This is a genomic window from Mesorhizobium sp. B2-4-12 (assembly GCF_006441575.1).
GTDB lineage: Bacteria > Pseudomonadota > Alphaproteobacteria > Rhizobiales > Rhizobiaceae > Mesorhizobium.
Map to the genome: position 1 here is coordinate 56,352 of NZ_VFVC01000012.1, position 54,740 is coordinate 111,091.

General features: G+C 63.2%; 53 protein-coding genes and 1 pseudogene (1 of these 54 only partly in view). 29 read left to right on the forward strand and 25 right to left on the reverse strand.

Annotated features, from left to right (window positions below; all coding sequences use genetic code 11):
• The 6 genes from FJ934_RS10015 to FJ934_RS10040 form a co-directional block, all read right to left on the reverse strand.
• Positions 1-364, reverse strand: partial view of a Gfo/Idh/MocA family oxidoreductase gene (locus tag FJ934_RS10015; RefSeq protein WP_140609240.1) — the start only. It extends 782 nt beyond the left edge of the window; 364 of the gene's 1,146 nt are visible here — the first part of the coding sequence; it begins with the start codon at positions 362-364; its stop codon lies beyond the left edge, outside the window.
• An 11-nt stretch (positions 365-375) separates the two neighbouring features.
• The gene (locus FJ934_RS10020; RefSeq protein ID WP_140609242.1) at positions 376-1,122 is read right to left on the reverse strand and encodes a sugar phosphate isomerase/epimerase; all 747 of its coding nucleotides are present in this window, start codon (positions 1,120-1,122) and stop codon (positions 376-378) included.
• Positions 1,123-1,175: 53 nt separating this feature from the next.
• Positions 1,176-2,276, reverse strand: coding sequence for a sn-glycerol-3-phosphate ABC transporter ATP-binding protein UgpC (gene ugpC, locus FJ934_RS10025; RefSeq protein WP_181165574.1), 1,101 nt, complete (start codon positions 2,274-2,276; stop codon positions 1,176-1,178).
• A complete protein-coding gene (locus FJ934_RS10030; protein WP_140609244.1) occupies positions 2,276-3,205 on the reverse strand; it encodes a carbohydrate ABC transporter permease in 930 nt (309 codons plus the stop codon). The genes ugpC and FJ934_RS10030 overlap by 1 nt, the downstream gene beginning before the upstream one ends.
• On the reverse strand, positions 3,202-4,098 hold the full coding sequence (locus tag FJ934_RS10035; protein WP_140609246.1) for a sugar ABC transporter permease: 897 nt from the start codon (positions 4,096-4,098) through the stop codon (positions 3,202-3,204). Before FJ934_RS10035 ends, FJ934_RS10030 begins: the two co-directional genes overlap by 4 nt.
• A 95-nt stretch (positions 4,099-4,193) precedes the next feature.
• A complete protein-coding gene (locus FJ934_RS10040) occupies positions 4,194-5,450 on the reverse strand; it encodes an ABC transporter substrate-binding protein (RefSeq protein ID WP_140609248.1) in 1,257 nt (418 codons plus the stop codon).
• Positions 5,451-5,861: 411 nt separating this feature from the next.
• Here FJ934_RS10040 and FJ934_RS10045 point away from each other — a divergent pair, with 411 nt between their 5' ends.
• Positions 5,862-6,905, forward strand: coding sequence for a LacI family transcriptional regulator (locus FJ934_RS10045; protein ID WP_140609250.1), 1,044 nt, complete (start codon positions 5,862-5,864; stop codon positions 6,903-6,905).
• 12 nt (positions 6,906-6,917) lie between these two features.
• Here FJ934_RS10045 and gndA read toward each other — a convergent pair whose 3' ends face one another.
• From gndA to FJ934_RS10075, 6 genes are all read right to left on the reverse strand, one after another.
• On the reverse strand, positions 6,918-8,345 hold the full coding sequence (gndA, locus tag FJ934_RS10050; RefSeq protein ID WP_140609252.1) for an NADP-dependent phosphogluconate dehydrogenase: 1,428 nt from the start codon (positions 8,343-8,345) through the stop codon (positions 6,918-6,920).
• Between the two features lie 180 nt (positions 8,346-8,525).
• The gene (locus FJ934_RS10055) at positions 8,526-10,163 is read right to left on the reverse strand and encodes a copper resistance CopC/CopD family protein (protein WP_140609254.1); all 1,638 of its coding nucleotides are present in this window, start codon (positions 10,161-10,163) and stop codon (positions 8,526-8,528) included.
• A gap of 55 nt (positions 10,164-10,218) precedes the next feature.
• The gene (locus tag FJ934_RS10060) at positions 10,219-10,737 is read right to left on the reverse strand and encodes a YcnI family protein (protein WP_140609256.1); all 519 of its coding nucleotides are present in this window, start codon (positions 10,735-10,737) and stop codon (positions 10,219-10,221) included.
• Positions 10,738-10,775: 38 nt separating this feature from the next.
• The gene (locus FJ934_RS10065; protein ID WP_140609258.1) at positions 10,776-11,315 is read right to left on the reverse strand and encodes a copper chaperone PCu(A)C; all 540 of its coding nucleotides are present in this window, start codon (positions 11,313-11,315) and stop codon (positions 10,776-10,778) included.
• 95 nt (positions 11,316-11,410) lie between these two features.
• Positions 11,411-11,767: a DUF2946 family protein gene (locus FJ934_RS10070; protein ID WP_140609260.1), complete on the reverse strand. Its 357-nt coding sequence runs from the start codon at positions 11,765-11,767 to the stop codon at positions 11,411-11,413.
• 119 nt (positions 11,768-11,886) lie between these two features.
• Complete coding sequence (locus tag FJ934_RS10075) at positions 11,887-12,786, reverse strand: GntR family transcriptional regulator (protein WP_140609262.1); 900 nt, start codon at positions 12,784-12,786, stop codon at positions 11,887-11,889.
• Between the two features lie 251 nt (positions 12,787-13,037).
• Here FJ934_RS10075 and FJ934_RS10080 point away from each other — a divergent pair, with 251 nt between their 5' ends.
• From FJ934_RS10080 to FJ934_RS10105, 6 genes are all read left to right on the forward strand, one after another.
• A complete protein-coding gene (locus tag FJ934_RS10080; protein WP_140609264.1) occupies positions 13,038-14,543 on the forward strand; it encodes an altronate dehydratase family protein in 1,506 nt (501 codons plus the stop codon).
• Positions 14,544-14,637: 94 nt separating this feature from the next.
• Positions 14,638-15,636: an aldo/keto reductase gene (locus tag FJ934_RS10085; RefSeq protein ID WP_140609266.1), complete on the forward strand. Its 999-nt coding sequence runs from the start codon at positions 14,638-14,640 to the stop codon at positions 15,634-15,636.
• A 324-nt stretch (positions 15,637-15,960) separates the two neighbouring features.
• Positions 15,961-16,956: an ABC transporter substrate-binding protein gene (locus tag FJ934_RS10090; protein ID WP_140609268.1), complete on the forward strand. Its 996-nt coding sequence runs from the start codon at positions 15,961-15,963 to the stop codon at positions 16,954-16,956.
• 163 nt (positions 16,957-17,119) lie between these two features.
• Entirely contained in the window at positions 17,120-18,673 is a 1,554-nt protein-coding gene (locus FJ934_RS10095) for a sugar ABC transporter ATP-binding protein (protein WP_140609270.1), read from the forward strand.
• Positions 18,670-19,635, forward strand: coding sequence for an ABC transporter permease (locus FJ934_RS10100; RefSeq protein ID WP_140609272.1), 966 nt, complete (start codon positions 18,670-18,672; stop codon positions 19,633-19,635). Before FJ934_RS10095 ends, FJ934_RS10100 begins: the two co-directional genes overlap by 4 nt.
• A 71-nt stretch (positions 19,636-19,706) precedes the next feature.
• Positions 19,707-20,723 (forward strand): zinc-binding alcohol dehydrogenase family protein, encoded by a 1,017-nt coding sequence (locus FJ934_RS10105; protein WP_140609274.1) that lies wholly within the window; start codon positions 19,707-19,709, stop codon positions 20,721-20,723.
• 269 nt (positions 20,724-20,992) lie between these two features.
• Here the strand turns inward: FJ934_RS10105 and phnF are convergent, their stop codons facing one another.
• On the reverse strand, positions 20,993-21,745 hold the full coding sequence (gene phnF / locus FJ934_RS10110) for a phosphonate metabolism transcriptional regulator PhnF (protein WP_140609276.1): 753 nt from the start codon (positions 21,743-21,745) through the stop codon (positions 20,993-20,995).
• 120 nt (positions 21,746-21,865) lie between these two features.
• Here phnF and phnG point away from each other — a divergent pair, with 120 nt between their 5' ends.
• The 13 genes from phnG to phnE (FJ934_RS10180) all read left to right on the forward strand — a co-directional run bounded on the left by phnG (position 21,866) and on the right by phnE (FJ934_RS10180) (position 33,064).
• Positions 21,866-22,327 carry a phosphonate C-P lyase system protein PhnG gene (phnG, locus tag FJ934_RS10115; RefSeq protein ID WP_140609278.1) on the forward strand — a complete coding sequence of 154 codons (462 nt, stop codon included), beginning with the start codon at positions 21,866-21,868 and terminating at the stop codon, positions 22,325-22,327.
• A complete protein-coding gene (phnH, locus tag FJ934_RS10120) occupies positions 22,327-22,938 on the forward strand; it encodes a phosphonate C-P lyase system protein PhnH (RefSeq protein ID WP_140609280.1) in 612 nt (203 codons plus the stop codon). The genes phnG and phnH overlap by 1 nt, the downstream gene beginning before the upstream one ends.
• Before the next feature lies 1 nt (position 22,939).
• Positions 22,940-24,052, forward strand: a complete 1,113-nt coding sequence (locus tag FJ934_RS10125; protein WP_140609282.1) for a carbon-phosphorus lyase complex subunit PhnI — start codon at positions 22,940-22,942, stop codon at positions 24,050-24,052.
• On the forward strand, positions 24,049-24,468 hold the full coding sequence (fosX, locus tag FJ934_RS10130; RefSeq protein WP_140609284.1) for a FosX/FosE/FosI family fosfomycin resistance hydrolase: 420 nt from the start codon (positions 24,049-24,051) through the stop codon (positions 24,466-24,468). Before FJ934_RS10125 ends, fosX begins: the two co-directional genes overlap by 4 nt.
• Positions 24,465-25,364, forward strand: a complete 900-nt coding sequence (locus FJ934_RS10135; RefSeq protein ID WP_140609286.1) for an alpha-D-ribose 1-methylphosphonate 5-phosphate C-P-lyase PhnJ — start codon at positions 24,465-24,467, stop codon at positions 25,362-25,364. Before fosX ends, FJ934_RS10135 begins: the two co-directional genes overlap by 4 nt.
• Positions 25,361-26,137: a phosphonate C-P lyase system protein PhnK gene (gene phnK, locus FJ934_RS10140; RefSeq protein ID WP_015315654.1), complete on the forward strand. Its 777-nt coding sequence runs from the start codon at positions 25,361-25,363 to the stop codon at positions 26,135-26,137. The genes FJ934_RS10135 and phnK overlap by 4 nt, the downstream gene beginning before the upstream one ends.
• Before the next feature lie 223 nt (positions 26,138-26,360).
• Positions 26,361-27,068, forward strand: a complete 708-nt coding sequence (gene phnL / locus FJ934_RS10150) for a phosphonate C-P lyase system protein PhnL (protein WP_140609288.1) — start codon at positions 26,361-26,363, stop codon at positions 27,066-27,068.
• Complete coding sequence (locus tag FJ934_RS10155) at positions 27,065-27,682, forward strand: DapH/DapD/GlmU-related protein (RefSeq protein ID WP_140609290.1); 618 nt, start codon at positions 27,065-27,067, stop codon at positions 27,680-27,682. The genes phnL and FJ934_RS10155 overlap by 4 nt, the downstream gene beginning before the upstream one ends.
• 84 nt (positions 27,683-27,766) lie before the next feature.
• The gene (locus FJ934_RS10160) at positions 27,767-28,477 is read left to right on the forward strand and encodes a DUF1868 domain-containing protein (protein WP_140609292.1); all 711 of its coding nucleotides are present in this window, start codon (positions 27,767-27,769) and stop codon (positions 28,475-28,477) included.
• Positions 28,478-28,613: 136 nt separating this feature from the next.
• A complete protein-coding gene (gene phnC, locus FJ934_RS10165; protein ID WP_140609294.1) occupies positions 28,614-29,471 on the forward strand; it encodes a phosphonate ABC transporter ATP-binding protein in 858 nt (285 codons plus the stop codon).
• Positions 29,472-29,618: 147 nt separating this feature from the next.
• Positions 29,619-30,527 carry a phosphonate ABC transporter substrate-binding protein gene (gene phnD / locus FJ934_RS10170; protein ID WP_140609296.1) on the forward strand — a complete coding sequence of 303 codons (909 nt, stop codon included), beginning with the start codon at positions 29,619-29,621 and terminating at the stop codon, positions 30,525-30,527.
• A gap of 55 nt (positions 30,528-30,582) precedes the next feature.
• Positions 30,583-31,539 carry a phosphonate ABC transporter, permease protein PhnE gene (phnE, locus tag FJ934_RS10175; protein ID WP_140609298.1) on the forward strand — a complete coding sequence of 319 codons (957 nt, stop codon included), beginning with the start codon at positions 30,583-30,585 and terminating at the stop codon, positions 31,537-31,539.
• A gap of 157 nt (positions 31,540-31,696) precedes the next feature.
• Positions 31,697-33,064, forward strand: a complete 1,368-nt coding sequence (gene phnE, locus FJ934_RS10180) for a phosphonate ABC transporter, permease protein PhnE (RefSeq protein WP_140609300.1) — start codon at positions 31,697-31,699, stop codon at positions 33,062-33,064.
• 226 nt (positions 33,065-33,290) lie between these two features.
• On the opposite strand, the gene FJ934_RS10185 is transcribed toward phnE (FJ934_RS10180), so the two are convergent.
• The 3 genes from FJ934_RS10185 to FJ934_RS10195 form a co-directional block, all read right to left on the reverse strand.
• The gene (locus tag FJ934_RS10185; protein ID WP_140609302.1) at positions 33,291-34,142 is read right to left on the reverse strand and encodes a sugar phosphate isomerase/epimerase; all 852 of its coding nucleotides are present in this window, start codon (positions 34,140-34,142) and stop codon (positions 33,291-33,293) included.
• A gap of 163 nt (positions 34,143-34,305) precedes the next feature.
• Positions 34,306-35,493 (reverse strand): Gfo/Idh/MocA family oxidoreductase, encoded by a 1,188-nt coding sequence (locus FJ934_RS10190; RefSeq protein WP_140609304.1) that lies wholly within the window; start codon positions 35,491-35,493, stop codon positions 34,306-34,308.
• A 114-nt stretch (positions 35,494-35,607) separates the two neighbouring features.
• On the reverse strand, positions 35,608-36,663 hold the full coding sequence (locus FJ934_RS10195) for a sugar phosphate isomerase/epimerase (RefSeq protein ID WP_140609306.1): 1,056 nt from the start codon (positions 36,661-36,663) through the stop codon (positions 35,608-35,610).
• A gap of 397 nt (positions 36,664-37,060) precedes the next feature.
• Here FJ934_RS10195 and FJ934_RS10200 point away from each other — a divergent pair, with 397 nt between their 5' ends.
• The 4 genes from FJ934_RS10200 to FJ934_RS10215 are packed head-to-tail and all read left to right on the forward strand — an operon-like array spanning position 37,061 to position 40,895.
• Positions 37,061-37,948: a sugar phosphate isomerase/epimerase gene (locus FJ934_RS10200; RefSeq protein WP_140609308.1), complete on the forward strand. Its 888-nt coding sequence runs from the start codon at positions 37,061-37,063 to the stop codon at positions 37,946-37,948.
• A gap of 60 nt (positions 37,949-38,008) precedes the next feature.
• A complete protein-coding gene (locus tag FJ934_RS10205) occupies positions 38,009-39,178 on the forward strand; it encodes a mandelate racemase/muconate lactonizing enzyme family protein (RefSeq protein ID WP_140609310.1) in 1,170 nt (389 codons plus the stop codon).
• 2 nt (positions 39,179-39,180) lie between these two features.
• Positions 39,181-39,900: a FadR/GntR family transcriptional regulator gene (locus FJ934_RS10210; protein WP_140609312.1), complete on the forward strand. Its 720-nt coding sequence runs from the start codon at positions 39,181-39,183 to the stop codon at positions 39,898-39,900.
• Positions 39,901-39,914: 14 nt separating this feature from the next.
• Positions 39,915-40,895, forward strand: coding sequence for a hydroxyacid dehydrogenase (locus FJ934_RS10215; protein ID WP_140609314.1), 981 nt, complete (start codon positions 39,915-39,917; stop codon positions 40,893-40,895).
• Positions 40,896-40,919: 24 nt separating this feature from the next.
• Here FJ934_RS10215 and FJ934_RS10220 read toward each other — a convergent pair whose 3' ends face one another.
• Positions 40,920-42,215 (reverse strand): amidase, encoded by a 1,296-nt coding sequence (locus FJ934_RS10220; protein WP_140609316.1) that lies wholly within the window; start codon positions 42,213-42,215, stop codon positions 40,920-40,922.
• Positions 42,216-42,335: 120 nt separating this feature from the next.
• Between FJ934_RS10220 and FJ934_RS10225 the strand changes: the two genes are divergently transcribed.
• Positions 42,336-42,683 (forward strand): GFA family protein, encoded by a 348-nt coding sequence (locus FJ934_RS10225; protein ID WP_140609318.1) that lies wholly within the window; start codon positions 42,336-42,338, stop codon positions 42,681-42,683.
• 127 nt (positions 42,684-42,810) lie between these two features.
• On the opposite strand, the gene FJ934_RS10230 is transcribed toward FJ934_RS10225, so the two are convergent.
• Positions 42,811-44,025, reverse strand: coding sequence for an MFS transporter (locus FJ934_RS10230; protein WP_140609320.1), 1,215 nt, complete (start codon positions 44,023-44,025; stop codon positions 42,811-42,813).
• A 182-nt stretch (positions 44,026-44,207) separates the two neighbouring features.
• Between FJ934_RS10230 and FJ934_RS10235 the strand changes: the two are divergent.
• Positions 44,208-45,176 (forward strand): annotated as a pseudogene (locus FJ934_RS10235) (AraC family transcriptional regulator); the annotation flags it as partial.
• A gap of 53 nt (positions 45,177-45,229) precedes the next feature.
• Here FJ934_RS10235 and FJ934_RS10240 read toward each other — a convergent pair.
• From FJ934_RS10240 to FJ934_RS10270, 7 genes are all read right to left on the reverse strand, one after another.
• Positions 45,230-46,315, reverse strand: coding sequence for an ABC transporter ATP-binding protein (locus FJ934_RS10240; protein ID WP_140609322.1), 1,086 nt, complete (start codon positions 46,313-46,315; stop codon positions 45,230-45,232).
• Positions 46,315-47,418 (reverse strand): ABC transporter ATP-binding protein, encoded by a 1,104-nt coding sequence (locus FJ934_RS10245; RefSeq protein ID WP_140609324.1) that lies wholly within the window; start codon positions 47,416-47,418, stop codon positions 46,315-46,317. The genes FJ934_RS10240 and FJ934_RS10245 overlap by 1 nt, the downstream gene beginning before the upstream one ends.
• Complete coding sequence (locus FJ934_RS10250; protein ID WP_140609326.1) at positions 47,418-47,636, reverse strand: hypothetical protein; 219 nt, start codon at positions 47,634-47,636, stop codon at positions 47,418-47,420. The genes FJ934_RS10245 and FJ934_RS10250 overlap by 1 nt, the downstream gene beginning before the upstream one ends.
• On the reverse strand, positions 47,633-48,589 hold the full coding sequence (locus FJ934_RS10255; protein WP_140609328.1) for a carbohydrate ABC transporter permease: 957 nt from the start codon (positions 48,587-48,589) through the stop codon (positions 47,633-47,635). The genes FJ934_RS10250 and FJ934_RS10255 overlap by 4 nt, the downstream gene beginning before the upstream one ends.
• Before the next feature lie 3 nt (positions 48,590-48,592).
• Complete coding sequence (locus FJ934_RS10260) at positions 48,593-49,498, reverse strand: sugar ABC transporter permease (RefSeq protein WP_140609330.1); 906 nt, start codon at positions 49,496-49,498, stop codon at positions 48,593-48,595.
• Between the two features lie 64 nt (positions 49,499-49,562).
• Positions 49,563-50,879, reverse strand: coding sequence for an extracellular solute-binding protein (locus tag FJ934_RS10265; RefSeq protein ID WP_140609332.1), 1,317 nt, complete (start codon positions 50,877-50,879; stop codon positions 49,563-49,565).
• Between the two features lie 358 nt (positions 50,880-51,237).
• Positions 51,238-51,921 carry a TetR/AcrR family transcriptional regulator gene (locus FJ934_RS10270; protein ID WP_140609334.1) on the reverse strand — a complete coding sequence of 228 codons (684 nt, stop codon included), beginning with the start codon at positions 51,919-51,921 and terminating at the stop codon, positions 51,238-51,240.
• A gap of 123 nt (positions 51,922-52,044) precedes the next feature.
• On the opposite strand from FJ934_RS10270, the gene FJ934_RS10275 reads away from it, so the two are divergent.
• Genes FJ934_RS10275 through FJ934_RS10285 form a run of 3 tightly spaced genes read left to right on the forward strand, consistent with a single transcriptional unit; the run spans position 52,045 to position 54,528 of the window.
• Positions 52,045-53,241 (forward strand): Tm-1-like ATP-binding domain-containing protein, encoded by a 1,197-nt coding sequence (locus FJ934_RS10275; RefSeq protein ID WP_140609336.1) that lies wholly within the window; start codon positions 52,045-52,047, stop codon positions 53,239-53,241.
• A 6-nt stretch (positions 53,242-53,247) separates the two neighbouring features.
• On the forward strand, positions 53,248-54,105 hold the full coding sequence (locus FJ934_RS10280; protein WP_140609338.1) for a phosphoenolpyruvate hydrolase family protein: 858 nt from the start codon (positions 53,248-53,250) through the stop codon (positions 54,103-54,105).
• Positions 54,106-54,111: 6 nt separating this feature from the next.
• Complete coding sequence (locus FJ934_RS10285) at positions 54,112-54,528, forward strand: cupin domain-containing protein (protein WP_140609340.1); 417 nt, start codon at positions 54,112-54,114, stop codon at positions 54,526-54,528.
• Positions 54,529-54,740: the final 212 nt, after the last annotated feature.

Genomic DNA, 54,740 nt, shown 5'->3' on the forward strand with positions numbered 1-54,740 from the left:
GCGCCGAGCCGATGCGCAGCCCCTTTTTATCGGCCCGTGCCTTGAGGTCCTGGCCCTCCTTGAGCGACAGCACGAACGGCTTTTCGGAATAGACGTGCTTGCCGGCATCGAGCACCTGCTTCGACACCTCGTAGTGCACCGCCGGTATCGTCAGGTTGACGATGATGTCTATGTCATCGGCCTTGAGCAGGTCCTCGACGGTCTCGGCGCGCAGCTTGAACTCCTTCGCCCGCGCCTTGGCCGCGTCCATGTTGATGTCGGCGCAGGCGCGCATCTCGATGCCGCGAAACAGCGGCGCCAGCGAAAAATACGCCTTCGAGATGTTGCCGCAGCCGATGACACCGATACCCAGTTTTTTTGCCATGGTGATTGTTCCTAATGGGTCTTGACGGCTGCGATCGAGCGGCGGGCGAAGCGCTCGATGTCGTTGGGGTTGTCCTGTTCCATGATAAAATATCTTGCCGCGCTCTTGGCCCGCAGCACCTTTATCAGGTCGGCCCAATCGATCGTGCCGTGGCCGACATCCGACCAGCCATCCTCATCCAGTCCTTCGCCTGGTTTGGCCATGTCCTTGACATGGACGGCGACGATGCGCTTGCCATGCTTTTCGATCCAGGGCAGCGGGTCGGCTCCGCCGCGTATAATCCAGGCGACGTCCATCTCCCAACCGATGTCGGGCGCGGAGGACAGGATATGGTCCTGCGGCAGCGAACCGTCGGCGAGCGCCTTGAATTCGAAATCATGGTTGTGCCAGGCAAAGCCGTAACCGGCCTTCGAAGCCACCTCGCCGACCTTGGCCAGGCGCTCGCCGAAGCCGCGCCAGCCGGCGGCGTCGGACGGCCTGTCTTCGGCCACCAGATAGGGGCAGACCAAAAGCTTGATGCCGAGCGTTTCGGCGATCCTGCGCACGCCGTCGAAATCCTTCTCCAGCGCGTCGATGGAAAAATGCCCGGTCGGCATCGAAAGGCCGTTCTTGTCGAGCTCGGCGCGGAAGGCCTTGGGATTGTCATAGACGCCGCCGAAACCTTCGACCTCGGTGTAGCCGAGCTTGCCGAGTGTGGCGAGCACGCCTTCCCAGGGCTTGAAATTGCGGGCGCTGTAAAGTTGGAATGACCAGTTCATCGTCTCTGTCCGTTCTGCTTGGGGGATCGTTTCAGGGTGGTGACTCTCGGGAGCTAGATGCGGCTGCCGGCAGCGGCGTCGAAAAGCGAAGCGCGCATCGGATCAAAGCCAATGCTGACAGCCTCGCCATTGTGCGGCGTGCGCTCGGCCGTGACCCGTACCGTGAAATTCTGCTTGCCGAGCTTCAGCCAAACCAGTGTGTCGGAGCCCATAGGCTCGACCACCTCGACAGTCGCTGTGGCGCTGAATGGCCAGCCGGAGCCGCTGTTCAAGGCGACATGCTCCGGTCGGATGCCGAATACCGTCGGACCTGGCACCGGTTCCGTCTCGAAGGCATAGGTGGAAAGTGGGATACGAACATCCTCGGCGGCAAACAGCCAGCCGCTATTGTCCTTCTCCAGCCTGCCCTCGATAAAATTCATCGCCGGCGAGCCGAGGAACCCGGCGACGAAACGGTTGATCGGGCGGTTGTAAATGGTCTGTGGCGCATCGAGCTGCTGGATGACGCCGCCCTTCATGACAGCGATGCGGTCGGCCAGCGTCATCGCCTCGATCTGGTCGTGGGTGACGTAAATCATGGTGTTCTGCAGCTTGCGGTGCAGCAGCTTGATTTCTACGCGCAGTTCCGAGCGCAGCTTGGCGTCGAGATTGGACAACGGCTCATCGAACAGGAAGACATCGACGTCGCGCACCAGCGCCCGCCCGATCGCCACGCGCTGGCGCTGCCCGCCGGAGAGCGCCGCCGGCTTGCGCTGCAGCAAGGGCTCGATCTGCAGGATCTCGGCCGCGCGCGCGATGCGCTTGGCGATCTCGTCCTTGGGCACGCCGGCGACGCGCAGGCCGAAGGACAGGTTCTTCTCCACCGTCATCTGCGGATAGAGCGCATAGGACTGGAACACCATGCCGATGCCTCGGTCCTTGGGTTCTTCCCAGGTGACGTTCTTGCCCTTGATGAAGATGCTGCCTTCCGAGATGTCGAGCAGGCCGGCGATGCAGTTGAGCAGGGTCGACTTGCCGCAGCCGGAGGGGCCGAGCAGCACGATGAACTCGCCTTCGGCGACATCGAGGTTGAGCGTCTTCAGCACGGAAACCGCGCCGAAGTTCAGCGACAGGTCCTGGATCGCAACGCTGGTGCCGTTTGCCGCCATCGCCATCACCCTTTCACCGCGCCGGCGGCAATGCCGCGCACGAACCATCTGCCGGAGACGAAGTAGATGACGAGCGGCACCGCCGCTGTCAGAATGGTGGCCGCCATATTGACATTGTACTCCCGCACGCCGGTCGTGGTGTTGACGATGTTGTTGAGCTGCACCGTCATCGGCCAGTTGGAGCGCCCGGCAAACACGATGCCGAACAGGAAGTCGTTCCAGATACCGGTCACCTGCAGGATGACGGCGACGACCGTGATCGGCACCGACATCGGCAGCATGATGTAGATGAAGATGCGCCAGAAACCGGCGCCGTCGACGCGCGCCGCCTTGAACAGTTCGACCGGCATTGCCGCATAGAAATTGCGGAACAGCAGCGTCAGGATGGGCATTCCGAAGATCGTGTGCACGATGATGATGCCGGGCAGGGTCGCGAACAGCCCGACCGAGCTCAGTCCGATGATCAGCGGATAAATCACGACCTGATACGGCACGAAAGCGCCGAACACGAGCAACCCGAACAGCAGGTTGGCGCCCTTGTATGGCCAGAAGGTCAGCGCGTAACCGTTGATCGAGGCGCAGATGATCGAGATGACCACGCTCGGGACGGTGATCTTCAGCGAATTGTAGAAACCTGGACTGAGGCCGTTGCAGTCACGGCCGGTGCAGGCGTGAAGCCAGGCATCGGCCCAGGGCTGAAAGGTCGGGTCGCCCGGAAGGTTGAAAAGATGCCCCAGCCTGATCTCGGGCATCCCCTTCAGTGAAGTGACGACCATGATGTAGACCGGAATGAGGAAGAAGAGCGCCGCGACGATCAGGAAAGCGTAGATGCCGATGCGGCCGGCCGATATCCGTCGCGGCTTCGGCCCGAAGGGCGTGGCCTGATCCGGCGCTTCTTGCATCGGCCGGCCTGCCGTGGTTTGCACGGCGCTCATACGCCCGCTTCCTGCACTCGGTTTCGCCGCCACAGTACAAGTCCGGCAAATGCCAGCACGATCAGAACCGGCAGCAGCATCATCGTTGCAGCGGCCATGCCCTGGCCGACATTCTGGCGCACGGTGATGAGCTGGATGACATAGACGGCCGGCATGGATGTCGCGATGCCGGGACCACCACCGGTCATCGCGATGACCAGATCGTAGACGCGCACCACGCCGACGCACTGGAGAACGAAGGCGGTAGCGAACGCACCCTTCATCATTGGTGCCACGATGGACACATGCGTGCGCCACGTCGGAATACCGTCCACTCTCGCCGCCTTCCAGATCTCCTCGTCGACGCCGCGCAGGCCTGCGAGCAGGATCGCCATTGTCACGCCGGAGCCCTGCCAGATGCCCGCCACGACCAGCGCATAGATCGCGGTATTGGCATCGACCAGGGGGGCGAAGCTGAAGCTCGACCAGCCCAGATTGCGCATCGCCTCCTGCAGGCCGAGATTGGGATCGAGCACCCATTGCCACACAAGTCCGGTGACGATCAGCGACATGGCAAAGGGATAGAGGAAGATCGAGCGGAACAGGTCTTCCTGGCGGATGCGCTGGTCCATGAAAACGGCGAGCAAATAGCCGAACATCATGTTGCAGGTGATCGACATCAGGCCGAAGAACCAGATGTTGTTGACCGAGACGAGCCAGCGGTTATCGGCCCAAAGGCGCCTGTACTGCGCCAGGCCGACAAAATCATAGGTGGGGAAGAGCTTGGAACTGGTGAAGGACCACAGCACCGAGAAGCCGATGCCGATCACGAACACGCCGACGGCGACGAGAATCATCGGTATCGTCCCGATCACCGCGGGCAGGTGAAATCTCTGCCTCCAGCTCCTCTGCATTGTCCGTTCTTCTCCACCTCACCAGGACCCTGGGCAGGCCAGGGCAAGAATGGAGGCGTCACCCCGGGGCGGCGCCTCCAGGTGCCGGTCGGTTTCTAGTCGGAATTGCCGATGATGGTGGCGAACTTCGCCGTGGCGTCGTCGGCCGTCATGGAGTCGTCAGCGAAGAACTGCGCGACGAGCTCATTGAGCTGCTGGTTGGTGTTCTCGGTGATGAACCTATTGGTCGCGGTGACGATCTTGGCCGGATCTTCCACTGCTTTCAGCGCCTTCTGCATGCACGGATCGGCCGTCGACATGTCGACGTCGCCGCGCACGGGCATGGAACCCTTGGCATTGTTGAACGCGACCTGGACCTCCGGGCTGATGAGCAGGGCCGCAAGTCGCTTCTGCGCCGCCTCGACATCCGCATTGCCCTGCTTGAAGAACACGATGATGTCGCCGTCGGTGCTGACAACCGGCTTGTCCTCGTTCAGGCCGATCATGCAGCCGAAATCCTTGACACCGGTCATGCCGGCGGCCGCGAATTCGCCGCGCGCCCAATCGCCCATCACTTGAAGTCCGGCCTTGCCGGTGATCAGCAAGTTGGTGGTGTCGTTCCAGTTGCGGTTGGCGTAGCCGTTGTCAGTGAACTGCTTCAGCGCCCTCAACTGCGTGAACACGCTTTTCATCTCGGGACCGCCGGCAATTTCGGCACTCTTCTTGGTATACATCTCGTCGCGCTTGGCGACACCAAGAGCCTCGGTAACCATGTCCTGGAAAAGCAACTGGATCTGCCAGCCATTGCCGTCGCCGCCGATGGCGAAGGGAATGAAGCCTGCCTCCTTGATCTTCGGCGCGGCCGCGATGAAATCAGCCATGTTCTTCGGCTCCGGCACGCCCGCTTTCGCGAATACCGGCTTGGAGTACCAGGCCCAGTAATTCGAGTGGATGTTGACCGGGACGCACCACCAGTGGCCGTTAACGAGACAGGCGCTGCCGATCGCTTTCGGGCGAATGACCTCATCCCATTTGCCAGCGGTCGCGACATCGGTGAGGTCGAGCAGCTTGCCGCCTGAAATCAATTCCTCATACTGCCGGCCGGGATTGAACTGAGCCGCACCGGGAGGGTCGCCGCCGAGCACGCGCTGCATGACGGTCGAGCGGGCCGTTTCGCCCAGAGCAATGGCGCTGTCCACCCACTTGTCGCCGTGGCCGTCATTGTCGAAAGCCTTTGCGAACTGCGAGACCGCCGCCGACTCGCCTTTCGACGTCCACCAGTGAATTACTTCCAGGTTCGCCGCGGCCGCGGCCCCGGCAAAATCGAACGCCACCGTCGCCGCGAACGCAGCGGTCAGGACTTTGTATCGCATTTCGGTTTCCTCCCAGAATCTGAAACGTTACAGATTTTCGATAGGGCAATTGCGCTGATGACGCAACCCCAGGCACGAAGCCCGCCGGACATTTTTTCGGGCCACGAATAAAATGGGACCAGCCATCGAGCTGCAGTGCGTCGCAATATGAGCTATCGCAGCGCAAAACAGCCAAATTACCCACGAGGGTCTGCAATAGGCTTACAAGGGGTGACGCTTTGCCCTTGGATTCCCAAGGGAATTCAGGTTCGAGCGTTCACCTTCAAATACGCCTGTCGGCGAACGAGATTGGCAATCTGTAACGTTTCAGTATATTGGCACCCCTGACCGGGCCTGAAGTCACGCCGCGCCGCTAATCGCGGCGATTGCGGACCCGGTGTGCGGCTGCTATGCGGCTCACGGGCGGGATGAATGAACAGACGGCGCACGAACAAGAACGATGATACGTCGGCGCAGGGGCGTCCGACGCTGAAGACGCTTGCCTTCATGACCGGGCTTGGCGTCACCACCGTCTCGCGGGCGTTGAAGGACGCTCCCGAGATTGGCGCCGAGACGAGGCGTCGCGTGCAGCTCGTGGCCAAGCAGATCGGCTATCGCCCAAACCGCGCCGGAGTGCGCCTGCGCACCGGCAAGACCAACGTCATCAGCCTTGTGCTCAACACCGAGCATGAGCTGATGAGCTTCGTCTCTGACATCATCTATGGCGTCACGGAAGTCATCGCCGGTACGCCTTACCATCTGATCGTCACGCCCTACTCGCGCTTGCAGGATCCGCTTGATCCGGTCCGCTATCTCGTGGAGACGGGCTCCGCCGATGGCGTCATCATTTCACGCACACAGCCGAACGATCCAAGGGCCCGCTACTTGCTGGAGCACGGCATCCCCTTCGCAACGCACGGCCGCACCGACATGGGGCTGGTGCACCCCTTTCATGATTTCGATAATTACGCCTTCGCGAGCGAGGCGGTGCGCCATCTCGCCGGCATGGGCCGACGTCGGCTCGCTCTGGTGGCGCCTCCGGTCGGTCTGACCTATCACCGCCACACGGTGAACGGTTTTGCCGACGCGCTGAGCGAGGTCGGCGCCTTGGAAGTGCCGTTCAGCACGGTTTCCATCGACCACTCGATCGAGCAGATCAGGACCAGGACCGCACAGTTGATGCGGCGCGATATCAGACCGGACGGCATCGTCAGCAGTGCCGCCGCCGCGACGCTCGCCATCGTGGCCGGCATAGAGGACGCCGGCCTGAAGCTCGGCCGCGACGTCGACGTGGTGTCGAAGCAGTCGTCCGAGTTGCTGCACCTGTTCCGGCATGAATTGCTGGTCGTCAACGAAGACTTCCGGCTGGCCGGTTCGGAGCTTGCCCGCTCGGTGCTCGGCTGGATCGGCGGCGTCGCACCCGGCTCGCTGCAAAGCCTGAGCGAGCCGAAGGGGGTAGTGGCCTATGGCGGTTAGCCAGGCGCTGGTCTAGCCGGCAGCGCCGCTGCCCCACGGTCCATGGAAGGCGCCCTGCTCGCCGATGCGCTCGAAGCCATGCGCGCCGAAGAAGTCGCGCTGCGCCTGGATCAGGTTGGAGGTGCCGCGGCCCTGGCGGTAGCTGTCGAAATAGGCAAGTGCGGAAGACAGCGCCGGCACTGGCGAACCGGCCTCCGAGGCCCGCGCCACCACGCGGCGCAGCGACGGATGCGCCTCCTGCATCATGGTGATGAAGGCCGGCGCCATCAAAAGGTTGGTCGAAGCGCCGCCGCTGCCGAAAGCTTCGGCCATCGTGTCCAGCATCTGCGAGCGGATGATACAGCCGGCACGCCAGATCTTGGCGATGGTCGGCATCGGCAGGTTCCAGTTGAATTCCTTCGAGGCGCCGCTCATCACCGCGAAGCCTTGCGCATAGGCGGCGATCTTGCCGGCGAACAGCGCCAGTTCGAGGTCTTTCAGCAGCGCGTCCTTGTCGCCGGAAATCTTCGTCACGCCGATATCGCCATAGGCCTTTTCGGCCGCCAGCCGCTCGTCCTTGAGCGACGACAGAACGCGCGCCGCCACCGCCGCCTCGATCGCGGTCGCTGGAATGCCGAGTTGCTGCGCCTCGATGACAGACCATTTGCCGGTGCCCTTCTGGCCAGCGCGGTCGAGAATGATGTCGACCACCGGCTTGCCGGTCTTCGGGTCGTCGGCGGCCAGCACCTTGGCGGTGATCTCGATCAGATAGGAGTTGAGCCGGCCCTTGTTCCAGTTGGTGAACACCGTGCCGATCTCCTTCGGCCCCATGTTGAGGCCGTCTCGCAGGACGCCGTAGATTTCGGCGATCATCTGCATGTCGGCATATTCGATGCCGTTATGGATGGTCTTGACGAAATGTCCGGCGCCGTCGGTGCCGAGCCAGGCGGCGCAGGGCTCATCCCTGAACTTGGCGGAGATGGCGGTCAGCACTTTCTCGACACGCTTCCAGGAGTCCTCCGTGCCGCCGACCATGATCGACGGTCCGTGGCGCGCACCCTCCTCACCGCCGGACACGCCCATGCCGATGAAGGTGAGGCCCGAGCCGGACAGCTCGGAAAAGCGCCGCATCGTGTCGCGGAAATTGGCATTGCCGGCGTCGATGACGATGTCGTTGTTGGACAGCACACCGCGCAGGGCTTCGATCTGTTCGTCGACCGGCTTGCCGGCCAGCACCATGATGATGATCGGGCGCGGCGGCCGGATCGCCGCGGCAAGTTCCTCCAGGCTGTAGCAGGGAACAATCATATCCCTGAGCGCACCGGCATTCTCGACGAAGGCGTCCGTGCGTGCCTTGGTCCGGTTGAAGACGGCGATGCGGTGCCCATGCTCGGCAATATTGAGCGCCAGGTTGGAACCCATCGTGCCAAGGCCGATCAGGCCTATTTCGGCTTTTTCCATCGTTTCTTCCCTGCTTCCGGATCGTCTGTTGAGCCGCGATTTGCGGGCGATACCCGTTCTTCCCGGGATGCCCGTTCTTTCCAGGATGATTGACGGGCCTTCAGGCCGCCGTCAACCGCCTCGCCAATTTGTGTTGCCAGTAAGCCGCCGAGTCCGCCTTGCAGGCGACCATATGGAAAATCACGGCCTGATGTCCACCGGCGCTTCGATCTTCACCATCTCGAAATCCGAGACCAGGATGTTGAGGCGAACCGTCCAGCGGCCTTGTACCGGGATGACGAGGTTGTCGATACGCCAGCCGCCATTGCCGGATTTGGTCGCCGCGCGCTTCAGCGGTTCGATTCCGGAATCCGGTTTCGACAGCACCAACGTCACTTCCCTGGCATCGAGCGGCCCGAAATCGCCGGTCATGATAATCATCGAGGCGGCGACCGGCCCGGCATGACCCGGCGTGATGGAGAGATCGGCCATTGCCTGCAGCGCATGGATGTGGATTGAAACCGGCTGTGCCGCCGCGATCGCCAGGGCCCGTGGCGGCGGCGTGAAGCGCCAGCCCGCGGCGACGCCGAAGATCGCCAGCACGATCAGCATTTCGACGCCGATCGAGCGGGTGAGCCTGCGTTGCACCTCCGTTGAGCCCCCCTCGGCCGAGGCGGTGAGTTTCCAGCGATTGACGGCGGCAAGCGTGAACAGGAAGACCAGCAATGCGAGCTTGTCCAGCAGCAGCCGGCCATAGGCGGTGCCGATCAGCGCCGGGGGCGTCTGTACCTGGATGATGGCGAGGACGACGCCGGCCGCGGCAAGCACGGCCACGACAGGCAGGATCGTCCATGAGAAGCGGCGCAGGAACGCAAGAGCGTCGACCGTTTGGCGCTTCAGCGCGAGACCGAGCGGCACCAGTGCGCCGGCCCAGAAAGCAATGCCGGCGCCATGGACGAACACCGACGGCCGTGTCAGCCATTGCGGCTCGGCCGCACTGGCATGGCCGCTGGCCGCGAGCGCGAGACCAACGCCAGCCAGACCGGCAAGGGCAAATGGCTTGGCCAACACACGCGGTCCAGCCAGCGACAGCAGGCCCAGCCCTAGCGCGATCAGGGCGATCAGCACCGTCCAGCCGAAGCTGGTGCCGAGCCCGGTCCGCCAGATCATCGGTTGCGCCAGCTGAGTGAGCGGCGCCCCCAGCGCATCGAGCCCTTGGAAACCAAGCGAGAGGGGTGCCGCCACCAGCCCGCACAGGATCGCGGCCGTCACGAAGCGCTGGCCGGCGCGTCCGTCCCCGGCCAGCCAGGCAAGGGCGAAGGCGCCGCCGACGCCGAGGAAAAGGCCGATATAGAGAAACACCTTGCCGATCCAGATCGCCGATCGTTGCGGCCAGTCGACCGCCTCGGACACGACGGGTGGTTCGCTCGGCGCGCCGATGGAAAATAAGAGCGAGCCGCCGACCGGATGCCCGTCGGTGGATATGACACGCCAGCTCAGCACATGTGTGCCGGACTTCAGCGCCCGCGGATTGTCGATCTCGACCGTCTGGTCGCTGAGGCGGAAGGATGTCAGCGGCATCGGCGTGCCGTCAGGTTTCACCAGCGTCAGCACCAGCGGCGAAACCGGCTCGCTGAAAGTCAGTAAGAACCGCGCCGGAGCCTGCGCCAGCACGGCACCGTCGGCCGGTTCAGTCTTGATCAACGCGGCATGGGCAAAGGCCTGGCTCGTCGAAACCATGACGATAAACGCCATGACCACGCAGAGCAGACCGCCGGCTGCCCAGCCGGCGCCCTTGCTGATCACAGCGGCCCTCTGAAGTGGGAATATCGCGTTCATGTCGTCGCCACCGAACTGGCGGCGCGCCCTGCGGACCGAGCGCGCCGCCAGGAGATCATTTCTTCGGCGTGAGCTTGATGCCGGGCGCCGGATTCTCCAGCGCGTCTTCATCCTGCCCTGCCGCCGGAATCTCGATCCAGCGCTCGGCGGCGCCGTCGCATTCCTGCACCACCGGGAAGTAGAGTTTCTGGTTGACGGGCAGATCAGCCGTCAGCGTCGCGCGGAAGACGAACTCGTCATAGAATTCATCCGGCAGGCTGCCGCCGCTCCAGTCGACTTCCTTGACCCCGTCGGTCACCGCCTGACCATAGAGCTGGTAGGATTTTTCATATTTGCCCTTCTTGGTCTGTAGCGTCCAACTCGGCTTCGGCATTGGCTTCACCGCGATCACCCCTTCCGGGATCTGCACGCGTACGGCGGTCGTGGCCTTGCCGTCGCAACCATGCGGCACCCGCAGCACGGCTTTGTAGGTCGAGCCGACCGCCGCTTCCTGGGTTTCGAGCGTTATGTGCGCGGAAGCGGCATTTGTCCCCAGCACGAGAAGCGTGCCGGCCGCCAAAAGATATTTGTTCATGATGGTCCCTCTGATTTCAAAATTCTGGAATAGGCTGATCAATGGGCGTGATCGTCCATGCCGCCCATCTCGCCCATGCCTTCGACAGCGAACTCGACATTGACCGTGCCGGCCTTCTCGAAGGTCAGCGTGGCGGCAAATTTTTCGCCCTGCTTGGGTTGCCGCTTCAGACCGATGAACATCAGGTGATAGCCGCCGGGCGCTAGTGCGACCTTGCCGCCGGCGGGGATCTCCAGGCTACCGGAAACCGGCCGCATGGTCATGACGCCGTCCTTGACGCCCATCTCATGCAGTTCGGCCTTTTCCGAGACATCGGAGGAAATCGACAGCAGCCGGTCCGGCGCGCTGCCTTTGTTGGTGATGGTGAAGTAGCCTCCGGCCACCTTGGCGCCGGCCGGCGTTGCGCGCGACCAGGGATGCTCGATCTCGAGATCGCCGATCTTGAACTCATGCGCCAGGACAGTCTGGGCGCCGACGAACGACAGGACAAGAGCCAGCGCGGCAATGCCGAGACGCTCCTGAAGGTAAGACAATATGCGGCCGAACATAGGGCGCGCCATAGGGGAATGATGGGACATGGTTGCTGCATGAAGTGATGATCGCGCCGTTGCCGGTCGCGAGCGTTTTGATCTTTGGACGGGCGCCCGCGAAAGGTTTCGCCGGGCAAGCAGGCTCAGGCCGCCAGCGGCGGCGCGCGCGGATTCGACGGCGAGCGCTCGCGCGCGAAGTCGAGATGAATGCTCGCCGGGAAGACGAAGGCGACCGTTTCAAAGGAAAGGCTGGCCAGTGCCAGCCCGGCATCGGGCGGCGGCGCGAAAGCCGACGAAAGCATGCTGCAGCCGAGCGTACAGCAGGCCGGCAGATGGGACGGGTGCTCGTCACCATCAGGAAGCTGGGTGGCGCCATCGTGGGTGCAGATGACATTGCCGAAAGCGTCGAACTGCGTGGCATTCGGGCCGGCGACGAAGGCAAACGCACCGAGCGTCGACTGGAGCAGCAGCAGATAGGCCGCGACAAGCGCGACCGGCATGCTCCACCGTCTCCCCCGGCTGTTCAAAAGATTTGCCTCTTCAAGCGACTGGACGATACCTATCACGGGGCCGCCGAGTGGAAAAACGCAAAATTCGATGCTGCGGCAACGCGGCGCGATCAGGATTTTTGCGACCGGCTTTCCGGGATCGACGTCAGCAATGTCTGACGTGCCGACTTCAGGTGCTTGCGGCAGGCGGCGTCGACCTTGCCGAGATCGCGCGATTTGAGCGCCTCGATATAGGCAAGATGCTCGCCGACCGCGACTTCGTTGCGCTCGCGTTCCTGCGCCTTGTTCCACTGATAGTGGTAATGGAAGATCATGGCGATGACATCGTAGAAATCGACGATGAAGCGGTTGTGCGAGGCACGATGGATGAGCCGATGGAAGCGTTCGTCCAGCTCCGAAAACGCGTTGAAGCGCGTGGCGATCTCGTCTGCCAGTTGGCGATGTTCGTCCTCCAGGCGGTCGAGATCGGCCCAGACAGGGCTGTCCTGCGGCAGGGCGGCGAAGGCGGCCGCCGAGCGCAGCTCGAACATTTCGCGGATTTCGGTCAGTTCGAGCGCGAAGGCGCGGGTAAAACCCTTCAGAACCCAATGGCTGTTGCGGCGCTTCTCGATCAAACCGAAGCGGGAGAAGCGGATCAGGAACTCGCGCACGCTGGTGGTGCCGACGCCGATCTCGCGCGCGAGTTCGAGCTCGTTGATCTGCATGCCGGCCTCGGCGCCGTCGGCGAGCAGCCGTCGCATGAAGGACCGCTCGATGATCTCGGCCAGCGTGTCGGTCTCCTCCTCCGGGAAGAAATCATCGGGACGCGGGTCGCGCAGCACCGTCTTGGCGCGCTTGTTCCAGGCGATCAGCCCGGTTTCCTCCATGCGTGAAAGGATGCTGCGCACCGTCGTGCGGCTGACGCCGAGCAGCGCGCCGAGTTCCGGTTCCGACGGCAGGCTGCGTGTCTCGTCAAGTAGCCTGAGGCAGCGGTTGTAGGCGTCCTTGTAGACGTTGTTGCTCTTCGACATCCCTGACCCATCGATGCCGGCGCTTGCGGCGGCCGGCTTGAAGCGCAATATGACGTTCCCATGACCCTAAAAAGCGGAATCGCTTTCGCTGGAGTCGGTTCATTGTTTGCAGCGCCACCACTTGCGCGGGGCACGCGGAACTGCTCGCGAAAAAACAATTGACGCAAAACTGTTTTTTCACGATAAAAGACATTAACTCTTAACAGGCGCGTGTCAATGCGCGCATCCCAGGATCACCCAGGAAGCCGCCCGTGAACGTCTCGAACACCATTCTTCTGTCCCCCGCCGACAATGTCGCCGTTGCCAATGGCCGCATCGAGATCGGCACCGCGCTGCCGGGCGGCGCGCTTGCCACCGCCGTCATCGAGCCCGGCCACAAGGTGGCGATCAAGCCGATCGCCGCTGGTGAAGCTGTGGTCAAATACGCCCAGGCGATCGGCCGCGCCACGATAGACATCGCGCCGGGCGAGCATGTCCATTCGCACAATCTGGTTTTCGAGGCCGGCCGTCTGCCGGTGGTGCCGCCGAGCGAGGCCGAGCACGCGACCGAGGCCGACCGCGCCCGCACCTTCATGGGTTACCGCCGCGCCGACGGCCGCGCCGGCACGCGCAACTTCATCGGCATCATCGCCAGCGTCAATTGCTCGGCCACCGTCTGCCATTCCATCGCCGACACGGCCAACCGGACCCTGCTGCCGAAATATCCCGGCATCGACGGCTTCGTGCCCATCGTCCACGGCCAGGGCTGCGGCATGAGCGGCACAGGCGACGGCATGATGGTGCTGCACCGCACGCTCGCGGGCTATGCCCGCCACCCGAATTTCGGTGGCGTGCTGATGGTCGGTCTCGGCTGCGAGGTCAACCAGTTGACCCTCTACGGCCAGAAGGGCGCCGCCGCCGGCAAGCGCCACTTCAACATCCAGGATGCCGGCGGGTCGCGCAAATCGGTGGAAAAGGCGATGGGCGTATTGGCCGAGATCGCCGAGGAAGTGGGCCAACTGAAGCGCGAGCCGATCCCGGTCAGCGAGATCGTCGTCGGCCTGCAGTGCGGCGGCTCCGACGGCATGTCAGGCATCACGGCCAACCCGGCGCTGGGTGCGGCCGTCGACATCCTGGCCGGCGTCGGCGGCATCGGCATCCTCTCCGAGACGACGGAAATCTATGGCGCCGAACATCTGCTCGCCTATCGCGCGGCGACGCCCGAGATCGCCAGGAAGCTCGATGGCTACGTGAAATGGTGGGAAGACCATGTCGCCAAGCATGGCGCCTCGATCGACAACAATCCCTCGCCCGGCAACAAGCGCGGCGGCCTCACCACGATCCTCGAAAAATCGCTGGGCGCGGTCGCCAAGGGCGGCCAGACGCCACTCAACGGCGTGTTCGGCTATGCCGAGAAGGTCACCGGCAACGGATTGGTGTTCATGGACACGCCCGGCTACGACCCGGTCTCGGCCACCGGCCAGGTCGCGGGCGGCGCCAATGTCATCGTCTTCACCACCGGCCGCGGTTCCTGCTTCGGCTGCCGGCCGACACCGTCGATCAAGGTCGCCACCAACTCGACCATGTATCACCAAATGGAAGAGGACATGGACGTCAATTGCGGCGTCATCGCCTCGGGCGAAAAGACCATCGCCGGCATGGGCCGCGAGATCTTCGAACTGATCGTCGAGACGGCTTCCGGCCGCAAGACCAAGAGCGAGGATTTTGGCTACGGCGATAACGAGTTCGTGCCCTGGCACCTCGGCGCGACGCTCTAGCTCTTTGCATTCGCGCAATTCCGGAACGGCGACGAACTTTTCCCGGAATTGCTCTGGATGATATCTTGGTTCCGCGCAATGGAGGAGGTTGTGCATGGAAAAACGCCGCATCGGCCGGACGCCGCTCGAGGTCACCGAGGTCAGCTTCGGCGGCGCCGCGATCGGCGGCCTCTACCGCGCCTGTTCGCGCCAGGCGGCGATGGAGACGCTGCAGGGCGCCTGGGATGCGGGCCTGCGCTATTTCGACACCGCGCCCTTCTACGGTTTCGGCCTGTCGGAACGGCGCTTCGGCGATTTCCTGCGCTACAAGCCGCGCGATTCCTATGTCTTGTCCACCAAGGTCGGCCGCCTGTTCCGCCCGGTCCCTGAAGACCAGGTTCCCGACCACTCCTATGTCGATCCCCTGCCCTTCGCGCTGGACTATGACTATTCCTATGACGGCATCATGCGGTCGGTCCACTTCAGCTACGCACGGCTCGGCCTGAACAGAATAGACATCCTCTACGTGCATGACATCGGCGTCTACACGCATGGCGGCGAGAAGACCAAGCTGCACTTTCGCCAGTTGATGGATGGGGGCATCAAGGCGCTCGAGGAGTTGAAACGGGCCGGCACCATTTCCGCCTATGGGCTCGGCGTCAACGAGGTCCAGATCTGCCTCGACGTGATGCGCCGGGCGCCCCTCGACTGCATCCTGCTCGCCAGCCGTTACTCCTTGCTCGACCGCAGCGCGGAAGCCGAACTGCTGCCGCTGTGCCGGGCCCAACAGACTTCGCTGGTCATAGGCGGTGTCTTCAATTCCGGCATATTGGCGACCGGACCGGTGCAAGGCGCGCATTTCGACTACCAGCCCGCCAGCCGGGACGTGCTCGACCGGGTCGACGCCATGGAGGAAATCGCCGACGAAGGCGGTTATCCGCTGGCCGCTGCCGCGTTCCAGTTTCCCCTCCACGAGCCAGCAGTCGCCACCGTGCTGACCGGCACCGCCAAGCTCGCGAACCTGACACGCAACCTCGAACTACTCGATATCGACGTGCCGGAGACGGAATACGCCAAATATCGTCCCTACACGGTGGTACAGAAACTGGCGTGAGCGGCCACCCCGACAGACCGAAGGGAGGTTTCACTGCACAAATCCGTCAGCCACAAATAAGAATGAACATTCCATATTGACTAAGATATGGAATTAACGTTCCATACATCGACGGAGCGGAACGGGAGCGTTTTAATGGCGCCAAGGAGCGCGGCGTGTGAATATGTCAGTGCCCGCGAGGCGTGAAACACCGCTTGCGTCGGCCGGATCGATGCATTATCAAAACAGGGCAATTGTTTTTTATTGATAAAGTTCCGTTTGGGCCGCGCCTATCCGAACAGAACTTCCGTGACGTTTCACCGGGCGACTAGGGAGGAAATACCTATGAACTTCGTGACCAGCATTCTCAATCGCCGCGCGGTGGTGGCGCTCGCAGCCGCCTCCATGCTCGCCGGCATGATGCACTCGGCTCCGGCTTCGGCGGCTGACGTGACCATTCCGATCATCGTCAAGGACACCACGTCCTTCTACTGGCAGATCGTTCTGGCCGGTGCCCGCAAGGCCGGCAAGGATCTCGGCGTCAACGTGCCGGAACTCGGCGCCCAGGCCGAAACCGACGTCAACGGCCAGATCTCCATCCTTGAGAATGCCGTCGCCGGCAACCCGGCCGCCGTCGTCATCGCGCCGACGGAAGCCAAGGCGCTCGGCAAGCCGATCGACGAAGCCGCCGCCAAGGTCAAGATCATCGGCATCGACTCCAGCGCCGACTCCAAGGCCTTCACCTCGTTCCTCACCACTGACAACGTGCAGGGCGGCCGCGTCGCGGCCGACGGTCTTGCAGCGGCCATCGGCGCCGCCAATGGCGGCAAGGTCGAGGGCAAGGTTGCCCTGATCACCGCGCTCCCCGGGGCCGGCTCGCTCGAGCAGCGCGCCCAGGGCTTCAAGGAAGAGCTCAAAGCCAAGTACCCCGGCCTTGAACTCATTGCTGACAAATATGCCGACGGCCAAGCCACCACCGGCCTCAACATCGCGACCGACCTGATCACCGCCAATCCGGACCTGAAGGGCATCTTCGCGTCCAACCTGATCATGGCGCAGGGCGTCGGCCAGGCGGTCGCCGAGAACAAGCTTGCCGGCAAGGTCGCGCTGATCGGTTTCGACAGCGACGAGAAGCTGATCAAGTTCCTGAATGACGGCGTCATTTCCGGCCTCGTCGTCCAGGATCCCTACCGGATGGGCTATGACGGCATCAAGACCGCGCTTGCCGCGTCCAAGGGAGAGAAGGTCGAGGCCAATGTCGACACCGGCGCCAATCTGGTCACCAAGGCCAACATGAAGGAACCCAAGATCGACGCGCTGCTCAATCCGAAGCTCAACTGAGCATCAGCACGGAAACATGGTTTCCGGGGCCCCGGCCCCGGAAACCAACGTATATCGCTTGGAAATCCGCCGCCTTGAGCTAGGCTGCTCCGGCGGGAGTTCCAAAGCCTCGCAGCGCGCCAAATCGTGAGGCCAATCTGGGAGGCCAGTCTGGAGGATTGTCATGACATCGACCGCGCAAGACCTGCACCCTGCCCCAGTGCTGGAGCCCGGCAGGACGATCCTGGAACTGCGCGGCCTCGAGAAGAAATATCCGGGCACCCACGCGCTGAAGCCGGTCAACCTCGCCTTCAAGTCGGGCGAGATCCACGCCATCGTCGGCGAGAATGGTGCCGGCAAATCCACCCTGATCAAGCTGCTGACCGGCGTCATGCCGCGCACCTCCGGCGAGGTGATCTGGGAAGGCAAGCCGGCGGCACTCGCGACCCCGCACGAGGCGATGGAGCTGGGCATCAACGCCGTCCACCAGGAGGTCGTGCTCTGCCGTCACCTGACCGTCGCCGCCAATATGTTCCTCGGCGAGGAGAATTCGCGCTTCGGCATCCTGCAGCAGCGCGCCATGGTCAAGGAAGCGCAGAAGATCATCGACGGTCTCGGCTTCGACCTGCCCGCGCATGTCACTCTTGGCGACCTCACTATCGGGCAGCAACAGCTGATCGCCGCCGCCCGCGCCACCGTGCGCGGCACCAAATTCCTGATCTTCGACGAGCCGACCGCTTATCTGACCCGCAAGGAGGCCGACCAGCTCTTCACCCTGATCCGCCGGCTGAAGTCCGAGGGCGTGACCATCATCTATATCAGCCACCGCATGGAGGAAGTCTTCGAACTGGCCGATCGCGTCTCCGTGCTGCGCGACGGCACGCTGGTCGGTACCAGGAACATCAGTGAGACCAACGACGCCGAACTGGTCAAGCTGATGATCAACCGCTCGATCGAACAAATCTACCACAAGGAGCATTTCACGCCGGGCGCCGCGATCATCGAGGCCAGGAACCTCTCGGGCAAAGGCTTCGAGAACGTGTCGATGACAGTCCGCGCCGGCGAGATCGTCGGGCTCTACGGCCTGATCGGCGCCGGACGCAGTGAATTCGTCACCACGCTCTACGGCCGGCACCGCAAATCGGCCGGCCAGATCCTGTGGGAGGGCAAGGACGTCCAGATCAATTCCGAGCATGATGCCATCAAGCTCGGCATGGCGCTGGCGCCGGAAAGCCGCCGCGACCAGGGCCTCTGCCTCAACCTGCCGGTCGGCCTCAACCTCAATCTGCCGATCTACAAGCGCATCTCCAACAATCTCTTGATCTCCGGCGCCCAGGAAAAGACCCAGGCCGACCGACAGATCGCCGATCTCAGGATCAAGACGCCGACACGCAATGCATTGGCCTCCAGCCTGTCGGGCGGTAACCAGCAGAAGATCGTCATCGGCAAGTGGCTGGCCCATGGCGCCAAGTTGTTCATCTTCGACGAGCCGACGGTCGGCGTCGACGTCGGCACCAAGGCCGAGATCTACCGCCTGTTCAGCGCGCTCCTGTCGAAAGGCGCCGGCATCATCCTGATCTCGTCCTATTTGCCGGAGGTCTATGAACTGGCCGACACACTGCACGTGTTCCGCCGCGGCAAGCTGGTGGCGACGCATGGGTTTCGAACCGCCGATCACGAGGACATTCTCACACAGGCGCTCGCCGAGAAACAAGAAAAGCTGGGAGGAAAGATATGAGCACCGAGGTGATTCCTGCCGAAAAACCGAAGCGCAACTATAACGCCCTGTTCGGGTTGACGCTGCTGGCGCTGCTGGTGCTGCTCTGGGTCATCCTGTCGCTGGCGACATCGAGCTTCGCCTCGGCCAACAACATCTCGAACCTTTTGCGTCAAGGCTCGATGATCGCCATCCTGGCTGTCGGCCAGACCTTCGTCATCATCACCGGCGGCATCGATCTGTCCGTCGGCGCCGTGGTCGGCTTCGCCACCGTCATTGCGGCAATGCTGATCAATGCCGGCATCCCGGTTTTCCTCGCCATCCTGCTCACCCTGCTGGTCGGCGTCGCCATCGGCCTCTTCCATGGCTTTGGCATCGTCAAGATGGGCCTCCCGCCCTTCATCATCACCCTGGCGACGCTGACGTCGCTGCGCGGCATCGGCCTTCTGATGACCAACGGCAATTCGATCTCGATCAACAATGATGCCTTCCAGGAATTCTCGCGCAATTCCTTCCTCGGCGTCCCCAATCTGTTCTGGATGGTCCTCCTGGTCGGCATACCCGCTTACGTCTTCCTGCATCACAGCCGCTGGGGCCGTTATCTCTTTTCGGTCGGCTCGAATGCCGAGGCCTCGCGCCTGTCCGGCGTCAATGTCCAGCGCACCATCTTCATGGCCTACACGCTGTCGGGTCTCTGCGCGGCGTTCGTCGGCGTGCTGCTCGCGTCGCGCATCGGCATCGGCAATCCGACCCAGGCCGAGGGCTGGGAACTGCAGGCGATCGCCTCGTCGGTGATCGGCGGCACCTCGCTGTTTGGCGCCGTCGGCTCGGTGCACGGCCCACTGCTCGGCGCCTTCATCTTGGCCACCATCAACAACGGCGCCAACCTGCTCAACGTCAACGCCTTCTGGCAGCGTGTCATCACCGGCGTGCTGATCATCGTCATCGTCTATTTCGACGGTCTGCGCCGCCGCGGCAAATAGATCCTCCCTGACCCAATGCGCCGGTCGGCTCAGCCGCAGGCCGGCGCCCTTTTTGAAACTGGAACTGCGTCATGAAAGCCGTCGTCTGCCGTTCGCCCGGCGACCTCATCCTGGAAGATCGTCCCGCACCCGGCCGACCGCTCCCCGGCTGGGCGCTGGTCGCGGTCAGCCATGTCGGCATCTGCGGCACCGACTACCATATTTTCGAGGGTAAGCACCCCTTCCTCGCCTACCCCAGAATCATGGGCCATGAGGTGTCGGGGGCGGTCATCGAGACCGGTGAAGGCGTCGATCTGGCCATTGGCGAGCCGGTCGTCATCAACCCCTATCTTGCTTGCGGCACATGCATCGGCTGCCGGCATGGCAAGCCGAATTGCTGCGTGCGGATCGAAGTGCTCGGAGTGCATCGCGATGGTGCCATGTGCGAACAGATCCTGGTGCCGGCACGGAACCTCTATCCCGCCAACGGCCTGTCGCTCGCCGACGCCGCGGCGATAGAATTCCTGGCCATCGGCGCGCATGCCGTGCGGCGCTCGCGCGCTGAACCCGGCGCGCGCACTCTGATCATCGGCGCCGGCCCGATCGGGCTGGGCACCGCCCTCTTCGCCCGTATCGCCGGGCTCGATGTCAGCCTGCTCGACATGAGCAGCGAAAGACTGGCCTTTGCCGCAAGCGAGCTCGGCTTCTCGATCCTTGACGGTTCGCAAGCGCCGGCGGCCGATCTGGTACGGGAGGCAACCGGCGGCGAAGGGTTCGACGTGGTCTTCGACGCCACCGGCAACACCCAGTCGGTGCAGTCAGCCTTCGCCCATGTCGCGCATGGCGGGACGCTGGTGCTGGTCAGCGTCGTCAAGGATGACATCGCCTTCTCCGACCCGGAGTTCCACAAACGGGAGATGACGCTGATCGGCAGCCGCAACGCCTTGCGCGCCGACTTCGAGCATGTCGCCGCTTCGATCCGCAGCGGCGCCGTGCCGTTGGCCAGGCTCGTCACCCACCGCACCACTCTGGCCGGCACGCCGCTCGACCTCGCCCGCTGGGCGCACGAGAAATCGGGCTTGATCAAGGCCGTGATCGAGGTCGGATAAGATATCCGTTCCAACACGAGATTCGGCGGATCGTTAAGCGGGGACTTTGGCAGATCGCTGCCTTGGCAACTGGCCGAAACACCTATCGCCTCGTCATCCTATGACGGAGCAAGGAGCGACGCGGCGCAGATCATAGGATCCATGCCGCGACCTCGAAGCGTTGCCGCAGTGCAGAACGCTGCATCCCTCGGCCGACATCGCGGCATGATCCTTGGGTCTCCGCGACGTCGCTTCGCGACTGCTTCGCCCAAGGATGACAACGTTGGGCGCTAATTGATCACCGACAACTTCAACTCGACCCGCTCTGCCGGAAAGCGCGACTCCGAAAACTGGATCGGTTGGCCGTCGGGCGTGACGTTGACGGCGACCGTGACCAGCACGATGGCGCCGGGCTGCAGGTCGAGGTCGGCAAGGTCGGCCGCATCGGCATGGCGCGCCGACAGCACGGTCGATTGCCGGAGATAATCATCTATTCCGAAACGCGCCAGCGACGCCGTGACCGATCCTGTCTCAGCCATGGCCTTGTCGATACCGGCAAAGCGCCTGGCATCGAACCAGCCGGCGGCGCGTGACACCGGCCGGCCGTCGGCTTCACCGCGCGTCTCCAGCCTTACCACCTCCGCCCCTTTGGCCAACCCAAGACCCTCGGCGACACGCTGGCTGGCGGACTCGACCGATGAGGAGAGCAACACGATGTGCCGTTCAGACGTCTGCCCTTGCAGGCCGGTGGAAAAGCGCGTGCGCGCGCCGATCGGATAGGAGAGCCGCTTGCGCGACAGCACGAAAGTGCCGCGTCCCTGCTCGGCCCGCAAAATCCCTTCCTGGACAAGGGCCGATATGGCGCTGCGAACGGTATGGCGGTTGACACCGTAGCGTTCGGCCAGCGCCACCTCGGGCGGCAGCGCGGCATTCTCGGCGAAATCGCCGATGGCGATCGATTGCAGAATCTTGTCGGCGATCTGGCGCCATAACGAAACGCCGCTGCGTCGCTCTATGCTGTCGGCCATTTGCTGCCCGATCATCCCCTGGCCCCACCCTCTCAATCTTGTCATCCACCCGTCATGGACTCACGCTAGATAAAGAGTATAATTTGTATAGTCGTCTATATCAATAGACAAATTTAACAGCAAGGAAAACAGGCGATGCGAGGACAGGAAGCCCGCGACCAGGCCGAGCGGAAGGCCGCCATGGCGACGCTGGCGCAATCGAGCGGCGACGACATCGTCCGGCTCTGGAACGAGGCCGGCCTGCCTTCGCAAGCCGAGCTGCTGCGCGGTCCCGAAACCGGCCTGGTGACGCTGCGCGGCCGCATCGGCGGCGGCGGTGCGCCATTCAATGTCGGTGAAGCGACCGTCACCCGAGCCACTGTCCGGCTGCCGTCCGGACAGGTCGGCCATTGCTACGCGCTTGGCCGCGACAAGCAGAAGGCGAAGCTGGCGGCCATCGCCGATGCGCTGTGGCAGGACCCCGCCCACCGCACCGTGGTCGAGACCAGGCTGATCGCGCCTTTGCGGACTGCGCTCGCCACTGCCCATGAAAAGCGCCGCGCCGAGACGGCGGCAACGAAGGTGGATTTCTTCACCATGGTTCGCGGAGAAGACTGATGGACATCGCAGCCCAATCGATCGAGGGCGGATTCGCCGATCCGGTCTTCAACGCGCAGACCGTTTTCCGAGCGATCATGGACGCGATGGCGCGGCCGGGCAGCGTGCAACCCTTGCCGGTCCTTGCCCGGCCGCCGGCGCCGCTTTCGGCAACCGCCGGTGCCATCGCGCTGGCGCTCTGCGACAGCGATACGCCGCTCTGGCTCGACCCTGCCCTGCACGCCTCCGCGGCGGTCATCTCCTGGCTTGGCTTCCACACTGGCGCGCCGCTGGCCAACACGCCCGCCGACGCGCATTTCGCCTTTGTCGCCACGCCCGCCGAGATGATGGCGCTCGACGGTTTTTCGCAGGGCACGCAGGATTATCCCGACCGCTCGACGACCCTGATCCTGCAGGTCAGCGACCTCGGTTCGGGCGTCCCGCTGCGGCTCGAAGGCCCCGGCATCGAGACCAGCGCCACGATCGCGCCGGCGCAGATGCCGCGTCATTTCATCGAGCAGTGGAAGCAGAATACCAAGCGCTTTCCGCGTGGCGTCGACATCATCCTCGCCGCCGCCGACGGCATAGCTTGCCTGCCGCGCACGACGCGCATCAAGACGATGGAGGCGTAAGATGTATGTCGCGGTAAAGGGCGGCGAAGCCGCAATCGCCAATGCCCACAGCCTGCTTGCCGATCGCCGGCGCGGCGACCGTTCGGTGCCGGCGCTGCGCCTCGACCAGATCGTCGAGCAGCTGGCGCTGGGAGTCGACCGGGTGATGAGCGAAGGCTCGCTCTATGACCGTGAACTCGCCGCGCTCGCCATCGCACAGGCACGCGGCGACATGATCGAGGCGATCTTCCTGGTGCGCGCCTATCGCACCACGCTGCCGCGCTTCGGCTACAGCAAGCCGATCGACACCGGCACAATGCTGGTCGAGCGGCGCGTCTCGGCGACCTACAAGGACCTTCCCGGCGGACAGTTGCTCGGCCCGACTTTCGACTACACGCACCGCCTGCTCGATCCCGGGCTGGCCGCAGGCGCCGATGTCGCCGAACCCTTGCGGCGCGACACGGAAGTGCAGCCCATGCCGCGCGTCTCGGCCATCCTCGCCCGCGAAGGCCTGATCGAACCGGATGGCGAGATGCCGCAGGACCATGTCCCCGGCGACATCACCCGCGAGCCGCTGGAATTTCCGATGGCGCGCGATATCCGCCTGCAGGCGCTGTCGCGCGGCGATGAGGGCTTTCTGCTGGCGCTCGGCTATTCCACCCAGCGCGGCTATGCCCGCAACCATCCCTTCGTCGGCGAGATCCGCATCGGCGAGGTCGAGCTGGAGCTTGACGTTCCCGAACTGCCCTTTGCCGTGCCGCTTGGCACGGTGCGGGTCACCGAATGCCAGATGGTCAACCAGTTCAAGGGCTCGGCCAAGGCGCCACCGCAATTCACCCGCGGCTACGGTCTCGTCTTCGGCCAGAGCGAGCGTAAGGCGATGGCCATGGCGCTCTGCGACCGGGCACTGCGTGCCTCCGAACTCGGCGAGGATATCGTTGCCGCCGCGCAGGACGAGGAGTTCGTCATCTCGCATTCCGACAATGTCCAGGCGACCGGCTTCGTCGAGCATCTGAAGCTGCCGCACTATGTCGACTTCCAGGCCGAGCTCGACCTCGTACGCCGCATGCGCGCCGAGTATGAGGCCCGCGAAACCCCCACGAAGGCGGAAGAGAAAAGGGAGGCCGCGGAATGATCGACGGCCTGTCACACATGACCTTCATCGTGCGCAATCTCGGCCGGATGACCAGGATTCTCGAGGGCGTGTTCGATGCGCGCGAGGTCTATGCCAGCGATGCCGAACAGTTCTCGCTGTCGCGCGAAAAATTCTTCCTGATCGGCGACATCTGGATCGCCATCATGGAAGGCGAGCCGCTGCCGGAGCGCAGCTACAATCACGTCGCCTTCAAGATCGATGACGCCGATTTCGACCGCTATGCCGAGCGCGTCGGCAAGCTCGGGCTTGAGATGCGCCCGCCGCGCCCACGCGTCGAGGGTGAGGGCCGCTCGATCTATTTCTACGACGACGACAACCACATGTTCGAACTGCACACCGGGACGCTGAACCAGCGGCTGGCGCGCTATGCCAAAGGACTGGAAGTCTCAGCATGACCGACATCGCCAGCTACAACTTCGCCTATCTCGACGAACAGACCAAGCGGATGATCCGCCGCGCGATCCTGAAGGGCATCGCCATCCCCGGCTACCAGGTGCCGTTCGCCTCGCGAGAAATGCCGATGCCTTACGGCTGGGGCACCGGCGGCGTCCAGGTCACCGCTTCGATCATCGGACCGGACGATGTGCTGAAGGTCATCGACCAGGGCGCCGACGACACCACCAATGCCGTCTCGATCCGCGCCTTCTTCAAGAAGGTCGCCAATGTCGCGGTGACCACCGATACGGCCAGCGCCACCATCATCCAGACCCGCCACCGCATCCCCGAACATCCGCTGAGTGCAGGCCAGGTTCTGGTCTACCAGGTGCCGATTCCTGAACCCCTGCGGTTCCTCGAACCGCGCGAAACCGAGACGCGGAAAATGCATGCGCTGGAGGAATACGGCCTCATGCATGTGAAGCTCTATGAGGACATCGCCAAACACGGCCGCATCGCCACCACCTATGCCTATCCGGTCAAGGTCGAGGGCCGCTATGTGATGGATCCCTCGCCGACGCCGAAATTCGACAACCCGAAAATGCATCGCTCGCCGGCCCTGCAGCTGTTCGGCGCCGGCCGCGAAAAGCGCATCTACGCGGTGCCGCCCTTCACCGACGTGGTCAGCCTCGACTTCGAGGACCATCCGTTCGAGATACAGACCTTCGACCAGCCCTGCGCGCTGTGCGGGGCCGAGAATGTCTATCTCGACGAGGTCATCCTCGACGACCATGGCGGCCACATGTTCGTTTGCTCCGACACCGACCATTGCGAGAAGCGGCGCGAAGACGGCCATCGCGGTCATCTTGCCCCCGAAAGCCTTCTTGCCTCGGAAAAAATGGAGGCGGCACAATGACCGACGAACCGCTGCTCCGCGTCTCGGCGCTTTCCAAATTCTATGGCTCGCGCGTCGGCTGCGACAACGTTTCGTTCGACCTGTGGCCGGGCGAGGTTCTGGCTGTCGTCGGCGAGTCCGGTTCCGGCAAGACGACGCTGCTCAACTGCCTGTCGACGCGGCTTTTGCCTTCCTCCGGCACCGCCAGCTATCGTATGCGCGACGGCCAGTTCCGCGAGCTCTACCGCATGAGCGAGGCCGAGCGCCGATTCCTGATGCGCACCGACTGGGGCTTTGTCCATCAGAACCCGGCCGACGGCCTGCGCATGACGGTGTCGGCCGGCGCCAATGTCGGCGAACGGCTGATGGCCGTGGGCGACCGGCACTACGGCAAGATCCGCGCCACCGCCGTCGACTGGCTGTCGCGAGTCGAGATCGAGGAAGACCGCATCGACGACGAACCGCGCGCCTTTTCCGGCGGCATGCGCCAGCGCCTGCAAATCGCCCGCAACCTCGTCACCGGCCCACGCCTGGTGTTCATGGATGAGCCGACCGGCGGCCTCGATGTTTCCGTGCAGGCGCGCCTGCTTGATCTCTTGCGCGGGCTCGTCACCGATCTTGGCCTGGCCGCCATCGTCGTCACCCACGACCTCGCCGTGGCTCGGCTGCTGTCGCAGCGGATGATGGTGATGAAGGACGGCCGCGTCGTCGAAAGCGGCCTCACCGACCGCGTGCTCGACGACCCGCGCGCGCCCTACACCCAGCTTCTCGTTTCCTCGATTCTGCAGGTTTGATCATGCTCGCTCCGGCGTACCCCCCTCTGGCCTGCCGGCCATCTCCCCCTCAAGGGGGGAGATCAGCGGCTCTTTTGCCTCGCTCATTCTGCAACGTTGAATATTGGCGAAAGCCGACGCGACATCCGATCTCCCCCCTTGAGGGGGAGATGGCCGGCAGGCCAGAGGGGGGCGCTTGGCTCCACGCAGGATCACTATCGAATGGCGACCGGAGGACTTTCTGATGCCAACCCCGCTCGTTGTCTCCGATGTCGCCAAAAGCTTCACCATGCATCTGCGCGACGGCATCAAATTGCCGGTCGTCGCAGCTGTTTCGTTCTCGATCAAGGCTGGCGAATGCACGGTGCTAGGCGGTCCCTCCGGGGCCGGCAAGAGCTCGATCCTGAAAATGCTTTACGGCAACTATGCCGTCGACGAAGGCCAGATCATCGTCAGCCATGAAGGCGGCCTGATCGATCTCGCCAATGCCAGCCCGCGCACCGTGCTGGCCGTGCGCCGGCAAACCATCGGCTATGTCAGCCAATTCCTGCGCACCGTGCCGCGCGTCTCGGCGCTCGATGTCGTGGCCGAACCGCTGGTCGAGCGCGGCGAAGAACGCGAGATAGCCAGAGGCAAGGCACGCGCCTTGCTGGCGCAACTCAATTTGCCGGAAAAACTGTGGGCGCTTCCACCGGCGACCTTCTCGGGCGGCGAGCAGCAGCGCGTCAACATCGCGCGCGGCTTCATCACCGAACATCCGATCCTGCTGCTCGACGAGCCGACCGCATCTCTCGACGCAACGAACCGCGACGTGGTGATCGAACTCATCGCCGCCAAGAAGGCGACAGGCGTCGCGCTGCTCGGCATCTTCCACGACCATGACGTGCGCGAAGCGGTCGCCGACCGCGTCATCGACGTCACCGCCTTTGCTCCGGGAAAACTCGCCGCATGACCAGGAAGTTGTCCGAGACGCCGTTGGTCCACCCGACGGCGGAGGTACACAATTCGACACTCGGCCGCTGGACCGAGATCGCCGACCGCAGCCGGGTTTCGGAAAGCGAGCTCGGCGACTATTCCTACATGATGCAGGACTGCGCCGTTTGGTGCGCGACGATCGGCAAGTTTGCCAACATCGCCGCCAGCGTCCGCCTCAACGCCACCAACCACCCGACCTGGCGGCCGACGCTGCACCACTTCACCTACCGCGCCTCGGACTATTGGGACGATGCCGAGCACGAGAGCGAGTTTTTCGCGCAGCGCCGTGCCAAACGCGTCACCATCGGTCACGACACCTGGCTCGGTCACGGCTCGACCGTGCTGCCCGGCGTCACCGTCGGCGATGGCGCCGCGGTCGGCGCCGGTGCGGTGGTCTCCAGGGATGTCGCGCCTTACACCATCGTCGCCGGCGTGCCGGCCAAACCGATCCGCGAGCGCTTCGACCGCCGCACCGCTGAGCGCTATCAGGCGCTGGCCTGGTGGGACTGGGACCATGCGAGGCTGCGTGCTTCGCTCGACGATTTTCGCGAACTCGAGGCCGAGGCGTTTCTGGAGAAGTACGGCGGATAACCCAGTGCATCGTTGTTGAGGAGGGGTCGTTTCATACCCTTGACACAGGACTCGGACAGGACGCCATCTCCCAAGGAGATCGCCATGCTCGACACTGTCAGACCCTCGCTCGCCGGATTCTTTGCCGGCTACAATCCGACGCCGCCGGCGCACCTTGGCACGCGCTACGATGCATCGGGCAACTTTCTCCTCGAGCCCGGCAACACCGTCGTCAGCCATCTGGTCGGCGGCTCGCCCTCCGAAGCGGTGGTGCTGGCCGTGCGCGATCGGATGACGGCAATGCCGGATGCCGACCGCCTTGCCTTCACGCCGGTCTCCAGCCTGCACATGACGCTGTTCCAGGGCATCATCGAATATCGCCGCCGCTTGCCTTACTGGCCACAGGATGTGCCGCTCGACACCAGCATTGACGCCATGACCCGCCTCTATCTGGAACGCCTGAAGGGTTTCGAAGGCTTGCCTCCCTTCAACATCAAGGTTATCGAGGTCGTGCCGACCGGCCTTACCGTTGCCGGCGCGACGGACGAGGACGTGCGCATCATGCGCGAATGGCGCGACGCACTCGCGGTGCCGTTCGGATACCGGCACCCTGATCACGAAACCTACGTCTTTCACATCACCTTCGCTTATCAGATCCAACGGCTTGCGGATGACAGGGCGTCGGCATGGCAGGCGCTGTTCGACGATTGCCTTGCGCTTTTCGTACGGCAGGCCCCGGTGATCGAGATCAAGCATCCCGCATTCTGCGCGTTCCATGACATGAAGCATTTCGAGGAACTGCTGGTGCTCGGCTGATCGTCCCCTCCAAACGCCTGGCGCAGGCCTGTGGGTAGTAACAAAACTGACATCAATCCGACACCGCAGGTTCATGGCGCTGCGCTAGCGAAGACCCAACAGACCTTCAATCGCGACTGGACTGGAGCCCGGCCCCATGTCAGCTACCTCTGCCACGCTCGAAATCCGCGGTGTCAGCCGACGATTTGGCAAGAACACCGCCGTCAGCGACGTCAACATTTCGATCCCGCAGGGTCAGATGGTCGGTATCATTGGCCGTTCCGGCGCTGGCAAGTCGACCCTTCTTCGCATGATCAACCGTCTTGTCGATCCCAGCCAGGGGTCGATTTTTTTTGACGGCGCCGAGGTCTCCGGGCTGCGTGGTTCGCCACTGCGGCGCTGGCAGCGCGACTGCGCCATGATCTTCCAGCAGTTCAACCTGGTGCCGCGTCTCGACGTGCTGACCAACGTGCTGCTCGGCAAACTAAACCATCGTTCGACCCTGTCCAATCTTCTGGGCATGTTCTCGCGCGCCGAATGCGCCGAGGCGGTCGCGGCGCTGGAACGGCTCGACATCGCGCCCACGGCGCTCCAGCCCGCCGGCACGTTGTCGGGCGGACAGCAGCAGCGCGTCGCGATAGCCCGCGCCATGATGCAGCAGCCCAAGGTGATCCTCGCCGACGAGCCGATCGCCTCGCTCGACCCGCTCAATGCCAAGGTGGTTATGGATTCGCTGCAGGACATCAACCTGCGCGAAGGCATCACCGTCGTCACCAACCTGCACACGCTGGACACCGCCCGCGCCTATTGCAACCGCATCATCGGCATGGCCGCCGGCAAGGTCGTCTTCGACGGTCCGCCCGAAGAACTCGACCGCGACGCCGTGCGTCTTGTCTACGGCGCCGATGCCAATGGCAGCGAAATCTCGGAGGCCATCACCTCGACCAGCGTTGCCTACAAACAAAAGATTACCGCATCCGCCGGACCGCTCGAACCCGCTTTCCCGGGATACTGAGCCCATTATCCCGAAAAGTGGAATTCGTTTTTCGGGAAAGATCATGGGCCAAGAAAAGCCGTACTGGATCGTCCGCCCGCGTCAAGGGCACCGTCAAAATCAAGAACGCTGCCGGCGCGGGGCCGGAACCTACAGGAGAGACGTCATATGTTCAGGAAAATGATTTTTGGCGCCGTTTCGGTGCTCGCGATGGCCACCAGCATGGCCCATGCCGCCGACATGAAAGAATTCCGCGTCGGCATTCTCGGCGGTGAAAACGAGACCGACCGCCTGCGCAACTACCAGTGCCTGGCCGACCACCTGAAGACCGAGTTCGGCTTCGAGAAGGTCTCGCTGTTCCCCGCCGCCGACTATGACGGCGTCATCCAGGGCCTGCTCGGCGGCACGCTCGACTTCGCCGAGCTCGGCGCTTCCGGCTATGCCAGCGTCTACATCAAGGACCCGAAAGCCGTCACCCCGATCCTCACCACCAAACAGACCGACGGTTCCACCGGCTATTACTCGATCGGCATGGCGCTGAAGTCCTCGGGCATAAAGGACATCATGTCGGCCAAGGGCAAGAAACTCGGCTACGCCGACCCGGACTCGACTTCGGGCTATCTGATCCCGCTGACTCAGATTCCGAAGACCACCGGCATGCCGAACGACAGCTTCTTCGCTTCGACCCAGTTCAACGGCGGCCATGAGAACAACGTTCTGGCCGTGCGCGACGGCAAGGTCGATGTCGCTGTCGACGATTCCTCGGGCATCGGCGACTTCAAGAACGGCTACAGCTCCGGCACCTTCCACAAGGAAGTCGCCAAGGGTGCCGTCGATCCGAACGACTTCGTTGAAGTCTGGCGCTCGGGCCTGATCCCGAACGGCCCGCTGGTCGTGCGCACCGCGCTCGGCGACGAGATGACTGCAAAGCTCACGGCCTTCTTCACCGACCTGCCCAAGAAGGACAAGGCTTGCTTCGAAGGCGTCGAAGGCGGCGATTTCACCGGTTACGTTCCGGTGAAGCCGGACTTCTACAGCGTCATCGTCGAAGCCCGTAAGGCAGCCATCGGCGGCTGATGATGAAATCGGAAAGGGCGGTGCTGAAAGCGCCGCCCTTTTTGCATCCCCGATCATGACCCTTTCCGTTCCCGCCCCTTCCGGCGCCCCCCACCAGATGGCTGATGCCTGGCGACGCCAGACGTCGCTTCGCCGCTTCTATACGGCGTTGGGCGTCGCCCTGCTGCTCGTGGCGATGTTCGCCAGCATGTGGTTCGCCGACGAAGCCAATGCCGGGCATTTCTTCGACCGGCTGCCCCACCTTCTGGATTTCCTGAGCTGGCTTGTTCCCAAGGATTGGAACGACGTCTGGCGGGCCCTGTTCGACATCGCCTCGCCACATGATACCGGCACCCAGGAATTCAACTTCCCGCTCGGCCGCGTCTATATCTGGGGCGGGTTCTACGTCCCCGAATATTTCGAGCTGATGCTGACCACCGTGAATGTGGCGCTGGTCTCGACCTTCGTCGGCTTCGTCTTTGCCGTGCCGTTCTCCTTCATCGCGGCGCGCAATCTGACGCCCCATCCGGTGCTGCGGCTGATCGTCAAGCGGTTCATGGAACTGCTGCGCGCCTTCCCCGAGATCGTCATCGCCGGCCTGTTCGCGGCCATCGTCTCGATCGGTCCGATCGCCGCCATCATCGCCATCGGCCTGCACTCCATCGGCGCATTGGGCAAGCTGTTCTACGAGATCAACGAGAACATCGACATGCGTCCCGAGGAGGGCCTGCGCGCCGTCGGCGCCAACTGGTTCGAGCGGGTGCGCTTCGCCGACCTGCCGCAAGTGCTGCCCAATTTCATGTCCTACACGCTGCTCAGAATTGAGATCAACGTGCGCGCTTCGACCATCATCGGCGCGGTCGGCGGCGGCGGTATCGGCGAGGAACTGAAGCTCTCCATCTCGCGCGGCTTCGGCGCCAAGACGCTGGCGCTGGTCCTGCTCCTGTTCACCACCATCTTCCTCGTCGACCAGTTCTCTGCCTGGCTGCGCCGCAAGCTGGTGGGCGAACAGGCCTTTATGATGAACGCCTAGAGCCGGATGATTTCAGGTCGAGTCGACCTGAAATCTGAATCCGTCTCTAAATCAAAAAGTTAGAGCATGATGTCGTCCGAAAACCGCTTCACACTTTTCGGCATCATGCTCTAGACCGTTTTTCGGAAGAGATCATGGTCAACCAGAAAGACAAGACATGGCCGCGATGACCGCCGACGAAATCCTGTCGATCGAGGAGCGTTACCCGCAGGTGTTCCGTCGCCCGGCCTACAAGCGCTACGGCCCGCTGTTCCTGGTCACGGGCACAATGCTGTACCTCGTCTATGCGATGTGGTTCTTCAGCCTGCCTCAGGTGCTAAGGGAATCGCACTGGGAGCGCCTGCCGCTCTTCCTTACACAGTGGATCAGCTACGATCTGCAGCCGGAATTCCGTCTTGATCAACCCGAGATCACGCCAAAATATCCGCGCTTCTCAGCCCTTGGCGATAATCCGAACCCCGACTGGGTGATCAGGAACCCGGACGGCACTTTCACCGTGCAAATAGATGGGCCGGCAAAATCCGTCACCTTCGACAAGACGCAGGCGACGATTACCGCCCACGGCCAGACGGTTCCCGTCTCGCTGACCAGTGGCAAGCCGGTGGTCGAGGGCCAGGTGCCGGACTGGATCACCGCGCATGATGACGAGGTGGTGGCCAGTATGGGCTTCGTTGGCGAGGTTCGCGTCACCGTCGATCGGGTCAAGGTGCGCAAGCGCTTCCTCGGCTGGGCGAATTTCGTCTTCGACACACGCTCGCCCTTCTTCGGCAAGCCCGCCGGCGAAGTGATCTCGCTGATCGTATCGGGCCCTGAACTGAAGCCGGGCACTTCGAACCTCGCGCTTGCCGGCGACAACATCTGGAACAACGCCCAATGGCAGCACGGCGATGTCTGGACGAAGCTGCTGCAGACCATCGTCATGGCGTTTCTCGGCACGCTGCTCGGCGGCATCGTCGCCTTCCCGCTGGCCTTCTTCGCCGCCCGCAACATCACGCCGAGCGGCGCGCTCAGCCAGGTGCTCAAGCGCTTCTTCGACTTCATGCGCTCCGTCGACATGCTGATCTGGGCGCTGTTCTTCACCCGCGCCTTCGGCCCCGGGCCGCTGGCCGGCAGCGCGGCGATCTTCTTCACCGAGATCGGCACGCTCGGCAAAGTCTATTCGGAAGGTCTTGAGAACATCGACGACAAACCGCGCGAAGGCATCAAGTCGACCGGTGCCAACGGCCTGCTGGTGCAGCGTTATGGCGTAATGCCGGAAGTCATACCCATCTTCATCAGCCAGACACTCTACCAATGGGAATCCAACACAAGGGGCGCGACCATTATCGGCGCCGTCGGTGCCGGCGGCATCGGCCTGAAATTGTGGGAAGCCATGCGCACCAACTCCAACTGGGCCAACGTCTTCTACATGGTGCTGCTGATCCTGCTGGTCGTCTTCATCTTCGACAACATCTCGAACTTCCTGCGCCGTAGGCTGAGCCGGACCATCCACGACTACAACAGGATGCAAGCCCGGCAGGGTTGATCAACGCCCTGCTTGGTAGCGGCCCGCGCCGCCTTCGTCATCCACGGGCGGAGCAAGGAGCGAAGCGACGCGGCGCAGACCCGAGGATCCATGCCGTCACCTAAGCCGTAGAATATAGCGATGCAGAATTCTGAACCGTTGCGGAGCATCGAGGTCGCGGCATGGATCCTCGGGTCTCCGCGTCCGCTTCGCTCCCGCTCCGCCCGTGGATGACGAAGGGAGGAGCCTAAGCCGCCTTCTTCCACCCGTTCCGGATGTGCTTGTAGCCATCCCGATAAACCGCCTCCGGCGTTTCGGAAAAATCGCGCCACACCTTGGTCGCCGCCGCCAGGTCTTTCAACGAGCGGCCAAAGGCCTCGATCGTCAGCCAGTCGTCGTAGCCACTCTTGCGGATGGCCGCGAAAGTCTCCTTCCACTGGATGTTGCCGCGCCCCGGCACGCCGCGATCGTTCTCCGATATGTGGATATGCACGATGTTGCCGCGATGCTTCGTGTAAGCTCCGATCGGGTCGGCCTCCTCGATGTTGGCGTGGAAAGTGTCGTACATCGCCTTGATGTGCGGGCGGTCGATGGCGTCGATATGCTCCGACAGGTCCGCCATCGTGTTGACGAGGTAGCATTCGAAACGGTTGAGCGCCTCGAGCCCGATTGTGACGTTCCGCTTGCCGGCATGGTCGCCGATGGCGCGTTGCGAAGCAATCGAGCGCTTCTTCTCCGCTGCCGTCGGCCCGCTGCCGGAAAAGGCGCCGAGCGTCGAATGCAGCGGTCCGCTCAATGTGCTCGCGCCAAGTGCATCGGCGCAATCGACAGCCCATTTCATATAGTCGATTCCCGCCTTGCGCGTTGCCGCGTCGGCCGAGATCAGGTTCATCGCCGGATCGCCCATCGCCGAAACCGCGGTCCGCTCCAGCCCGATGCGATCGAGCAACTCGCCCAGTTTCCTGTAGTCGTCGGGCGTGCCGGCGAAGACCGGTATCTCGACGCCGTCGAAGCCTGTCGCCTTGATGTCGCGAAGCAATGGCTCGTGCTTCTTCGATACCGCCGTCGTCCACAAGAACATGCACATGCCGATTTTCATCGACGCTCCTCCCCACTTTAAGCCCGCCGGGTTTCCAAGCTTCAGATCAGGCCGAGCCAAAATGGTCGTTTCCGGGAACCGGAGCGTACTTTTCGCACGTGAACACCGGAAGCGCAGGAACAGCCGCTTGCAGGCCGGCATCACCTGAAGATCGGCACGCCGGTCAAAGCTTCGTCCACGCTCCGTTTTTCTTGGACGACTTCACGCAGGCCTCGATGAAGGCCATACCTTCGACGCCGTCCTCGATGGTCGGGAAGACGACATCCTTTGCCGGCTTGCCGCCCTTGCGGCGCGCCGCGCGGATGGCCCGCGCCGCTTCCTGATAGATGTTGGCGAAACCTTCGAGATAGCCCTCGGGATGGCCTGACGGCACGCGGCTGACGCGGCCCGCCACCGGCAATGCGCCGGCGCCGTTGCGGGTGATCAATTGCTTTGGCTGGCCGAAGGGCGTGTACCAGAGATAGTTCGGGTCGGCCTGCACCCATTCCAGCCCGCCCTTCGAGCCATAGATGCGCAGCTTCAGGCCGTTTTCATGGCCCGGCGCCACCTGGCTTGCCCAGATCATGCCCTTGGCCGGATGCGTTTTTCCGTTCGGCTTGAAGCGCAGCATGACGTTGACGTTGTCGTCGAGTTGCCGTCCCGGCACGAAGGCATCGAGATCGGCCGACAGGGAGTCCAGCTCCAGTCCGGAAACGAAGCGAGCAAGATTGTAGGCATGCGTGCCGATGTCGCCCAGAGCCCCGCCGGCGCCCGCCTGTTTCGGATCGCCGCGCCAGGATGCCTGCTTCTGGCCGGTGGCGGCGAGATCCTCGGTCAGCCAGTCCTGCGGATATTCGGACTGCACGATACGGATGTCGCCGAGCATGCCCTTGGCCACCATCTCGCGCGCCTGCCGCACCATCGGATAGGCGGTGTAATTGTGCGTCAGCACGAACACCTTGCCGGTCTTCTCGACGATCGCCGCCAGTTTTTTTGCTTCGGCCAGCGTCGTCGCCAGCGGCTTGTCGCAGATGACGTGGATGCCGGCCTCGAGGAAGGCCTTGGCTGCCGGCACGTGGACATTGTTGGGGGTGACGATGGCCACCGCCTCGATACCGTCGGTACGCTTCGCCTCGGCCTTGGCCATCTCGGCGTAGGACGCATAGCTGCGGTCCGGATCGAGCCCGAGTTCGGCCGCCGAAGACTTGGCGCGGGCGGGGTCGGAAGAGAGTGCACCGGCAACCAGCACGAACTCATTGTCCATGCGCGCCGCGATGCGGTGCACCGCGCCGATAAAGGCGCCCTGGCCGCCACCGACCATGCCATAGCGGATCGGGCCGCCTCCCGTTTCCGACTTCGATGCGCCGACCATTTTTTGTTGTCTCCCTCGTTGTGCTTACCTCCCCTTGAGGGGAGGTCGATCCGCGCAGCGGATCGGGTGGGGTCGTAGGCCGAAGATCTCGGCCTGAACCTATCCCTCCCGGCGCTAAATGCCCATCATTGCGCGCAGCAGCTTCTTGTCGGTGGTGCCGCCGGCGAAATCGTCGAACGCCCTCTCCGTCACCCGGATGATGTGATGCTGGATGAAGGGCGCGCCCTCTGCCGCGCCATCCTCCGGATGTTTCAGGCAGCACTCCCATTCCAGCACTGCCCAGGAATCATAATCGTACTGCGTCAGCTTGGAGAAGATGCCGCCGAAATCCACCTGCCCATCGCCCAGCGAGCGGAAGCGGCCGGCCCGATTTACCCAACCCTGATAGCCGGAATAGACGCCTTGCCGGCCGGTCGGATTGAACTCGGCGTCCTTGACGTGGAAGGCCTTGATGCGCTCGTGATAGATGTCGATGAATTCGAGATAGTCGAGCTGCTGCAACAGGAAGTGCGACGGATCGTAGTTGATGTTGCAACGCTTATGGCCGCCGACCGCATCGAGGAACATTTCGAAGGTGGCGCCGTCGAACACGTCCTCGCCGGGATGGATTTCGTAGCCGACATCGACGCCATTGTCCTCATAGACATCGAGGATCGGCTTCCAACGCTTGCCGAGTTCGGCGAAGGCCTCCTCGATCAGGCCGGCCGGCCGCTGCGGCCAAGGGTAGAGGTAAGGGAAGGCCAATGCGCCGGAGAAGGTCACAGAGGCATCGAGGCCGAGGTTGCGCGACGCCTTGGCGCCGAAGGTCATCTGCTCGACCGCCCATTTCTGTCGCGCTTGGGGATTGCTGTGCACCGAAGCCGGCGCAAAGCCGTCGAACTGCGTGTCGTAGGCCGGATGCACCGCCACCAATTGACCCTGCAGATGCGTCGACAATTCGGTGATCTCCACGCCGGCATCGGCACAGATGCCCTTCACCTCGTCGCAATACGCCTTGGAGGACGCCGCCTTCTCAAGGTCGAACAGGCGTCGGTCCCAGGTCGGGATCTGCACGCCCTTGTAGCCGAGACCGGCAGCCCATTTGGTGATCGAGGCCAGCGAATTGAATGGCGCGGCATCGCCCGCGAACTGCGCCAGAAACAGCCCGGGACCCTTCATTGTCGTCGGCATAGGCATCCTCCCCTTCTTTGTCGACCAAGCATAGCGCTGATTGAAAACAGGGCCAGCCACTTTGGTCTTTCGCATCGTGCGCTTTGCAGGCATTGCCATTCTGGTATTACCAAATAGGGGAATTTGGTCAAGCCTCACAATGGTTCGGCCAAGCCCTCCGCACATCCGGGATATCGGCACATATTGCAATATAATCAAGGGAATAATTCGCATGCCGCGTTACGCCGCCACGCTTCTTGCCGTTCAGGAGAATTTGCTGTAGACCTCGCCTCAGGCCCAATTGGTCGAACCAGTTTGCGGGGAAGGGCTGGGGAGGCCTTGGGGAGGAACGCTTGCGTCGTCTTTCGGCGATGCATGTCGCAGGCAAACCATACGGACCAATTTGGAAGGACAGACCATGCATCTTTCGACGCACAACTGGATGCGCGCGGAACCCCTGGAGACCACGCTCAAGCGCATCAAGAAATTCGGCTATGAGTCGATCGAGATTTCCGGCGAGCCCGAGCAATACAAAACCAAGGAGACGCGGGCGCTCTTGAGAGAGCATGGCATCCGCTGCTGGGGTGCGGTGACCTTGATGCTGGGCGAGCGCAACCTTGCCGCCAGGGACCAGGGCCAGCGCGAGCGCTCCGTACAGTACGTCAAGGACGTGCTGACCATGGTCAGCGAACTCGATGGCGAGATCATCACCCTGGTTCCGGCCACGGTCGGCAAGGTGGTTCCTGACGGCACCGAGGAAGAGGAATGGAAGTGGGTGGTCGACGCAACCCGCGAATGCTTCAGCCACGCCAAGAAGGTCGGCGTCAAGATCGCCGTCGAGCCGCTCAACCGCTTCGAGACTTATCTGTTCAATCGCGGCGCCCAGGCGCTGGCACTGGCCGACGCGGTCAGTCCGGAATGCGGCGTCTGCCTCGACGCCTACCATATCCACATGGAGGAATTTAACGTCCATGACGCCATCCGGCAGGTCGGAAAGCGGCTGTTCGACTTCCATGTCGCCGACAACAACCGCTTCGCCGCAGGCCTCGGCCAGATCGACTGGCCAAGGATCGTCGCCACTTTGAAGGAAGTCGGCTACGACGGCGCGCTGACCAATGAGTTCGTCGCTCCGGTCGACCGCACGCCGGCGGCACCCTATCCCGACATGGTCGAGCGCCACCCGGTCGATATCTCGCCCGAGCAGTTGAAGTTCATCCAGGACCATGGCTCCAGCGTGCTCACCGAGAAATTCTACACCGACCAGATGCGCATTACCGCCGAAACGCTGCTGCCGCTGATCAAGTAGTCGACTGTCTCTGGGAAATTTGCCCTTCCGCCTCGACCGGCGGCAGGGCTGGGGAAAAACATGCGCATCAAGACTGTCCAGGCCTGGTGGGTCCGCATCCCGATCGAAGCCGCGCGGCAGCACCGCAGCGACTTCGGCCAGGTGACGACCTTTGATGCCGCCATCTTACGCATCGGGACCGATGACGGGCTGGTCGGCTGGGGCGAAGGCAAGAACGCCGCCGGCAGCGCCGGCAGCTACAGCGCCCTCGTCCATATGCTGAACCATGAGGTCGGGCCGCAATTGATCGGCCGAGATCCAGCCGATATCGGCGTCATCTGGGAGATGCTCTACAACGGCGTGCGCCACGACGGTGCGGCCCGCGCCGGCCACGCCATGCCGCAGTTGGCGCGGCGCGGCATGAGCATTGCCGCCATCAGCGCCGTCGACATCGCGCTCTGGGACATACTGGGCAAATCGCTCGGCCAACCGGTCTGGCGGTTGCTCGGCGGACGCAAGGTCGATCGCATGCAGGCCTATGCCTCCGGCGGCTGGGCGTCCGCCGATGCCATCGGCGAACAGTTGAAATCCTACATCGCCCAGGGCGGCTTCAAGGCGCTGAAGATGCGCGTCGGCGCCATGGATCGCGCTGCACACATTTCCGCGGCCCGCGTGCGCGCCGCCCGCCAGGCGATCGGCCCCGATGTCGAGTTGATGGTCGATGCCCATGGCACCTATACGGTGGCGGAGGCCAAGCGCTTCATCCATCTCGTCAACGACCTTGATCTCGCCTGGTTCGAGGAGCCTGTGATCGCCGACGACAAGCCGGGCATGGCGGAAGTGCGTGCCTCCAGCGCTGTTCCGATCGCCACCGGCGAGAGCGAGGCGACGCGCTATGCCTTCCGCGATCTCGCAATGCTCAAGGCCGCCGACATCTTCCAGCCTGATCCCGCCTTCTGCGGCGGCATCAGCGAGGCGATGAAGATCGGCACCATCGCCAGCGCCTTCAACCTGCGCTTTGCACCGCATCTATGGGCCGGCGCGCCCTGCTTCTTCGCCGGGCTGCATGTCTGCGCCGCATCGCCATCAAGTTTCACCGTCGAATATTCGCTCGGCGCCAACCCGATGATCCACGATCTGATCGAAGAGACTGTCGAAGCAAGGGACGGTATGATAGCGATCCCCGAAAAGCCCGGATTGGGGTTCACCATTTCGGAGCGGTTCCTGGAGGCGCACGCGCAACGCAATTGACGATGAAAGAAAAGAACCTTCTCGCGGAACTCGCCGCCTATCTGTTCTCCCACTCCGACAACGAGACGGGCCGTACACCGTCGGAACGTGAGCTGGCTGAGCATTTCGGCGTCAGCCGCGGCCAAATCCGCGAGGCGCTGGCCATCCTCGAAGCCATGCGCATCGTCGAGCGCCGGGCCAAGTCAGGCATCTATATCGACACCAAGCAGGCGAGCGTCGAGGCGCTGGCGCTGTTCGCGCGCGCCGGCCTGCCGCTTGATCCCCTGCAGATCTACGAAACGGTCGAATTGCGCAAGATCCACGAGATCAAGGCCGCGGAGCTTGCCTGCTCGCGCGCCACCGAGGAGAATTTCGAACGGCTGCGCGAAATTCTCAAGGTCTCCGAGGAGCGCATCGCCGCGGGCGAAGGCCTCGCCAAGGAGGACCGCGAGTTTCACCTCGAGATCGTGCGTGCCACCAAGAACGGCGTCTTCCACAACATCTGCAGCGTCTATTATCTGATGGGCGAGCAGCGCCTGCCGATCTACTTCAACGATCCCGAACGCAGCGTGCGTTCACATGCCGAGCATGTGCAGATCTACGAGGCGCTGCTGCGCCGCGACGGCAATCTCGCCCAGGCGCTGATGAGCGCCCATCTCCAGGGCGCGGAAAGCTACTGGAAGGGGCTGATCGAAGGCGGCAAGACGGTTGCGCCCGCGAGCCCGGCGCTCGAAAAGGCCTGACCGTGGCCCGGTCCGTGCCGAAGATCCTGTCGACCCATCCGCTGCATCCGCGCGCTTCCGCCAGGCTCGCCGGCGCCGGTCAGCTCGTCATCGCCTCGGCGCTCGATGCCGGCACTCTCACCAGGGAGGCCAGGGACGCCGACATCGTCATCGTGCGCGCCCCGCTGCCGCCGGCACTGTTCGAGGGCGCCTGGAAGTTGAGAGCGGCGATCCGCCATGGCGCCGGGCTCGACATGATCCCGATGGAGGCGGCGACCGCGGCCGGCGTGCTGGTGGCCAACGTGCCGGCGGTTAATGCGCGCTCGGTGGCCGAACATGTCATGTTCACCGCACTTGCGCTGCTGCGGCAATTCCGCCGGGTCGACCGCGACCTGCGCGCCAAGGGCTGGCTAGCCGGACGCGAGCATGCCAACGCCAATATCGAGCTTGCCGGCAAGACCATCGGCATTGTCGGCCTTGGCGCGGTTGGGCAGGCCGTCGGCCATATCGCCGCGCACGGCTTCGACCTGAAGGTCGTGGCGACGACGCGCAGCATGCAGCCGGCGCCGGAGAAGGTCGGCTTCCTGTCGATCGACGCGCTGGTCGAGCAGAGCGACATCATCGTGCTCTGCTGCCCGCTGACGCCGGAAACGCGCGGCCTGATCAGCCGCGAGCGCATCGCCCGCATGAAACCCGGCGCGCTGCTGATCAACGTCTCGCGCGGGCCGGTCGTCGACGACGACGCGCTGATCGAGGCCTTGCGGGAACGCCGCATCGGCGGCGCCGCGCTCGACGTGTTTTCGACGCAGCCATTGCCGCCAGACCATCCCTATTTCGGCTTCGACAACGTCATCATTACCCCGCATATGGCAGGGATTACCGAGGAATCGATGATGCGCATGGGGATTGGCGCGGCGGGCGAGGCCTTGCTGGTGCTGGCGGGCAAACTGCCGGTCAATCTGCGCAATCCGGAAGTGGTCGATCACTACCGGCGACGGTTTCCGCTCGACATATAGCGCATTGCGGTTTCGCCCTGCCGATCAGCCGCCCAGCAGCCCCTCCACTTCAGCGGCAATCCGCAGCAGATGCCGATCATGGCCATTCCGTGCCACCAGCATCAGCCCGGCCGGCAGCGTCATGTCAGGCATCGGCAGCGAGATCGCGCAGAGGTCGAACTGGTTGGCGATCTGTGTGTTGCGCAGCAGCAGGCCTTCGAGATGGTCGCGCAGTTCGGCACTTTCGTTCATGGAAAGGATGGTCGGCGCCGTCACCGGCGTGGTCGGCAGCGCCAGCACATCGACCGATGCCAGCCGCTCGCCCATGGCGGCGACGAGCGCGCCACGGCGTCGCAGTGCCCTGATATAGACCGGCGCCGGCAGCATCACCGCGCGCGACAGGGGGCCGCTGACATGGGGATCGACCGGCACCGATGCACCCGTCGCCAGCCAGTCGGCATGGATCTCGGCTCCTTCCATGGCGGCGATCGAGCCGCGCTTGGTGGCTGCGCGCAAATCCGCGATCATGTCGTCGATTGACAGATCCGCAATGCGCGCGCCAGCCTGTTCGATCTTGCCTAGACAACGCTCGAAGGCCGCGGCAATCTCGCCGTCCGTATCTCCGAAAAGAACGCCGCGCGGGATGCCAACGCGAAGCCCGGCGAGTGCAATGCCCGCCAGTTCGCTCGGCATCCCGCCGGCCATCACCGCATCGGCAGCGGCACAGTGCGCGACCGTTCGGGCAAGCGGCCCGATCGAGTCCAGAGTGCTCGACAGCGGAAAGGCACCGGCAAGCGGCACGCGCCGTGCCGTCGGCTTGAAGCCGACGACGCCGTTGAGCGACGCCGGAATGCGGATCGACCCGCCGGTATCGGAGCCAATCGAGATGTCGCTCGTCCCCTCGCCGACGGAAACGCCAGCGCCGGACGACGAACCGCCGGGAATGCGGCTGGCGTCGGCGGCATTGCCTGGCGTGCCGTTATGCATGTTGTCGCCGATCGCGGTGAAGGCGAATTCGGTCATGTTGGTCTTGCCAATGATCACCGCGCCAGCCTGCCTTAACCGGCTAACGATGGCGGCATCGCGCAGCGGGGGCGCGGCGGTCTTGCGCATCAGCGAGCCGACCGTGGTCGGCTCACCGGCCACATCGAACAGATCCTTGATCGAGACGATCGTGCCATCGAGCGGTCCAAGCGTCACGCCGGCTCGGCTGCGGGCGTCGCTGGCGTCGGCCGCCGCGCGCGCCGGCTCCGTGTAAATCCTCGTGAAAACGCGTTCGTCGCCGGCGCGGGCGGCAAGGCGCGCGAGAATAATTTCGAGATGATCGCGGACGGATTGCATTGTCGGTGTCGGACTCCGGACTGCCTGAACGTCTTAAGATGAGAAGCCAGTTGCATGGCTTGCCGAGACTTAACCCGGCGAAGGCGGTTTTGCACCCCTGCCGGATGCGAGGAAGAAACGATGCTCTACAGAGGCAGCTGTCACTGCGGCAAGGTCGCCTTCGAATTCAAGGCGAAGCTGACCGGTGTCGTGCGGTGCAATTGTTCAATCTGCTCGCGCAAGGGCGCGCTCCTGTGCGCCGTCCCGCATGAAAGCCTGACAGTCCTCGCCTGGGGTGATGACCTCAGCACCTATACATTCGGCAATCATGCCATCGCGCACCGTTTCTGCCGCACCTGCGGCATCCACCCTTTCGCCGAGGATGTCCACGAAGGCGGTCAACGCAGCGCCTACATCAACCTCAACTGTGTCGAGGGTATCGACATTTCCGTTCTGTCGATCTTCGACTTCGACGGTCGGTCGGCCTGAGCCTCTCGCTCGTTCCGGCGGGAACAATCCGATGCCGCAACCCGCTTTGTTGCCGTCACCAGAACGGCATCGGCCCGAAAACCGTGACGGTTCTCGGGCCGCTGCCGGGAATGGCTGTCGGCGGACGCTATTCGGCCTGCTTCGGGCCGCGCAGGAACACCACGACCGCAGCCAGCAGTGTTGCGATGCCGCAATAGGCGAAGGCGCTGGCGACGCCGGCATGGTCGACCAGCAGGCCGCCGAAGACGGCGCCCAGCGCGATCGCCACCTGGAAGGTCGCCACCATCAGGCCGCCGGCGCTTTCAGCCTGGTCGGGCGCGGCCCGGACCAGCCAGCTTTGCAGCCCGACCGGGACGGCGCCGAAGGCAAAACCCCAGGCAGCGACGGCGGCGGCGGCGATCGTCGGCGAAGCGCCGAAGATCAGCATCGAAGCGGCCGCCAGGGCAATCAGCAAAGGGGCCAGCGCCACTGCCGTCTTGAGGCTGCGTTCGGCCAGGATGCCGCCGGCGATATTGCCGAAGAAACCGCCAACGCCATAAGCCAGAAGCACCAGCGAGATCGTCTCGATGTCCAGCACCGGCACCTTTTCGAGGAAGGGACGGACATAGGTGAAGCCGGCAAAGTGCCCGGACGCGACCAGCAACACGACCAGCAGGGCCACCCTGATCGACGGCCGCTCCAGCACCTGGAGCAAGGTGCGGAAGCTCGCGACGCCAACCGGCGGCAGCTTCGGAATGGTGGCCAGTTGCACCAGCAGCGCCAACGCACCGACGATGGTCGCGATCCTGAATGCCGTGCGCCATCCCCACAAATCGCCGACATAGGCGCCGACAGGGGCGGCGGTGACGGTGGCCAGCGAAACGCCGGTCAGGACGATCGACATGGCGCGTGGCATCAGCCGCATCGGCACCAGCCGCAGCGCCATCGCCGCCGACATCGCCCAGAAGCCGCCCAATGCGACGCCGAGCACCACGCGGGCAAGCAGAAGCATGGGCAGCGACGAGGCGAAGGTGGCCAGAAGGTTGGACAAGATCAAGAACGCCGTCAGCATCCACATCACCAGCCTGCGATCCATGCGCCCTGTGACGATGGCCATGGTGGGCGCGGCGATGGCCCCGACGATGGCGGTTGCGGTCACCGCCTGGCCGGCGACACCTTCGCTCACACCGAGATCGCGTGCCATCGGCGTCAGCAGGCTGGCGGGCAGGAATTCGGCGGTGACGAGGCCGAAGACGCCAAGCGCGAGCGAAACCACGGCACCCCATGCCGGCTCGGTTCGTTCATCGGATTCTGCGGGATTGAGAAGTGCGGCGTCGATGACGCCTGTCACGGGTTCGGCCATGCTCAGTCTCCGATCTGTTGGCAGCGCCACATAGGAAACGGCCGGCTGGGGCTCCACCCGTTACAGGACTCGCCATCACGGTTTGGCTAGGGGCCGGTCGTCGATTTGTTTGCGGCGCAACGTTAAGCTGCACTGCAACATAAGGAGTGACGGGCTGGAGTTTCCATGCTAGAAACCCCATTATGTTTGACCGTTCGTCCAAAATTCCGGTCACCGGCGACCCGCTGACAGACATATTGCGCGGCCTGCGCCTCGATGGTGTCGAATATGGCCGCTGCGAAATGAAGGAGCCGTGGGGTATCCAGTTCCCGGCTCAGCCCGGGGCGCGGTTTCATTTCATCGGCCGCAAGGGCTGCTGGCTGAAGCAGCCCTCCGGCGAGTGGGTGCAGCTCAATGCCGGCGATGCGGTGCTTTTGCCGCGCGGTGAGGCCCATGTGCTGGCCAGCGAACCCGGTGCGCAGACCTGGCCGATCCATGGCTACGAGCTCGAGGAAGTCTGCAAGGACGTCTACTGCACGTCCAACGCGGAGATGTGCGACAAGAATTGCCAGCCGGGAACGCTGCTGTTCTGCGCCAGCATGTATTTTAATCTCGACGGCTTGCATCCCTTGCTCGGCATGATGCCGGACGTGATGCGAACGCACGAACTGGAAGCCTATGAGCCAGGCATTCCACATCTTCTCGAATCGATGGCGCGCGAAGTCACGATGGAACGCGTGGGCTCCGGCGGCATTCTGGCGCGGCTGGCCGACGTGCTTGCCGCGACAGTCATCCGCTCATGGGTCGAGCGCGGCTGCGGCGACTCCTCCGGCTGGATAGCGGCGGTCCGGGATCGCGATATCGGCCGCGTGCTGGCCGCCATTCATCTCGAGCCGGACCATGACTGGACGGTCGAGTCGCTGGCCAGGATGATGGGCGCCTCGCGCTCGGGCTTTGCCGAGCGTTTCGCCACCATCGTCGGCGAGACGCCGGCAAAATACGTCACCCAGGTCCGAATGCATCAGGCGAGGCAGTGGCTGGTCCGCGACCGCATGAAAATATCAGTCGTTGCCGCTCGTCTCGGCTATGAATCGGACGCCGCCTTCAGCCGTGCCTTCAAGCGCGTCATCGGCTCGGCGCCCAGCCATTTCCGTGCCGAGGAACAGGCAGAGTCCGTCAGGCCGGTTGACCTTTCCTGTCCCGCGCCCCTCGAACGAAGCAACACCTATGAGGCATGCCGCAGGCTGACGCCGCTGCCCTTGTCGAACAGCACCACCTTGTCCGGTTTCCAGGCAAAGCGCACCGGCTGCTCTATCGCGACATCGGTCCTGGCCGGCACTGTGGCGCGCAGCATCGCCTCTCCGACGCGCAGCGTCAGGATCTTCTCCACGCCATGGTTCTCGACGTCGTGGACACGCGCCTCGACTGGCGCACCGCCCTCCAGATAGACGTCCTCGGGACGAATGCCGAAGACGAGCGGGCGACCATCTGTCGCCGCACTCGCCTTGGCTCCCCCCGAAAAGGGCAGTTCGAAATTCAACGGTGCCATGACCGCGCGGCCATTCACCAGCCTGCCGTCGATAAGGTTCATCGGCGGCGAGCCGACGAAGCTCGCCACATAGGTGTCGCGCGGATTGTTGTAGATCTCGTGCGGCGTGCCGGTCTGCACGATCCGGCCATGGTTCAGGACGCCGACCTTGTCGCCCATCGACATCGCTTCGATCTGGTCGTGGGTGACGAACAGGAATGTGGCGCCGAGCTGCATCTGCAGGTTTTTCAACTCGGTGCGCAGCGCCTCGCGCAGCTTGGCGTCGAGCGCCGACAGCGGCTCATCCATCAGGAACACGCGCGGCTTGCGCACGATGGCGCGGCCGATCGAGACGCGCTGCATCTCGCCGCCGGACAGACGGTCGGTCTTGCGGTCGAGCAGGTGCTCAATGCGTAGCGTGCGCGCCGCACGTTCGACACGGTCCTTGATCTCGGCGCCTGGCAGCCGACGGATCTTCGGCTTCAGCGGAAATTCGAGGTTCTCCCGCACCGTGTAGCGCGGATAAAGCGAATATTGCTGCAGCACCAGCGCCACGTCACGCTCGGCCGCGCCCCAGTCCGCAACGTCGACGCCGTCGATGAACACCTGCCCCTCGCTGGGTTTTTCCAGGCCGGCGATCAGCCGCAGCGTCGTCGTCTTGCCGGCGCCCGTCTCGCCGAGCAGGACGAAGAACTCGCCATCGGCGATGTCGAGATCGAGCCCGGTGAGCGCCGTGTGGTTGCCGAAACTCTTGGAGATATTCTTGAGCTGGATATGGGCCATCAGAGCCTCACCTCAAGCGACTTGCCGCTTGCCTTGTCGAAGAAATGCGCCTGCGTCGGATCGATCCGGGCGAACACCTTCTCGCCTGGCCCGCTTACAAAGCCGCTCTTGGTGCGGGCTCGCAGCATCTTCGAACCGACTTTGAGATCGACGATGTCGAAGGAGCCGAGCGGTTCGACGATCTGCGTCTCGACGGCCATGAAACCGTCGGCCGCGTCACGGCGGATGAGCACACCTTCCGGCCGGATGCCAAGTGCCAACTGCCCACCGGCATGGCCGTTGAGCTTCGACAGCAAGGCACTGGGAAACTCGAAACCGGTGGTCGCGTCGCCGACGATCACCGATGCGAAAGAGGCTTTCTCGGTCACCGCCGCGTCGGCGACATTCATCACCGGGCTGCCGACGAATTGCGCCACGAACAGATTGGCGGGATGTGAATAGACCTCGTCTGGAGTGCCGACCTGCTGGATGAAACCCTCATGCATGATGACGATGCGATCGGCCAGGCTCATTGCTTCGATCTGGTCATGAGTGACATAGATCGTGGTCGAACCCTGCTTGACGTGCAGCCGCTTGATCTCGGCCCGCATCTCCTCGCGCAGCTTGGCGTCGAGCGCGCCGATCGGCTCATCCATCAGCATCGCCTTTGGCCGCCGCACCAGGGCCCGGCCGATGGCCACGCGTTGCATGTCGCCTCCGGAGAGCGCCGACGGCTTCTTGCCGAGCAGGTCGGTGATGCGCAGAACCCGGGCGACCTCCCGAACCGACTTGTCCACCTCGCCGCTGCCCATGCGCGTTGCACGTAGCGGAAAGGCGATGTTTTCGAAGACCGTCATATGCGGGTAGAGCGAAAACGATTGGAACACCATGGCGATGTCGCGGTCGGCTGCCCTGAGGTGCTGCACTGCCTTGCCGTCGATCAGGATGTCGCCCTGGTCGATCGTCTCGAGCCCCGCTATGGCGCGCAGCGTCGTTGTCTTGCCGCAGCCCGACTGGCCGAGCAGCACGATGAACTCGTTGTCGGCGATGGCGAGGTTCAAATTGTGGATGACCTGAACGGCGCCGAAGAATTTCTCGATGCCGCGAAGTTCGATCTGCGTCACTACCGGGCTCCCTCATGCGCCGTGGCGCCGGTTTTCTCGCTGCGGGCCGGTGCAATCTTTGACGTGATGTTGAAGCCGATCAGCCCGATCAGGATGATCGTCACACCGTAGGAATGCAGGCTGAGACTCCATGGCTGGCAGAGCGCGACGATGCCCAGCACCATGAGTATCTGCGAGGCCGGCAGCAGGTATTTCTCGTTGACGGCGCGAAAACTCATTTGCGGATCGCTCCGAAGGTCACGCCGCGAAGCAGGTGGTTGCGCAGCAGGAAGGTGAAGATCGCGACCGGCAGCAGGAACAGGAAGGTTCCCGCCGCGATCGTGGTCCAGTCCGGCAAGCCGGAACCGATCTGGCTGGGAATAAAAGGCGGCGCCGTTTGCGCGCGCCGGTTGGTCATGATCAGCGCGAAGGCATACTCGTTCCACGCGGTGATGAAGCAGAACACGGCGGTGGCGGCGATACCGGTCGCGGCTTCCGGCAGCACGATCTTGAAGAAGGCCTGCATGCGCGTGTAGCCGTCGACGAGCGCCGCCTCCTCATACTCCTTCGGGATCTCGTCCATGAAGCCCTTCATTAGCCAGACCGAGAAGGACAGGTTGAAGGCGACGTAGAGGATGATCAGGCCGATATGCGAGTCGTTGAGGCCAACGACCCGGTACATCAGGAACATCGGGATCGCCACGACCACCGGCGGCAGCATGCGTGTCGACAGGATGAAGAAGAGCAGATCCGCCTCGCCCGCGATCTTGAAGCGCGAGAAGCCGTAGGCGGTGAAGGTTCCCATGCCGACGGCAAGCACTGTGCTGATGACCGCCACGATAAGGCTGTTCATGAACCGGTCGGGGTACTGCGAAAGCTGCACATCCTTGCCGACCTTCAGCACCCGCTCGCCGCCGTCGTAGATGCGCTTTTCCCACCATGGCGCGGCCTCGTAGACTTGGGGGTCGACGGCCTTCTGCATCTGTACCCGCTTGGTGAACAGACGGATGAATGGCGTGACCTCCGGCTGGAAAAGAACGGTGGGCGGCACCGTGATCGCCAGTTCCTTCGGCTTGAAGGCCGTGGAGGCGATCCAGTAGATCGGCGCGAGGAAGATCAGCGTCGCGATCAGCACCGAGACGACGGCGATGCGGTTGAGCGCGATCTCGCTGGTGGTACGCACGGCGGCCATCGGCTAGCGCTCCTTCACCTTATTGAGGTACTTCACGTAGAGGTTGGTGATGGCCAGCACCATGATCAGCACGATATAGGCCAGCGCGCAGGACTTACCGGTGTCCCACTGCTGGAAGGCTTGCTTGTAGAGCCGAATTGCGATGAGCTCGGCGGTCGGTTGGGTTGTCATCGTATAGGCGATGTCGAAGGTCTTGAAGGCTTCCATCGTGCGGAAGATCAGCGCGATCAGCAGGATCGGCGAGACCAGCGGCAAGGTGATACGGGTGAAGGTGTACCACCAACCTGCGCGGTCGATCGCGGCGGCCTCGTAGAGATGCTGCGGCACGGCCGAGAGGCCAGCAAGCGAGAGCAGCATGACGAAGGGCGACCACATCCAGATGTCGGTGATCGCGACGGCGTAAAGAGCGCTGTCGGGATTGGAAAGCCAGGCGAAGTCGCCCAGGCCGAAGACGTAGTTGATAGGCCCCCAGGATGGGCTGTACAGCAACTGCCAGAACAGGCCGACGACCGCCGCCGACATCATCATCGGCAAAAGCAGCAGTGTGGTGATCAAGCCTTTCATCGGAAAGCTGCGATTAAGCAGCAGGGCCAGGCCGAAGCCCAGGATCATCTGGCCGGTCACGGAAACGATGACGTACTTCGCCGTAGTGACGAAGTTCGACCAGATGTGGTCGTCGCTGAGCAGTTCGCGGTAGTTCTGCAGGCCGACGAACTGCCACGGCTCGCTCCGATTCGCCGCGAAGTTCGTGAAGGAGTAGCCCAGCGAATAGATCAGCGGGAAGATGTTGAAAACGATCAGGAAAGCCAGCGTCGGGATGATGAACATATTGCGGATGGTCAGATCCGACCAGCCCCGCGCGGCGGCCCTGGAAGCAGGATCAAGATGGGTGAGGGCTACCGAAGCCAATGATCGTCTCCCTGAAACAGGAATGCCGGAGGGGAACCCTCCTCCGGCATTCCGACTTTGATGCTTACTTGTAGCGGTTGTACTTGGTGAACGTCGCCTTCCAGTCGGCGGCGGTCTTGTCGAGCGCCTCCTGAGCGGTGCCCTTCCCACCGACCACGAACGGATAGATGTTCTGGTTCAACTGATCGAGCACTTCGGCGTACTCAGGCGTCGCCCAGAAGTCCTTGACCATGAACATCGTGTCGTAGAACGCCTTGTTGTAGGGCGTGGCCTTCTGAAAGGCTTCCGACTTCAGCACGGCCTGGCTGCAGGTGTAGCCGCCGAGCTCGGCCCACTTCTTCTGGGTGTCGTCCTTGATGAACCACTCCAGGAACTTCATCGCCTCGTCTTTGTTCTTCGAATACGAGACGACCGAAACTCCCTGGCCGCCCAGAGCGGCAAAGCGCTTTCCGTCCGGGCCGCCCGGGTTGGCGAAGAAGCCCGTAACGTCGGCGTAGGGGTTGGTGGCCTTGTTCACCAGCGGCGGGAAGAAGGCGAAGAAGTTCATGCTCATCGCGGCGAGACCGCCGGTGATTGCCTGGTTGTCCTCCACGAAGAAGGTTTTTCCCCAGCCGGGAGGCGTGAACTTGTAGAGGTCCTTGTACATTTCGAGGCCGGCGGCGGCCTGTTTCGAATTGGTGATGCCGTCGACCTTGTAACTTGCATAGTCGCCGAGATCGCCGCCGTAGCTGAAGATGGCGCTTTCGACGCCCATCGCCATCGCGTCATAGGAATTGTCGGTGTAGATGGCGACACCGTACCGCTTCTGGTCCGGACGGTGGAAGAACTCGGCGATGTCGCGCAACTGCGCATAGGTTTTCGGCACATCGAGGTCGTAACCGTACTTCGCCTTGAAGGCTTCCTTCTCCTTTGGGTCCTCAAACCAGTCCTTGCGATAGGACCAGCCGATCGCATCCCCTTCCAGCGGGATCGCCCAGTATTTGCCGGAACCCCCAGGGTATTCGGCGTAATACTTGATGGTCGCGGGTGCCATCACGTCGGTGAGCTTGTGCTGGTTGAAGAAGTCGGTCAGGTCGACATAGTGGCCCTGCGTCGAACCGGCGCCCAGCCATTGCGAGTCACCGACGACCAGATCGTAAGCGTCGCCATGCGCGTTGAACTCGGTGAAGGCCTTGGTTTGGAAATCGGGCCATGGCGTGGTCTGCACCGTGACCTTCACACCGGTCTCGGCCGTATAGTCGTTCACGAGCTCCTGCAGATAGTTCGCAGGGTCCCATTCCGCCCAGAAAATGGTGAGTTCCTTGTCCTGCGCGTGGACGGACGTTCCGTAGGCAAGCGTCAGGCCGATACCAGCAAGCACGCTGGTCACTAACTTGCGCATAATGATTTCCTCCCTTGTGCGCATTCTACCTGTCATGCGAGCCGACGACGGAGCCGGCCCTGGTAGTTCCTCCCTTGCTCGCACCTTTCCGGTTCCGGGCCTCCTCGCCCTGCCGGAAAATGGATCGAAGCCCTCGCTTTTGATCCACTTTTCTTTTCTGATCTGGTATTACCAATTTTGCACCCTGGTCAAGCCCTTTCTTGAGAGCCAGATCGGATCATCACAGTCGAATTGCAGATTTATCTGACTGTTTTCACATGATTTTCCTACTCAATGATACGCAGTGGCCTTGTTTGAAGCCCGGCACCGCAATTAAGATCAATAGTCGGCATGCAAATCTGGTCGAACCAGACATAGGCTATTTCACCACTGCCGCCGTATTGGCACCATCTCCACCGTCGATCGAATCCGTCACCGCCGCGCGCACCAGCGCACCAGCCGCCCATTGCGCAACGGACCGCGTCCCGCGGCTGTCGAGCCCCCAGATGTCCTTGAGCACGATCAGCACCTCGACGCCGAAGATCAGCGACAGCGCCTGCGCCAGCCGGTTGAAATCGCGCGACGGCAAACGGCCCTTGAGCGGAGCGATCGCTTCCTTGAGCAGGTCGACGCGATGGCCGCGCGTGAAGGCCGGTTCGCCGCCCAGCGTGCCGGCCTGGCGCCTCGCCCACTGATCGAGTGACAGTTTCAGCGCCGCCTTGAACGTCGCCTCGAAGGCCTCAATGCGTGGCATGGCGGTGTCGAACAGGTCGGCGACCCGGCGCTCGGCATCGTCGGAGATCGATTGCCAGGTCAGGATTGGGCCCAACCCCTCGTCGACGACGGCCTGCACGAGTGCCGCCTGGCTCGGGAAATAGCGATAGGCGGTGGCGCGGGATACCTCAGCCGCCTCGGCAACTTCGCTGACCGACGGCGTGACGCCCGCCTGCATAAGCCTCGTCGCCGTCTCCAGCATCAGCCGTTTGGTGCGCGCCCGGGGTCCACGCTCGGCCCTCTCGCCTGTGTCATCGTTCGTCGTTGCTTGTTGACGTGAGATATCCATGTCAATATGATACGTTCGTCTCAAAAATTTGCAACGACCTCGCTTTGTCACGGCGCGGTAAAGCACCAAGGTCTTCAGCCACTGAACAGTGCCGCTGCCGAGCCAACCAACACAGGGCGGTCCATGAAACGCATCTATGTCGTGGGCACCGCTGATACCAAGGGCGAGGAGCTCGCCTTCCTGGCCGACACGATCGCCGCCAGCGGCGCTGCCGTTTCCCGGGTCGATGTCGGAACGCGCGACGCGACCATATCCGTAGACATCACCGCCAAGGAAATTGCCGGCCATCATCCCGCCGGCACCGAAGCCGTGCTCGGCGGCAATGATCGCGGCACAGCGGTGGCAGCCATGGGCGTCGCCTTCGCTCGCTTCATCCAGTCACGAAGCGACATATCAGCCGTGATCGGTATTGGCGGTGGCGGTGGCACCTCGATCATCACCTCGGGCATGCGCGCGCTGCCGCTCGGCCTGCCCAAGATCATGGTCTCGACGCTCGCCTCCGGCGACACAGCCCCTTACGTCGATGTTTCCGACATCATCATGATGCCATCGGTGACAGACATGGCCGGGCTGAACCGGCTGTCCTGCACCGTGCTGCACAATGCGGCTCAGGCGATCGCAGGCATGGCGGCCAGGCCAGCGCCTCCGCCCGACGGCAAGCCGTCGATCGGGCTGACCATGTTCGGTGTCACCACGCCCTGCGTGACTGCCATCGCCGAGCAGCTGCGCGCCACTTACGACTGCATGGTCTTCCACGCCACAGGCACCGGCGGCCGCTCGATGGAGAAGTTGGCCGACAGCGGCCTGCTGGCAGGCGTCATCGACATCACCACGACCGAGGTCTGCGATTTGCTGTTCGGCGGCGTATTGCCAGCAACGGAGGACCGCTTCGGCGCCATTGTCCGCACGAAGCTGCCCTATGTCGGCTCGGTCGGCGCGCTCGACATGGTCAATTTCTGGGCGCCGGCGACAATTCCTGAGCGCTATCGCGCGCGGCTGTTCTACGAGCACAATCCTAACGTCACGCTGATGCGAACTACCGTCGAGGAATGCCGCCAGATCGGCGAATGGATCGGCACCAGGCTCGCGCACTGCGAAGGGCCGGTGCATTTCCTGATTCCAGAAAAAGGAGTCTCGGCGCTCGACATCGAAGGCGGGGCTTTTTTTGATCCGCAAGCTGACGCCATCCTCTTCGAAGCCATCGAGCGCACCATCGTGCCGAACGGAACGCGCACGGTGACGCGCCTGCCGCTGCACATCAACGACCCCAGATTCGCCAAAGCCGCGGTCGCGGCTTTTCTCGACATCGCCAAGAAGTGAGACCCGATGGCCGCCATCCCGCGCAAGAATATCCTGGAGAAATTCCGCAAGATGATCGCCGAGGGCGTGCCGATCGTCGGCGGCGGCGCCGGCACCGGCCTGTCGGCCAAGGCCGAGGAGGCCGGCGGCATCGACCTGATCATCATCTACAATTCCGGCCGCTACCGCATGGCTGGACGCGGCTCGGCCGCCGGGCTGCTCGCCTATGGCAACGCCAACGAGATCGTCAAGGAAATGGCCTACGAGGTGCTGCCCGTGGTCAAGCGCACGCCGGTGCTGGCCGGCGTCAACGGCACCGATCCGTTCGTCATCATGCCGCTGCTGTTGGCCGAGCTGAAGACAATGGGCTTTTCCGGCGTACAGAATTTTCCGACCATCGGCCTGTTCGACGGCACCATGCGGCAGAGTTTCGAGGAGACCGGCATGGGCTTCGGGCTGGAAGTCGACATGATCGCCGAGGCGCATAAGCTCGATCTGTTGACCACACCCTATGTCTTCAACCCCGATGAGGCGCGCGCCATGACCAAGGCAGGCGCCGATATCGTCGTCGCCCATATGGGCGTCACCACGGGCGGCTCGATCGGCGCGACCTCGGCCAAGTCGCTCGACGACTGCATCGTCGCGATCGACGCCATCGCCGAGGCCGCCCGCGCGGTGCGCAAGGACGTCATCCTGCTTTGCCATGGCGGCCCGATCTCGATGCCGGACGACGCCGGCTACATCCTCTCCCATGCCAAGGGCCTGCACGGCTTCTATGGCGCCAGTTCGATGGAGCGGCTGCCGGCGGAAGCCGCGATCGCCAGACAGACCGCTGATTTCAAGGCTGTGACCCTTGGCGACAAGACCAGGAAAAAGAAGGGATGATGGGAGATGACCGACAAGAGCAAGGTGTTTGTTTACCCGAAGGATGTCAGCGCCTTCGGCTTCGACTGGGGAAAGTTGTCGCTGACGGTGGCGCCGGAAGTGAATGGTGCAACCCGCTTTTCCGGCGGCGTCGTCGACCTGCCATCGGGCAAGGGCCATACGCGCCACAACCACCCGGGCGCGGAAGAAATCATCTTCGTCATCTCGGGCCATGGCGAACAGATGGTCGAGGACGAGCAGGGCAATCCAATGGTCGAAAAAGTCGGCCCTGGCTGCACGATCTATGTGCCGGAGAGCCGGTTCCATTCGACGCTCAACACCGGTGATGGACCGATGCAGCTCTTCGTCGTCTATTCGCCGGCCGGGCCGGAATTGGCGCTGCGGGAACTGCCGGATTTCCGATTGATGCCGGCGGGGGAGTGACTGATGTGCCAGGGCAGCGCCGCCCCTCATTGTCCTGCCGGACATTTCTCCCCGTATAGCGACGGGGAGAAAGATGCTATCATCAGCGCACCCGCCGATTTTCAGCGTTGCAAGACGAGCGCCGAGGTTGCGACAGCTCCTTCTCCCCGTCACTATACGGGGAGAAGGTGCCGGCAGGCGGATGAGGGGCGGCGCCGGCGTTCGTCTCCTAC

What these genes read in the sequence shown, in the direction of transcription:
- FJ934_RS10055 (WP_140609254.1), bottom strand. Translation starts at nt 10,163, where the DNA reads ATGAACGCGATATTCCCACTTCAGAGGGCCGCTGTGATCAGCAAGGGC.
- FJ934_RS10205 (WP_140609310.1), top strand. Translation starts at nt 38,009, where the DNA reads ATGCGCATCAAGACTGTCCAGGCCTGGTGGGTCCGCATCCCGATCGAA.
- FJ934_RS10250 (WP_140609326.1), bottom strand. Translation starts at nt 47,636, where the DNA reads ATGAGTTTTCGCGCCGTCAACGAGAAATACCTGCTGCCGGCCTCGCAG.
- FJ934_RS10220 (WP_140609316.1), bottom strand. Translation starts at nt 42,215, where the DNA reads ATGCAATCCGTCCGCGATCATCTCGAAATTATTCTCGCGCGCCTTGCC.
- FJ934_RS10100 (WP_140609272.1), top strand. Translation starts at nt 18,670, where the DNA reads ATGAGCACCGAGGTGATTCCTGCCGAAAAACCGAAGCGCAACTATAAC.
- phnE (WP_140609298.1), top strand. Translation starts at nt 30,583, where the DNA reads ATGACCCTTTCCGTTCCCGCCCCTTCCGGCGCCCCCCACCAGATGGCT.
- FJ934_RS10045 (WP_140609250.1), top strand. Translation starts at nt 5,862, where the DNA reads ATGAACAGACGGCGCACGAACAAGAACGATGATACGTCGGCGCAGGGG.
- FJ934_RS10230 (WP_140609320.1), bottom strand. Translation starts at nt 44,025, where the DNA reads ATGGCCGAACCCGTGACAGGCGTCATCGACGCCGCACTTCTCAATCCC.
- FJ934_RS10030 (WP_140609244.1), bottom strand. Translation starts at nt 3,205, where the DNA reads ATGAGCGCCGTGCAAACCACGGCAGGCCGGCCGATGCAAGAAGCGCCG.
- FJ934_RS10095 (WP_140609270.1), top strand. Translation starts at nt 17,120, where the DNA reads ATGACATCGACCGCGCAAGACCTGCACCCTGCCCCAGTGCTGGAGCCC.
- FJ934_RS10040 (WP_140609248.1), bottom strand. Translation starts at nt 5,450, where the DNA reads ATGCGATACAAAGTCCTGACCGCTGCGTTCGCGGCGACGGTGGCGTTC.
- FJ934_RS10060 (WP_140609256.1), bottom strand. Translation starts at nt 10,737, where the DNA reads ATGAACAAATATCTTTTGGCGGCCGGCACGCTTCTCGTGCTGGGGACA.
- phnC (WP_140609294.1), top strand. Translation starts at nt 28,614, where the DNA reads ATGTCAGCTACCTCTGCCACGCTCGAAATCCGCGGTGTCAGCCGACGA.
- FJ934_RS10125 (WP_140609282.1), top strand. Translation starts at nt 22,940, where the DNA reads ATGTATGTCGCGGTAAAGGGCGGCGAAGCCGCAATCGCCAATGCCCAC.
- FJ934_RS10240 (WP_140609322.1), bottom strand. Translation starts at nt 46,315, where the DNA reads ATGGCCCATATCCAGCTCAAGAATATCTCCAAGAGTTTCGGCAACCAC.
- FJ934_RS10035 (WP_140609246.1), bottom strand. Translation starts at nt 4,098, where the DNA reads ATGCAGAGGAGCTGGAGGCAGAGATTTCACCTGCCCGCGGTGATCGGG.
- FJ934_RS10185 (WP_140609302.1), bottom strand. Translation starts at nt 34,142, where the DNA reads ATGAAAATCGGCATGTGCATGTTCTTGTGGACGACGGCGGTATCGAAG.
- FJ934_RS10085 (WP_140609266.1), top strand. Translation starts at nt 14,638, where the DNA reads ATGGAAAAACGCCGCATCGGCCGGACGCCGCTCGAGGTCACCGAGGTC.
- FJ934_RS10270 (WP_140609334.1), bottom strand. Translation starts at nt 51,921, where the DNA reads ATGGATATCTCACGTCAACAAGCAACGACGAACGATGACACAGGCGAG.
- fosX (WP_140609284.1), top strand. Translation starts at nt 24,049, where the DNA reads ATGATCGACGGCCTGTCACACATGACCTTCATCGTGCGCAATCTCGGC.
- phnF (WP_140609276.1), bottom strand. Translation starts at nt 21,745, where the DNA reads ATGATCGGGCAGCAAATGGCCGACAGCATAGAGCGACGCAGCGGCGTT.
- phnG (WP_140609278.1), top strand. Translation starts at nt 21,866, where the DNA reads ATGCGAGGACAGGAAGCCCGCGACCAGGCCGAGCGGAAGGCCGCCATG.
- FJ934_RS10285 (WP_140609340.1), top strand. Translation starts at nt 54,112, where the DNA reads ATGACCGACAAGAGCAAGGTGTTTGTTTACCCGAAGGATGTCAGCGCC.
- FJ934_RS10105 (WP_140609274.1), top strand. Translation starts at nt 19,707, where the DNA reads ATGAAAGCCGTCGTCTGCCGTTCGCCCGGCGACCTCATCCTGGAAGAT.
- FJ934_RS10160 (WP_140609292.1), top strand. Translation starts at nt 27,767, where the DNA reads ATGCTCGACACTGTCAGACCCTCGCTCGCCGGATTCTTTGCCGGCTAC.
- phnD (WP_140609296.1), top strand. Translation starts at nt 29,619, where the DNA reads ATGTTCAGGAAAATGATTTTTGGCGCCGTTTCGGTGCTCGCGATGGCC.
- ugpC (WP_181165574.1), bottom strand. Translation starts at nt 2,276, where the DNA reads ATGGCGATGGCGGCAAACGGCACCAGCGTTGCGATCCAGGACCTGTCG.
- gndA (WP_140609252.1), bottom strand. Translation starts at nt 8,345, where the DNA reads ATGGAAAAAGCCGAAATAGGCCTGATCGGCCTTGGCACGATGGGTTCC.
- FJ934_RS10225 (WP_140609318.1), top strand. Translation starts at nt 42,336, where the DNA reads ATGCTCTACAGAGGCAGCTGTCACTGCGGCAAGGTCGCCTTCGAATTC.
- FJ934_RS10265 (WP_140609332.1), bottom strand. Translation starts at nt 50,879, where the DNA reads ATGCGCAAGTTAGTGACCAGCGTGCTTGCTGGTATCGGCCTGACGCTT.
- FJ934_RS10020 (WP_140609242.1), bottom strand. Translation starts at nt 1,122, where the DNA reads ATGAACTGGTCATTCCAACTTTACAGCGCCCGCAATTTCAAGCCCTGG.
- FJ934_RS10070 (WP_140609260.1), bottom strand. Translation starts at nt 11,767, where the DNA reads ATGCCGGTCGCGCTTGTCGCGGCCTATCTGCTGCTGCTCCAGTCGACG.
- phnL (WP_140609288.1), top strand. Translation starts at nt 26,361, where the DNA reads ATGCCAACCCCGCTCGTTGTCTCCGATGTCGCCAAAAGCTTCACCATG.
- FJ934_RS10075 (WP_140609262.1), bottom strand. Translation starts at nt 12,786, where the DNA reads ATGTCGAAGAGCAACAACGTCTACAAGGACGCCTACAACCGCTGCCTC.
- phnE (WP_140609300.1), top strand. Translation starts at nt 31,697, where the DNA reads ATGGCCGCGATGACCGCCGACGAAATCCTGTCGATCGAGGAGCGTTAC.
- FJ934_RS10275 (WP_140609336.1), top strand. Translation starts at nt 52,045, where the DNA reads ATGAAACGCATCTATGTCGTGGGCACCGCTGATACCAAGGGCGAGGAG.
- FJ934_RS10280 (WP_140609338.1), top strand. Translation starts at nt 53,248, where the DNA reads ATGGCCGCCATCCCGCGCAAGAATATCCTGGAGAAATTCCGCAAGATG.
- FJ934_RS10155 (WP_140609290.1), top strand. Translation starts at nt 27,065, where the DNA reads ATGACCAGGAAGTTGTCCGAGACGCCGTTGGTCCACCCGACGGCGGAG.
- FJ934_RS10065 (WP_140609258.1), bottom strand. Translation starts at nt 11,315, where the DNA reads ATGTCCCATCATTCCCCTATGGCGCGCCCTATGTTCGGCCGCATATTG.
- FJ934_RS10195 (WP_140609306.1), bottom strand. Translation starts at nt 36,663, where the DNA reads ATGCCGACGACAATGAAGGGTCCCGGGCTGTTTCTGGCGCAGTTCGCG.
- FJ934_RS10190 (WP_140609304.1), bottom strand. Translation starts at nt 35,493, where the DNA reads ATGGTCGGCGCATCGAAGTCGGAAACGGGAGGCGGCCCGATCCGCTAT.
- phnK (WP_015315654.1), top strand. Translation starts at nt 25,361, where the DNA reads ATGACCGACGAACCGCTGCTCCGCGTCTCGGCGCTTTCCAAATTCTAT.
- FJ934_RS10090 (WP_140609268.1), top strand. Translation starts at nt 15,961, where the DNA reads ATGAACTTCGTGACCAGCATTCTCAATCGCCGCGCGGTGGTGGCGCTC.
- FJ934_RS10255 (WP_140609328.1), bottom strand. Translation starts at nt 48,589, where the DNA reads ATGGCCGCCGTGCGTACCACCAGCGAGATCGCGCTCAACCGCATCGCC.
- FJ934_RS10210 (WP_140609312.1), top strand. Translation starts at nt 39,181, where the DNA reads ATGAAAGAAAAGAACCTTCTCGCGGAACTCGCCGCCTATCTGTTCTCC.
- phnH (WP_140609280.1), top strand. Translation starts at nt 22,327, where the DNA reads ATGGACATCGCAGCCCAATCGATCGAGGGCGGATTCGCCGATCCGGTC.
- FJ934_RS10200 (WP_140609308.1), top strand. Translation starts at nt 37,061, where the DNA reads ATGCATCTTTCGACGCACAACTGGATGCGCGCGGAACCCCTGGAGACC.
- FJ934_RS10135 (WP_140609286.1), top strand. Translation starts at nt 24,465, where the DNA reads ATGACCGACATCGCCAGCTACAACTTCGCCTATCTCGACGAACAGACC.